The sequence below is a fragment of the Leptolyngbya sp. FACHB-671 genome (genome assembly GCF_014695745.1).
In the GTDB taxonomy this organism is placed as follows: Bacteria; Cyanobacteriota; Cyanobacteriia; order Elainellales; family Elainellaceae; genus JAAUTN01.
The window spans coordinates 1-57,671 of sequence record NZ_JACJOV010000056.1 but is presented as its reverse complement, the minus strand read 5'-3'; the positions used below and the strand labels follow the sequence as shown (position 1 = coordinate 57,671).

At 47.8% G+C, this 57,671-nt stretch carries 51 protein-coding genes, 1 tRNA gene and 1 pseudogene (1 of these 53 running past the window's edge); 26 read left to right on the top strand and 27 right to left on the bottom strand.

Translation table 11 applies throughout. The features are described from left to right. The 8 genes from H6F93_RS05570 to H6F93_RS05535 form a co-directional block, all read right to left on the bottom strand. Positions 1–301, bottom strand: the 5' portion of a protein-coding gene (locus tag H6F93_RS05570; protein ID WP_190679637.1) for an HAS-barrel domain-containing protein. 377 nt of this gene lie to the left of the window's left edge; only the first 301 of its 678 coding nucleotides appear in the window; the start codon lies at positions 299–301; its stop codon lies off the left edge, out of view. 204 nt (positions 302–505) lie between these two features. Continuing rightward, positions 506–700, bottom strand: coding sequence for an NAD(P)H dehydrogenase subunit NdhS (locus tag H6F93_RS05565; protein WP_190646708.1), 195 nt, complete (start codon positions 698–700; stop codon positions 506–508). Between the two features lie 175 nt (positions 701–875). Beyond that, the gene (gene rodA, locus H6F93_RS05560) at positions 876–2,132 is read right to left on the bottom strand and encodes a rod shape-determining protein RodA (protein ID WP_190646709.1); all 1,257 of its coding nucleotides are present in this window, start codon (positions 2,130–2,132) and stop codon (positions 876–878) included. 38 nt (positions 2,133–2,170) lie between these two features. After that, positions 2,171–3,241: an Mrp/NBP35 family ATP-binding protein gene (locus tag H6F93_RS05555; RefSeq protein WP_190679636.1), complete on the bottom strand. Its 1,071-nt coding sequence runs from the start codon at positions 3,239–3,241 to the stop codon at positions 2,171–2,173. A gap of 216 nt (positions 3,242–3,457) precedes the next feature. Then, entirely contained in the window at positions 3,458–4,096 is a 639-nt protein-coding gene (locus tag H6F93_RS05550) for an SRPBCC family protein (RefSeq protein WP_242043318.1), read from the bottom strand. A gap of 421 nt (positions 4,097–4,517) precedes the next feature. Continuing rightward, positions 4,518–5,933 (bottom strand): NAD(P)(+) transhydrogenase (Re/Si-specific) subunit beta, encoded by a 1,416-nt coding sequence (locus H6F93_RS05545; RefSeq protein WP_190679635.1) that lies wholly within the window; start codon positions 5,931–5,933, stop codon positions 4,518–4,520. Further along, positions 5,930–6,223, bottom strand: coding sequence for an NAD(P) transhydrogenase subunit alpha part 2 (locus H6F93_RS05540; protein ID WP_190646712.1), 294 nt, complete (start codon positions 6,221–6,223; stop codon positions 5,930–5,932). Before H6F93_RS05540 ends, H6F93_RS05545 begins: the two co-directional genes overlap by 4 nt. Positions 6,224–6,267: 44 nt before the next feature. Beyond that, a complete protein-coding gene (locus H6F93_RS05535) occupies positions 6,268–7,437 on the bottom strand; it encodes a Re/Si-specific NAD(P)(+) transhydrogenase subunit alpha (protein WP_190679634.1) in 1,170 nt (389 codons plus the stop codon). 1,182 nt (positions 7,438–8,619) lie between these two features. Between H6F93_RS05535 and H6F93_RS05530 the strand changes: the two genes are divergently transcribed. The 11 genes from H6F93_RS05530 (at position 8,620) to H6F93_RS05480 (ending at position 16,984) form a co-directional block, all read left to right on the top strand. Further along, positions 8,620–9,159 (top strand): DUF2808 domain-containing protein, encoded by a 540-nt coding sequence (locus tag H6F93_RS05530; RefSeq protein WP_199313501.1) that lies wholly within the window; start codon positions 8,620–8,622, stop codon positions 9,157–9,159. A 264-nt stretch (positions 9,160–9,423) separates the two neighbouring features. Continuing rightward, positions 9,424–9,564 carry a 50S ribosomal protein L34 gene (gene rpmH / locus H6F93_RS05525; RefSeq protein WP_190646714.1) on the top strand — a complete coding sequence of 47 codons (141 nt, stop codon included), beginning with the start codon at positions 9,424–9,426 and terminating at the stop codon, positions 9,562–9,564. Positions 9,565–9,616: 52 nt separating this feature from the next. Beyond that, positions 9,617–10,018, top strand: coding sequence for a ribonuclease P protein component (gene rnpA / locus H6F93_RS05520; RefSeq protein WP_190679633.1), 402 nt, complete (start codon positions 9,617–9,619; stop codon positions 10,016–10,018). Continuing rightward, the gene (locus H6F93_RS05515) at positions 10,008–10,400 is read left to right on the top strand and encodes a PH domain-containing protein (protein WP_190646716.1); all 393 of its coding nucleotides are present in this window, start codon (positions 10,008–10,010) and stop codon (positions 10,398–10,400) included. The genes rnpA and H6F93_RS05515 overlap by 11 nt, the downstream gene beginning before the upstream one ends. A 242-nt stretch (positions 10,401–10,642) precedes the next feature. Then, a complete protein-coding gene (yidC, locus tag H6F93_RS05510; protein WP_190679632.1) occupies positions 10,643–11,794 on the top strand; it encodes a membrane protein insertase YidC in 1,152 nt (383 codons plus the stop codon). 9 nt (positions 11,795–11,803) lie between these two features. Beyond that, a complete protein-coding gene (locus H6F93_RS05505; protein ID WP_190679631.1) occupies positions 11,804–12,295 on the top strand; it encodes a Jag family protein in 492 nt (163 codons plus the stop codon). Positions 12,296–12,475: 180 nt separating this feature from the next. Beyond that, positions 12,476–12,979 carry a YceD family protein gene (locus tag H6F93_RS05500; protein WP_190679630.1) on the top strand — a complete coding sequence of 168 codons (504 nt, stop codon included), beginning with the start codon at positions 12,476–12,478 and terminating at the stop codon, positions 12,977–12,979. Between the two features lie 80 nt (positions 12,980–13,059). Continuing rightward, positions 13,060–14,574 (top strand): Ycf46 family AAA ATPase, encoded by a 1,515-nt coding sequence (locus H6F93_RS05495; RefSeq protein WP_190679629.1) that lies wholly within the window; start codon positions 13,060–13,062, stop codon positions 14,572–14,574. Then, the gene (locus H6F93_RS05490; protein ID WP_190679628.1) at positions 14,574–15,053 is read left to right on the top strand and encodes an SH3 domain-containing protein; all 480 of its coding nucleotides are present in this window, start codon (positions 14,574–14,576) and stop codon (positions 15,051–15,053) included. Before H6F93_RS05495 ends, H6F93_RS05490 begins: the two co-directional genes overlap by 1 nt. Positions 15,054–15,189: 136 nt before the next feature. Beyond that, positions 15,190–15,357: a hypothetical protein gene (locus H6F93_RS05485; protein WP_190679627.1), complete on the top strand. Its 168-nt coding sequence runs from the start codon at positions 15,190–15,192 to the stop codon at positions 15,355–15,357. A 472-nt stretch (positions 15,358–15,829) separates the two neighbouring features. After that, the gene (locus tag H6F93_RS05480; protein WP_206755707.1) at positions 15,830–16,984 is read left to right on the top strand and encodes a peptidoglycan-binding domain-containing protein; all 1,155 of its coding nucleotides are present in this window, start codon (positions 15,830–15,832) and stop codon (positions 16,982–16,984) included. 8 nt (positions 16,985–16,992) lie between these two features. Here the strand turns inward: H6F93_RS05480 and H6F93_RS05475 are convergent, their stop codons facing one another. The 3 genes from H6F93_RS05475 to H6F93_RS05465 form a co-directional block, all read right to left on the bottom strand. Next, on the bottom strand, positions 16,993–17,448 hold the full coding sequence (locus H6F93_RS05475) for a Fur family transcriptional regulator (protein ID WP_190646724.1): 456 nt from the start codon (positions 17,446–17,448) through the stop codon (positions 16,993–16,995). 352 nt (positions 17,449–17,800) lie between these two features. Further along, positions 17,801–19,057 (bottom strand): RNA polymerase sigma factor SigC, encoded by a 1,257-nt coding sequence (sigC, locus tag H6F93_RS05470; RefSeq protein ID WP_190679625.1) that lies wholly within the window; start codon positions 19,055–19,057, stop codon positions 17,801–17,803. A 936-nt stretch (positions 19,058–19,993) separates the two neighbouring features. Then, positions 19,994–21,499, bottom strand: coding sequence for a YcjF family protein (locus H6F93_RS05465; RefSeq protein ID WP_190679624.1), 1,506 nt, complete (start codon positions 21,497–21,499; stop codon positions 19,994–19,996). Positions 21,500–21,811: 312 nt separating this feature from the next. Here H6F93_RS05465 and H6F93_RS05460 point away from each other — a divergent pair, with 312 nt between their 5' ends. Next, entirely contained in the window at positions 21,812–23,680 is a 1,869-nt protein-coding gene (locus H6F93_RS05460; RefSeq protein WP_347277246.1) for a SpoIID/LytB domain-containing protein, read from the top strand. A 275-nt stretch (positions 23,681–23,955) separates the two neighbouring features. Here H6F93_RS05460 and H6F93_RS05455 read toward each other — a convergent pair whose 3' ends face one another. Next, on the bottom strand, positions 23,956–24,255 hold the full coding sequence (locus tag H6F93_RS05455) for a ferredoxin (RefSeq protein ID WP_190646728.1): 300 nt from the start codon (positions 24,253–24,255) through the stop codon (positions 23,956–23,958). A 525-nt stretch (positions 24,256–24,780) separates the two neighbouring features. On the opposite strand from H6F93_RS05455, the gene H6F93_RS05450 reads away from it, so the two are divergent. The 4 genes from H6F93_RS05450 to H6F93_RS05435 all read left to right on the top strand — a co-directional run bounded on the left by H6F93_RS05450 (position 24,781) and on the right by H6F93_RS05435 (position 30,757). Then, on the top strand, positions 24,781–25,788 hold the full coding sequence (locus H6F93_RS05450) for a Gfo/Idh/MocA family protein (protein ID WP_190679623.1): 1,008 nt from the start codon (positions 24,781–24,783) through the stop codon (positions 25,786–25,788). Between the two features lie 315 nt (positions 25,789–26,103). Next, positions 26,104–27,768: an LA_3751/LA_3752 family putative glycosyltransferase gene (locus H6F93_RS05445; protein WP_199313500.1), complete on the top strand. Its 1,665-nt coding sequence runs from the start codon at positions 26,104–26,106 to the stop codon at positions 27,766–27,768. After that, a complete protein-coding gene (locus H6F93_RS05440) occupies positions 27,769–29,466 on the top strand; it encodes a glycosyltransferase family 39 protein (protein ID WP_190679622.1) in 1,698 nt (565 codons plus the stop codon). Between the two features lie 19 nt (positions 29,467–29,485). Then, positions 29,486–30,757 (top strand): glycosyltransferase, encoded by a 1,272-nt coding sequence (locus tag H6F93_RS05435; protein WP_190679621.1) that lies wholly within the window; start codon positions 29,486–29,488, stop codon positions 30,755–30,757. On the opposite strand, the gene H6F93_RS05430 is transcribed toward H6F93_RS05435, so the two are convergent. The 3 genes from H6F93_RS05430 to H6F93_RS05420 all read right to left on the bottom strand — a co-directional run bounded on the left by H6F93_RS05430 (position 30,741) and on the right by H6F93_RS05420 (position 33,643). Beyond that, positions 30,741–31,724: a glycosyltransferase family 2 protein gene (locus H6F93_RS05430; RefSeq protein ID WP_190679620.1), complete on the bottom strand. Its 984-nt coding sequence runs from the start codon at positions 31,722–31,724 to the stop codon at positions 30,741–30,743. The genes H6F93_RS05435 and H6F93_RS05430 overlap by 17 nt on opposite strands. Positions 31,725–31,736: 12 nt before the next feature. After that, a complete protein-coding gene (locus H6F93_RS05425) occupies positions 31,737–33,092 on the bottom strand; it encodes a pentapeptide repeat-containing protein (RefSeq protein ID WP_190679619.1) in 1,356 nt (451 codons plus the stop codon). A 344-nt stretch (positions 33,093–33,436) separates the two neighbouring features. Then, a complete protein-coding gene (locus H6F93_RS05420) occupies positions 33,437–33,643 on the bottom strand; it encodes a hypothetical protein (RefSeq protein ID WP_190679618.1) in 207 nt (68 codons plus the stop codon). 508 nt (positions 33,644–34,151) lie between these two features. On the opposite strand from H6F93_RS05420, the gene H6F93_RS05415 reads away from it, so the two are divergent. Both H6F93_RS05415 and H6F93_RS05410 read left to right on the top strand, forming a co-directional pair. Continuing rightward, a complete protein-coding gene (locus H6F93_RS05415; protein WP_190679617.1) occupies positions 34,152–36,359 on the top strand; it encodes a CapA family protein in 2,208 nt (735 codons plus the stop codon). Between the two features lie 91 nt (positions 36,360–36,450). After that, positions 36,451–37,317 carry an aldose epimerase family protein gene (locus tag H6F93_RS05410; protein WP_190679616.1) on the top strand — a complete coding sequence of 289 codons (867 nt, stop codon included), beginning with the start codon at positions 36,451–36,453 and terminating at the stop codon, positions 37,315–37,317. Positions 37,318–37,424: 107 nt separating this feature from the next. Here the strand turns inward: H6F93_RS05410 and H6F93_RS05405 are convergent, their stop codons facing one another. Further along, positions 37,425–38,078 carry a hypothetical protein gene (locus H6F93_RS05405; RefSeq protein ID WP_190679615.1) on the bottom strand — a complete coding sequence of 218 codons (654 nt, stop codon included), beginning with the start codon at positions 38,076–38,078 and terminating at the stop codon, positions 37,425–37,427. Positions 38,079–38,241: 163 nt separating this feature from the next. Between H6F93_RS05405 and H6F93_RS05400 the strand changes: the two genes are divergently transcribed. Together H6F93_RS05400 and H6F93_RS05395 are read left to right on the top strand one after the other, a co-directional pair. Beyond that, positions 38,242–38,313, top strand: a tRNA-Gln gene (locus tag H6F93_RS05400). 16 nt (positions 38,314–38,329) lie between these two features. Then, complete coding sequence (locus H6F93_RS05395) at positions 38,330–39,250, top strand: DMT family transporter (RefSeq protein ID WP_206755706.1); 921 nt, start codon at positions 38,330–38,332, stop codon at positions 39,248–39,250. Here H6F93_RS05395 and H6F93_RS05390 read toward each other — a convergent pair whose 3' ends face one another. Beyond that, positions 39,251–41,809, bottom strand: a complete 2,559-nt coding sequence (locus tag H6F93_RS05390) for a zinc metalloprotease HtpX (RefSeq protein ID WP_190679613.1) — start codon at positions 41,807–41,809, stop codon at positions 39,251–39,253. A gap of 171 nt (positions 41,810–41,980) precedes the next feature. After that, positions 41,981–42,598, bottom strand: coding sequence for a hypothetical protein (locus H6F93_RS05385; RefSeq protein ID WP_190679612.1), 618 nt, complete (start codon positions 42,596–42,598; stop codon positions 41,981–41,983). Between the two features lie 231 nt (positions 42,599–42,829). On the opposite strand from H6F93_RS05385, the gene H6F93_RS05380 reads away from it, so the two are divergent. The 3 genes from H6F93_RS05380 (at position 42,830) to H6F93_RS05370 (ending at position 45,914) form a co-directional block, all read left to right on the top strand. Further along, on the top strand, positions 42,830–44,212 hold the full coding sequence (locus tag H6F93_RS05380) for a hypothetical protein (RefSeq protein WP_190646741.1): 1,383 nt from the start codon (positions 42,830–42,832) through the stop codon (positions 44,210–44,212). A 134-nt stretch (positions 44,213–44,346) separates the two neighbouring features. Continuing rightward, positions 44,347–45,267, top strand: coding sequence for a hypothetical protein (locus H6F93_RS05375; RefSeq protein ID WP_190679611.1), 921 nt, complete (start codon positions 44,347–44,349; stop codon positions 45,265–45,267). A gap of 89 nt (positions 45,268–45,356) precedes the next feature. Further along, positions 45,357–45,914, top strand: a complete 558-nt coding sequence (locus tag H6F93_RS05370; protein ID WP_190646743.1) for a hypothetical protein — start codon at positions 45,357–45,359, stop codon at positions 45,912–45,914. A gap of 61 nt (positions 45,915–45,975) precedes the next feature. Here the strand turns inward: H6F93_RS05370 and dnaA are convergent, their stop codons facing one another. Together dnaA and rnhA are read right to left on the bottom strand one after the other, a co-directional pair. Beyond that, positions 45,976–47,373 carry a chromosomal replication initiator protein DnaA gene (gene dnaA / locus H6F93_RS05365; RefSeq protein WP_190679610.1) on the bottom strand — a complete coding sequence of 466 codons (1,398 nt, stop codon included), beginning with the start codon at positions 47,371–47,373 and terminating at the stop codon, positions 45,976–45,978. A gap of 372 nt (positions 47,374–47,745) precedes the next feature. After that, positions 47,746–48,753, bottom strand: a complete 1,008-nt coding sequence (gene rnhA / locus H6F93_RS05360; RefSeq protein WP_190679609.1) for a ribonuclease HI — start codon at positions 48,751–48,753, stop codon at positions 47,746–47,748. 327 nt (positions 48,754–49,080) lie between these two features. Between rnhA and H6F93_RS05355 the strand changes: the two genes are divergently transcribed. From H6F93_RS05355 to mnmE, 3 genes are read left to right on the top strand one after another with little or no spacing between them, the layout of a single operon-like run. Next, complete coding sequence (locus H6F93_RS05355; protein ID WP_242043317.1) at positions 49,081–49,815, top strand: hypothetical protein; 735 nt, start codon at positions 49,081–49,083, stop codon at positions 49,813–49,815. A 46-nt stretch (positions 49,816–49,861) separates the two neighbouring features. Further along, positions 49,862–50,524, top strand: a complete 663-nt coding sequence (purN, locus tag H6F93_RS05350) for a phosphoribosylglycinamide formyltransferase (RefSeq protein ID WP_190646746.1) — start codon at positions 49,862–49,864, stop codon at positions 50,522–50,524. Positions 50,525–50,560: 36 nt separating this feature from the next. Beyond that, positions 50,561–51,943 (top strand): tRNA uridine-5-carboxymethylaminomethyl(34) synthesis GTPase MnmE, encoded by a 1,383-nt coding sequence (gene mnmE, locus H6F93_RS05345; RefSeq protein ID WP_190679608.1) that lies wholly within the window; start codon positions 50,561–50,563, stop codon positions 51,941–51,943. Positions 51,944–51,955: 12 nt separating this feature from the next. On the opposite strand, the gene H6F93_RS05340 is transcribed toward mnmE, so the two are convergent. The 7 genes and pseudogenes from H6F93_RS05340 to H6F93_RS05310 form a co-directional block, all read right to left on the bottom strand. Further along, a complete protein-coding gene (locus H6F93_RS05340; RefSeq protein ID WP_190679607.1) occupies positions 51,956–52,687 on the bottom strand; it encodes a J domain-containing protein in 732 nt (243 codons plus the stop codon). A 127-nt stretch (positions 52,688–52,814) separates the two neighbouring features. After that, positions 52,815–53,777, bottom strand: coding sequence for a cysteine synthase A (cysK, locus tag H6F93_RS05335; protein ID WP_190646748.1), 963 nt, complete (start codon positions 53,775–53,777; stop codon positions 52,815–52,817). A gap of 68 nt (positions 53,778–53,845) precedes the next feature. Beyond that, the gene (locus H6F93_RS05330) at positions 53,846–54,283 is read right to left on the bottom strand and encodes an Rrf2 family transcriptional regulator (RefSeq protein WP_190646749.1); all 438 of its coding nucleotides are present in this window, start codon (positions 54,281–54,283) and stop codon (positions 53,846–53,848) included. A gap of 183 nt (positions 54,284–54,466) precedes the next feature. Further along, entirely contained in the window at positions 54,467–56,146 is a 1,680-nt protein-coding gene (locus H6F93_RS05325; RefSeq protein WP_199313498.1) for an iron uptake porin, read from the bottom strand. A 64-nt stretch (positions 56,147–56,210) separates the two neighbouring features. After that, entirely contained in the window at positions 56,211–56,471 is a 261-nt protein-coding gene (locus tag H6F93_RS05320) for a hypothetical protein (RefSeq protein ID WP_190646750.1), read from the bottom strand. A 66-nt stretch (positions 56,472–56,537) separates the two neighbouring features. Further along, entirely contained in the window at positions 56,538–56,819 is a 282-nt protein-coding gene (locus H6F93_RS05315) for a 4a-hydroxytetrahydrobiopterin dehydratase (protein ID WP_190646751.1), read from the bottom strand. A 537-nt stretch (positions 56,820–57,356) separates the two neighbouring features. Beyond that, a pseudogene (locus tag H6F93_RS05310) lies at positions 57,357–57,671 on the bottom strand (photosystem II D2 protein (photosystem q(a) protein)); the annotation flags it as partial.

The window sequence follows — 57,671 nt, the reverse complement described above, 5'->3', positions numbered from 1 at the left end:
GCATGGCAAAAATTTGCGGTTGCTGCTCTCGCAAATCTTGCAGAGACAAGCCCAAAGCTCTAGCCCGATGCACCGAATCAATCGGGCTGGTCGTCACATGATAAACCACCCCATAAATTTGATTTCCTGACTCTTCGTCGACCGCCTTCACCCAACTGCCAAAGGGTGGCATCGCCGCAAAGCTTAAATCCTCAGGCTCCAAACATTGCGCCAAAAACTCTGTAGTTGCAGTTTCAATTACCTCTGCAATGTAGCTAGGATGGCGGTTTTGGCTAGAGAACTGAGGCAGAGGAAGGCGCATAGGGGCAGCTTTAAATCTGTTTGAAGTTGAATGGGAATCTCTACTTGAAGATAGAGGCACCAGCTCTGGCTGAACTAATCAATCAAGTCAATTGAAGGACTGAATTTACTCAAACACCACACCCTATAGACAGAGTGTGGTGTTAATGGATCTGTGCTGATCTATACATAACCCAAAAATGCCTTGCTTAAGACACAATTTGGGCTATTTTTTGCTACGCCCAGCAGTTGCATCAACAAGCTCTAACTCTGATAAGCGAAAGGTAATTAGCTTATCCCAGTTACCACCCTCAAATAAAACGGCTGCTTTGCCGTCGCTGACTCGCTGCACTAAACCCTGAAAGGCATAGTAGATATCATCCACATTTTTGACTCGAACGGCTGAACCTGGCAAAATCATGGCTTGTCTTTGGCTAACGAACAGTAACTTTATTTAGAAGTTTATCTCAATCCTTTTTAGGAGACAAAAGGGAAAGGGAGAAAAAAGAAATACCTCAGTGTTTCCCTTTTCTCCCTTTCCCCTTAAACGGATATTGAAGCTTATCCTGTTTCTCTGTTGTCTAACTCTCTGCTGTCTAAAACCTCAATCGATGGCGATGGTTGGCGACTGACTCAACCAGTCCGATCGCAACGAAATTAGTCAACAGCGCTGCTTTCCCATGACTAAGCCAGGGTAAAGGGATTCCTGTAATTGGTGCCAGACCAATAGTCATGCCGATGTTGACTAAAACTTGAAACACAATCATCGATAGAACGCCGATCGCCAGCAAAGACCCAAAATTATCTTTAGCGTTCTGAGCAATAATCACTAGCCGCAGACAAATCAGCCAAAATGCAAGAATAATTGCGATACAGCCAACGAACCCGAGCTCTTCTCCAATGGCTGAAAAAATAAAGTCAGTATGCTGTTCTGGAATGAAGTTAAGTTGAGTTTGGGTGCCGTGATTGAGCCCGCGTCCCCAAAGTTGACCTGCTCCGATCGCAATTCTTGACTGAATCAGGTGATATCCGCCTCCTGTAGGGTCTTTGTCCGGATCTAGGAAAAGAATTAGTCTGTCCTTCTGATAGTCCTGCAGCAACCCCCACAGAACGTGACCTAATCCCCCAGAAAGCAGGTTGACTGCTGCTGCACCCAACGCTCCATACCAACTCCAGGGAAGGGTGCGCCATGCAATCACAATCATCAGTGCAACCCAACCTAACCAGGCAGGCAGGTACACACCAAACAGAATGGCAGAAACTAGCGGGGAAACTAGCAAAATCAGCCAGCCCGGATTGGCATTGCCCCAGTAGAGCATCCCTAATGTAATTGCCCCAAATACGAGAGAAGTTCCTAAGTCTGGCTGAAGCAAAATCAGAATCCAAGGAACAGCTGTAATCAGCAACACTTTTAGCATTGCGGAAATCGTGGAGGCAGTTCGCTCCTGCATTATGGCTGCCAGGGTAACAATCAGTCCAACTTTGGCAAACTCAGAGGGCTGCACGTTGAAACTGCCAATCTCTAGCCAGCTTTGAGCACCGTTGGCATCTGTACCAGCCAGGATCACTATTAGCAAAGAGAGGTTGGTGATACCGTAGATAATCCAGCGCCACTGCACTAAAATTTCGTAGCGAGAGCGGGCAATCACCAGCGCCATTACTAGCCCAATGCCACCCACTAACCAGTGCTGCCACCAAAAATCGCTGGCTCCCCGATTGAGTTCCGTACTACGAATAAAAATGCCGCCAATGACGGTGAGTGCGACGGGCACGAAAAACATCAGCCAGTCTACTTCTTGCCAGGGTTGGAGGAGAGTTCTCCAGCTTAAACGGACTACGGAGCGTTGCAGCATACGGGACGGTATAGGGTATGGGGTGTGGGATATAGGGGTTAGGCGAGAGCAGCGACGGAGACTCGTGCTGCAATTTGTTGGGCGATCGCCTTCAACGCCTGTGCCGAAGCAGAATCCGGGGATTCAACCACGATTGGAACGCCGCGATCGCCCCCTTGCCGCAAAGACATTTCCAAGGGGATGCAACCCAGCAGGGGCAGATTTAGCTCTTTAGAGGTTTTTTCACCACCACCTGATCCAAAAATGTCATATTGCTTGTCTGGTGCATCGGGTGGAATGAAGTAGCTCATATTTTCAACAATTCCTAAAACGGGCACCTGCATTTGCTGGAACATCCGCAAGCCTCGACGGGAATCGAGCAGCGCCACCGTCTGCGGAGTCGTAACAATGACTGCGCCTGCCATTGGCACCGCTTGAGCCATCGTCAACTGAGCATCCCCCGTTCCAGGTGGCATATCTACAATCAAATAGTCCAATTCGCCCCAGCGGACTTGATAGAGAAACTGCCGAATAATTCCATTCAGCATTGGCCCACGCCAGATTACAGGCTGGTCGGGATCAATCAAAAAGCCCATCGAAACCAGCTTTACTCCGTAGTTGAAAGCGGGTTCCAGCACTTCTCCCTGTGCTCCCTGCTGTACCACAATTTTGGCATCTGCTAGCCCTAGCATGGTGGGTGCGTTTGGTCCATAAATATCTGCGTCAATTAATCCAACCTTTGCGCCCGCTTGCGCCAGTGCAACCGCGACGTTAACTGCAACGGTACTTTTGCCCACGCCACCCTTGCCGCTGGAGATTGCCAGAATGTTTTTCACTCCCTCAATTCCAGTGCGATCGGGCAAAGATTTTTGCTGCGGTGTCTCCGCAGTGACTTCAACGGAAATATTTTCTACTCCAGGAAGAGTCTTGATCGCTTGCTCACATTCTTCGACGATGAATTGACGCAACGGGCAAGCAGGCGTAGTCAGCACCAGCGTAAAGCTGACATTGCCATTGTCGATCTTGACGTTGCGAATCATATTTAGCTCTACTAAACTCTTGCGGAGTTCAGGGTCTTGCACAGGTTTGAGGACTTCTAACACTGCACTGGAATCAAGAACTTTAGCCATCGTATTCTCCACCCGTCTCAAGTGCAGGGTCGTTTAGTAATTTCTTCCTACGAGTTGATCTTACCGTTAGCAGGTGTAGGTTAACTGGGCTGTCTGACAACTTACGGTTGGGCTAGGTAAGCGATCGCCATCAAACACTAAAACACCATTCAGCGCTGACGCAGTCAAATCAGCAAAAACAGACTCACATCTGGCTGCTTTTTCCCTTTCCCCTGCTTAGTGCATTAAATAGCCAGTTCCGCAAATTAACGCCACAACGCTCAAAAGATCTTGAAAGCCTTTGTTGATTGGCTTAGGAGCGGTAGAGGGGGCAATTATCCCAGATGGGGAACTGCTTCGCATCGCTTGAATTTCTTGCTCTACTGCATGGGCCAGTTCCGCCGCGACTCTAGAAGCGTAAGGGCGAATAAATGACCATACAACTGGAGAGAGCCAGCCTTTGAGCGTAACAGAGTAGGATACACGAGTTCCACAAACTGTAGATTCGACCTTATAAGTCACCCGTTCCTCAACTCCAGGAATTGCTAAAATCCTGACGCTCAAAAGCTCTCTGGGCGATACTCGCTCCACAAAAATCTGAATCGGAATCGGAAATCGCCGAGTCACCGCCTGATAAATTAGCCCTGGTTTGGGGATCAATCCTTTAGGCGCATTGGTGCTAGCGAGGAGCGGGTGCCAGGACACATCCGCTAGATTGACAACTTTCTGCCACAACGCATCGACTGATGCTGAGCTAATAGCCTGATAAGTTCCAACGAGGGAACGGACCCGAGGTGAATCTCGGTGGACAAATCGAACCCAAAAGCTCAACATTGACAACTCCTCGCGCAACCAACCACTAACAGATCGCATCATAGATTTATTCGCTTCGGGATCATCTCACCCGCGAACTCCTCTAGATTTTCCCTAGACTACTCCTCCAGGTTGTTTTTGATTGTAGTCATCTCAGCAGTCTAACCGGCAAAAATGAAGTACCGAGTACAGGACTCGTAACGTTATTTAGCAAACGAGATTAGTAAATGATCATAAATATCGCGATCGCCCAAAATATCCCATCGCTGAGAGTTCCAGCTTCATAACTAAACCCTCGACATTTAGCTATTTACTATAAGTTCTTCCTTATTTCTGCTCTATTGGTTAAGTCTGATTTGAACGAAACCGTAAAGGCGTGGCATCCGGCAAACTCTATGCGCTATCTGCCGTTAGTTTTAATCCGAACGCCACGCTTTTAAGAGCGATTCACTTCAGGAGGCTCCGCTTCTGTAAGCGCTTTTGCTTACAGTTGCTTTACCTCAGACACAAGCTGAGCCACCACGTCTTTGGCACCGCCAAACAGCATCATGGTTTTGTCTTTATAAAACAGCTCGTTTTCAACACCCGCAAAACCAGCGCTCATGCCCCGCTTAATTACGATGGTGTGCTGAGCTTTGTCTACCTCTAGAATTGGCATTCCATAGATTGGGCTGTTGGCATCACTTCGTGCAGCAGGATTCACCACATCGTTTGCCCCAATTACAAGGGCGACATCAGTACGCTCAAATTCTGGGTTGATGTCATCCATATCATGGAGCTGAGGGTAGGGAACGTTTGCCTCGGCTAACAGTACGTTCATGTGACCGGGCATTCGTCCGGCAACGGGGTGAATTGCATACTTGACCTCGACCCCCATCTTTTCTAGCTGGTCCGCCAGTTCTCTAACGGTGTGCTGGGCCTGAGCAACTGCCATGCCATATCCAGGCACAATTACTACCGATCGGGCATAGCCCAACATCATTGCGCCTTCCTCAGCTCCAATTGAACGAACAATTTTGTCTTGCTGAGTGCCGCTGGCTCCTCCGGTCGCCTTGGTAGCGCCACCAAATGCGCCAAACAAAACGCTAGCAATGGAGCGGTTCATCGCTTTACACATAATTTGCGTCAGGATGATACCTGAAGCGCCAACCAGTGCCCCTGCAATGATCAGCATGTTGTTCATCAGGACAAAGCCTGCGGCACTGGCTGCCAAGCCGGAGAAGGAGTTCAACAGCGAGATAACGACTGGCATATCTGCGCCACCGATAGGCAGCACAAACAGTACTCCCAAAAGCAGAGAGATTCCATTAATGACCAGGAAGACAGTTGGGTCGGGGGCTGTCGCAACTAAGTAGGCACTACCTGCCAGGAAGCCAATCAGCAAGAGAACGTTGATCGGTTGCTGAAGCGGGTAGGTAACTGGGGAACCGCTGACCAGACCTTGCAATTTGGCGAACGCCAGGAAGCTGCCCGTGAGGGTAATGTTGCCGATCAAAACGCTAAGAATAACGGTGATGGTGGCATCTAGTGGAATGGTTTCGCCGAGACCCATGAGCCGCCAATATTCACCGACTGCGATCAGGGTAGAAGCTGCACCGCCTAAGCCGTTGAGCAAACCCACCATTTGAGGCATGGCGGTCATTTCGACTCTTTGAGCAGCGATCGCCCCGACCAATGATCCAATCACCACACCCAGCAAAATCATCTGGTAATTCAACACCGACTGATTCAGCAGGGTGGCAACAACTGCCAGAAACATCCCGATCGCTGCAATCAGGTTTCCCCGACGCGCAGTGGCAGGTGAACCCAATTGTTTTAACCCAACAATAAATAGGGAAGCTGCAACCAAGTAAGTAATTTCAATTCCAGTTGGCAAAAACTCTGTAAACCCGCTGTTCATGCCTTCACCTCTTTCTTCTTAAACATTTGCAACATCCGATCGGTCACCAGAAAACCGCCCACAACGTTGACGGTTGCCAAAACCACTGCGATCAAGCCCAAAATGACGGTGACGTTCCACTCTTGCGCTCCGGCAATTAGCACTGCGCCAATTACAGCAATTCCAGAGATCGCGTTCGCACCCGACATCAGAGGCGTGTGCAGGGTTGGCGGCACCTTATTGATCACTTCAAACCCAACGAACGAGGCTAAGACAAATACAACCAGACCAGTCAGTAATCCTGCTGCCATAGAGTCAAAAATTCCTACTTATAAACACATTTCTCGCAAACTTCTTACAGCGCCGAAGGTTGAGGACTAGGGGTTCCCAGAGCTTCACGTACTCGCTGATTACGAATTTCTCCAGCGTGGACAACGCAAGCGCTGTTCACAATGTCATCCTCAAAGTTGAGTTGCAGTGCGCCATCTTTGACGAGGTACTGCACCAACGTCAGCAAGTTTTTGGCGTACATCTGGCTAGCATGAATCGGCATGGATGCAGGCAAGTTGATCGTCCCGATGATGGTGACTCCGTGATGCACTACGTCCTTGCCCGGTTCTGTGCAGGCGCAATTGCCACCTTGATCTGCTGCCAGGTCCACGATTACAGAGCCAGGTTTCATCTGGTTGACCATTTCTTCGGTGACGAGCAGAGGTGCTTTTTTCCCAGGTACCTGAGCTGTTGTGATTACGACATCAGATTGGCGAACGTGTTCGGTAACAACTTCGCGCGATCGCTGCTTAGCTGCTTCCGAAACTTCTTTGGCATAGCCACCTGCTGCAACGGTGTCTTCCTCTAGCTTTACCTCGACAAATTTGGCACCTAGACTTTGCACCTCTTCTTTTACCGCCGGACGAATATCAAAGGCTTCAACCACTGCGCCCAAACGACGGGCAGTGGCGATCGCCTGCAATCCAGCGACTCCAGCCCCCATGACAAACACCTTTGCTGGAGCGATCGTTCCGGCTGCGGTTGTCAGCATTGGGAAGAACTTGGGTAGGGCCGCTGCTGCGATCAAAGTTGCTTTGTAACCTGCCACCCCAGCCTGAGAAGAGAGGGCATCCATACTTTGGGCCCGACTGGTACGGGGGATCATCTCCATGCTGAAAGCTGTTACTTTGCGCTCAGCTAAATGTTGAATCACTTCAGGCGTTCCCAAGGGATTTAGGAAACTGATCAGAACAGCCCCTTCTCGCAACAAATTAACCTCAAGCTGTCCATTCTCCCGCTCTTGCGGTGGTCCAACTTTTAGCAAAATGTCGGCTTCACCCCAAAGTTGAGTTGCATCTTGGACAATTCTTGCGCCTGCCGCCTCATAGTCAGCATCGGGAAAATAGGCTCGCTCTCCTGCCCCAGCCTCTACCAAAACCTCTAAGCCCTGCTTCACCAAACGAGCAACCGTATCGGGGATCACAGCGACCCGACGCTCTCCAACCTCAATTTCTTTGGCGATCGCTATCTTCATGAATTCTCCTTAATCATGTTGTGAATTCAAACAATCAACAAAAGCAGTTATTTTTGTTGTTCAACGCACTGCACTATGCGGCTGAAACTGACCGCCTTTGCTGCCAGAAGCACGAGCTATCGAAATAGCTCTAAATTTATGCTTCTTAAAAAGTTCCTGCCTTAGAGCTAGTAAGGAGCAGAGCCAAATTACCCCTGAAGCCTCTCCGCTGCCTCTGTTTGCTCACTTGCAAAGTCTTAAGCAACCCTGTTGGCTAGAAGTTTTCACTTAAAAGAGATGTAGCTGTGAATTACACTGACTGACTCGCACTAATTGACTCGCTCACATCTTTAACGTTTTGTTCCCAGTCCTGCGAACTTGCCTGCTCTACTTGATCTAAATGTAATTGATCTAGCTAGATGTAGTCGGTTTCGTAAGCGCAACTTATTAATACCTGGCGAATATTTAAGCTGAGAACTTTGTTCATGGAGATCCAAGTAGATTTTTAGATCTGAACAATGTCCGTTGCGGATAATGTGTACAGATCGTTATGCATCTTAGATGGATTCTTTGAAGTCAATCTATATCTTCAACTTGTCTTATAGATCACGTAAATTCTTGTGTCTATAGCCCTTAGTTCCTACTCATAGAAGGACTAGACTCTTCGAACCGGAGAATTGTGGAGCCAGCGTTTCAGGGTCTTCCAGGCTTTTGTACTGCTGCCCTCATTCTCTAAAAGCTGCCTTTAAATCTAACTTAGTCTGAGAGTCTTCACTAAATACCCTGTAAGCCCGTGTTTAACGGAACCTTGGTAATTCTGAAGGAAGCTGATACTTCAATTTTTTATAAAAGTGCTCAAACAAGAAACAATTCGACCGAAACAAGAGTGGATTAAAATATCAAATTCTTTTGACCATTTCAGCATTACTTCTTGATGAGAATATTTACGTTCGACTACATTTCGTCATACGCTGGCGATCGCTCCTATTACCCGAACTACTCATGCTTGAGCACAGAAGCTAAGCATAAAAATTGAGACATACTAGATGTAGCTAGACAAAGTTTAGATCGCGGCACTTTTTCTGCCCGATTGCGTCGATCAGCTAGTGAATTATCCAAATGCTATGCCAAGCCTGCTAAAGTCAGAGTTGGTGAAGTTCTGTGATCCAGATCGTTAAATATTATTATTCAGGTGTAAGGTTCATGTCTTCCAAAGGCTCATCCATCCGTCGTCTACTCTCGGTTTTTGCAGCCACAAGCTGTCTAGTGGCGGGGGTTTCTGCTGTTGGTCTAGCTCAAGGTACGCAAGGGCTGACCATTTTTAGCGGAGTTGACCGAGAGTACCAGCTAGGCTATCGCCTTGATTATGATGGCGAACCTAACCGCTTTGATCGTTACCGTCTTCGGGTTCCTGCTGACAAAATGGAGCTAGCGGTGGCCCAATTTGCCATCACCTACCCCGACACTTACAGGGGCACATTTGATCCAGACGAAATTGAGATTCGCATTGACGGCGATAGCATTCCCCTCAGCGAAGTCACCTGGGATGAGGAAAATCGCGTCATCGAGATTTATCCAGAAGAGCCTGTTCCTTCTCGAACACGGGTTGAGTTAGTCTTCTCTAACGTCCGAAACCCTAATTTTTCTGGCACTCACTATTTCAACTGTCTAGTTCGTTCTCCCGGAGATCTACCACTACTGCGTTATGTTGGCACCTGGATCGTGACTATTGGCAGATCGTAATTAACCTGCTGTGGGTACTGCTCGTATAAAGGCAATTCGTTACGTCTCTTCAAGCATACGAATTGCATCTAATAGTTCAGTTCTGCCTCACGTTAACGACACCCCTTAAACCGCTAGATTGCTCTAGCGGTTCTTGCTGTTTGGGTTAGTTAGCTTTCCAATATCTAGCTTAGATTCAGTTTAAAGGGGTTTTCACTGTTGCCTGAAGTGATATGATGGTGGACTGTGAGTTTTTGATTGTGAAGAAGTTTGGAGTAGTTTCGTATGACTAAGCGAACCTTGGGCGGCACTAGCCGTAAGCGGAAAAGAACTTCTGGATTTAGAGCCAGAATGCGCACTCAAACTGGGCGGCGTGTTATCAAAGCAAGACGGCGGAAAGGGCGCTTGAGACTTTCAGTCAGCTAGGATTTTTGCGTTCAGTGCAAACCTGCGTTAAAGCAACGTAAGTGGTGTAAAAGTGGCTTTGCCCAAGGTTCATCGACTTCGACATCGCCAAGATTTTGGCGCAGTTTATCGATCGGGTCTGCGGCGTTCTACTCCTCACCTCACCCTGATAGCGTTAAAGCGGCGATCGCCCAAAGCAAACTGCGAAGGCGAAGCAGCCCTTATGCAATCTGGGAGAGTACCATTCACCCAAATTGGCATTTCGATTAGCCAAAAAGTAAGTAAGCGGGCCGTTGTCCGTAATCGAATTAAGCGACGAATTCGGTCAGCGATGCAGCAGCTTTTACCTGAAATGCTTCAAGGTTGGCAGATTGTAATCGTGGTGAAACCGCCTGCGACTCAGTGCGATTATGGGCAACTTCTGCAAGAATTAGAACAGTTATTAAAAAAAACTGAGGTCGTGGATGGGCATTAAGGAAGAGGTGTTCTTTGAGGGTGGTCCCCATATCGGTGATCTAATAATTAATCTGCTGCTTGGCTTGACAGTTATATGCTTGCCACTGACAGTTGGCGCAATTGTTCGTGCCCTTTGGCTGCGCTATCGGATCACAGACCGCCGAATCTCAGTAATAGGAGGATGGCTAGGGCGCGATCGCTCTGATGTGATCTACTCCGAAATTACTAAGGTCGTCACTGTTCCTCGCGGACTCGGCGCTTGGGGCGATATGGTTGTAACCCTCAAAGACGGTAGCCGCCTAGAACTCAGAGCTATACCTCGGTTTCGGGAACTCTACGATTACATTAATGAGCATCTGTCAACCAAGGCTCAGCAGGTTAGCGGTTCACTAGGAAAGTAAGTCGAGAGCAGTAGATCTAGATAGGTTTACAACACATCCTTACTTCCTGCTAGCTGGGTTGGTTTAGACGTTCGCTTAGGGATGGTATGTACGGCAATTACCCTTTCCAAAAATTGCCTCTGAACGCTCCCATTGAAGTGAATCAGCGTGTTTGTTCAGTATGCCCATTGACTTACAGGTTGATTAATAATCAGATAGATTAGACTCAAGTAACTCAGAGTACGTAGGTTGACATAGAGCACATGGATTTTGGTGTCGGGTTTCTTTCCAACAATGTGATGCTGCCGATCCTGGATTTTTTCTACGGGATTGTGCCGAGCTATGGTCTAGCCATCGTGGCTCTGACATTAGTCATTCGTTTTGCCCTTTATCCTCTTAGCGCAGGCTCAATTCGTAGCATGAGGCGGATGCGTGTCGCTCAGCCCGCGATGCAGAAGCGAGTCAAAGAAATCCAGGAGCGCTACAAAGAGGAACCTGCTAAGCAGCAGGAGGAGATGAGCAAGGTCTACAAGGAATTTGGCAATCCCTTAGCAGGGTGTTTTCCAGTTCTTTTACAAATGCCCATCCTGTTTGCTCTGTTTGCAACCCTGCGTGGATCACCCTTCTCTGACATTAACTATTCCGTTAATCTGCAAATTTTCCCATCTGAGCAGATTGAGCAGATCCAGCCGCAAGCGTTTGTCACTAAACCACAAAACATATACGTTGCTGACGGCATTCATGCTCCTGTGTCTGCGGTAATTCCGGGAGGAAACCGGTTAGCGATAGGCGAGAAAACCAGCATTGAATTTCAAACTGCTGAAGGGACACCACTCAAACAGCTTTTGGATGAGTACCCAGAAACGCAAATTTTGCCAGCTTGGAAAGTTACCAAAGGCGAAGAACTAGTTCGGTTTGACGAAAACGGGAGCTTAGAAGCTCTCAGTCCAGGTGAAGTAACCCTTCAAGGTACAGTTCCCGGTCTGGCTGCAAATAAAGGATTTCTGTTTATCGATGCACTGGGTCGAGTTGGTGCCTTCGACGAAGATGGAGCAATCCATTGGGACATCGTCGGTATGGTGATCTTCTTTGGGTTAAGTCTCTACGTCAACCAACTGCTTTCTGGACAAGGAGCTAGCTCCAATCCTCAGCAAACGGCTGTGAACAAAGTTACGCCTGTACTGTTTTCGGGAATGTTCCTATTCTTCCCGCTGCCTGCTGGTGTACTGATGTACATGGTGATTGCCAACATTTTTCAAACGCTGCAAACGTTTATCTTGTCGCGAGAACCTCTGCCTGAAAACCTTCAGAAGATTGTAGATGCTGAGGAAAAAGCAGCAGGCAAATCTTCCGATAGCGACGATGGTAGAGAATCCCTTCCGTTTGAGCCAAAGCGTTCTAAGAAAAAGGCGTGATGATTGCTTATGGATGAGAGTCAGTTGCGGCGCGGACAAGAGTGGTTGGAGAAATTGCTGGGGCTAGCTGGCTTGCCTGCTACGGTTGGTACGGATGCAGAGCAAATTCAGCAGGAGGGCAGCTATTGGTTAGTCATTGATTCTGCGCCTCTGACCTCTGAGCAAATTGAAACTCTGGTTGGTGCAGATGGATCTGTTTTAGATGCAGTTCAATACCTAACCAACACAACCCTTAATCTAGGTCAACCAGAAGATCAGCAGTGTGCCTACACGGTTGAGCTAAATGGTTATCGTGCTAAGAGGCAAGCCGAGCTACAGGCAATGGCTGAGCAGGCGGCGGCTAAAGTACGTGAAACAGGTGAAGAGTTTGAGATGATTGCGCTATCTTCTGCTGAGCGCCGTCAGGTTCACACGTTTCTCAAGCCCTTGGAGGATTTAGAAACCTACAGCAGAGGACGAGAACCCGATCGCCGCCTAGTCGTTCGACGTTCACAAAGCTAGGGCAGCACTTACATATAGGGAATCCAAGGTCACTAACGTAAAGCTCCGTTAGGCTCCGTTTTTAGATATTTCTAGAAATTTTGCTAGAAGTATGAGCGGAGTTGGATTTCATCAATGGACCGAACCTGTTAGGATTGATAGTTGATTGAGCGAAAGGCGGTCTTATAGGATCGCTCACTCATGGAAACAATTTACATTCCACAATTAGCTAAATCGCTTGAGCAAACAGACCACGTTCAGGTTAAGGAATATTTTCCAGCTTTAGAAACCCTGACTCCTGTTCAGGGAAGTTTGCAAGTAACTCATCGAGGAAATTACCTGGAGGTTTCTGCTCATGTAGAGACGATCGTCACACTGACTTGCGATCGCTGCCTTCAGCAATATAACCATCGGCTTTCCATTGATCCGGTTGAGCTAATTTGGTTAGAAGAGCCAGATGAAGACGAAGATGAGCTTTTGGTTGAGCGCGAAGTTCCACTAGAAGATTTGGTGGAGACGATATCACCGCAGGGCTACTTTAAGCCAGACGAGTGGCTCTATGAGCAGCTTTGTCTGGAAATTCCGCAGCGCCAAATTTGTGATGCTGCATGTGCTGGGATTCAAATCGATCCCCAAAATGTTGAGCCGCCAACCGATCGCCGTTGGGCTTCCCTAGAAGCATTGAGAAAGCAAATATCAAACTAAGCACTGAATTGAGAATTCGGTTTTTAGGATTGAGCAGACGTTCAATCGATCTTCAACTGACCCTTAACTTCCACCTCTGAATGAGCTTTAGCGACGAGTTTGAACTTCTGTTGCGTGCCCGCTACCCACTGATTTATATTCCTACACGAGAGGAAGAGCGAGTAGAAGGGGCGATCACTGCATCTGCTAAGCAGCAGGGCAATCGTGCTGTTTACATCTGGGATTTTGTGGATGGTTATCAGGGCAATTTGAATGACGCTGGCTTTGGGCGACGCAATCCGCTACAGGCATTAGAACTGATCGAAAAATTACCTGCCTCCGCATCAGCAGTCTTCATCTTGCGAGATTTCCATCGTTTTTTGGAAGATGTAGCCATTTCGCGTAAGCTACGAAACCTGGCACGCTTGCTCAAGTCTCAGCCCAAAAATGTTGTGCTCATTTCGCCTCTAGTATCCATCCCAGATGACTTGAGTGAAGTGTTGACGGTGCTGGAGTTCCCTCTACCTGGCACAGATGAAATTAAGGTGGAGATTGAGCGGCTGTCAGCCGCAACAGGACAATCTTTAGACGGGCGGACCTTAGATGACTTGGTGCGCTCTTGCCAGGGATTATCAATCGAACGGATTCGTCGAGTTTTGGCGCGGGCGATCGCCACTCACGGCAAGCTTCAACCTGAAGACGTGGATCTGATTTTAGAAGAAAAGCGCCAAACTATTCGCCAAACCCAGATTCTTGACTTTTACCCAGCAACGGAGCAAATTTCTGATATTGGCGGCTTAGACAACCTGAAAGACTGGTTATTGCGCCGAGGCAGTGCTTTTTCTGAACGAGCAAGACAGTACGGATTACCTCATCCCAGAGGGCTGTTGTTGGTAGGCATTCAGGGAACTGGTAAATCGTTGACGGCAAAGGCGATCGCTCACCACTGGCATCTCCCACTGCTGCGTCTAGATGTCGGTCGGCTATTTGCTGGACTCGTTGGAGAATCTGAATCGCGTACCCGACAAATGATTCAGCTTGCAGAGGCTTTGGCTCCCTGCATTCTTTGGATTGATGAAATCGACAAAGCTTTCTCAGGCTTAGATGGTAGAGGTGACTCTGGCACCACGAGCCGTGTGTTTGGTACTTTTATCACCTGGTTAGCTGAAAAATCATCTCCCGTGTTTGTCGTTGCCACTGCTAACAACATTCAGATGTTGCCACCAGAAATGTTGCGACGTGGGCGATTCGACGAAATCTTCTTTGTTGGCTTACCAAACCAGGAAGAGCGCAGAGCAATCTTTTCGGTTCACCTGGCTCGCCTGCGTCCTCATAATTTAAGGAGTTATGATCTAGACCGTCTGGCGTATGAAACGCCAGATTTTTCTGGAGCTGAAATTGAACAAATTTTGGTTGAGGCGATGCATATTGGGTTTAGCCAGAATCGGGACTTTACTACCGATGATGTGCTAGAGGCAGCCAGTCAAATTATTCCTCTAGCCCGAACTGCTCAAGACCAAATCCAGCTTTTGCAGGAATGGGCAGCAGCAGGCAAAGCACGGCTGGCCTCCAGGCAAAGCAGTTTAGGTAGTCGTATTCAACACCAGTCGTTGTGATGAGTTGGTCCGGAGTTGCAAAGTTTTTCACTGGGTTTGTGCTGGCGATCGCTGTCCTGTTTTTTGCAGGAGTTAGCACGACGCGTTACTTAATCACCCGATTTACAACACCACCCCCCAGACCAACCTTTCCTAACGATCCTTCTCCAGCTTCGCCAGAAGCTGCTCAGCCTCAGAGTACAACTCCTGCTGAGCCTCCTCCTGCCACTCGCCCCACTGAGGCAGTTCAACTCACTCCTACACCATCAGCAACCCCTGCTGTCCCCCCTGGTGCTTACGAGGCTCAGGTGACACAGCCTATAGGGCTGATCGTGCGGCAGGAACCCAATCAGGATGCAGAGCAAATTGGGGGTGTAGGATATGACGAGCAAGTAGTCGTGCTGGAAGAAAGCTCTGATGGAGCATGGATAAAAGTTCGACTATCCGGAAGCAACCTAGAAGGTTGGGTTAAATCAGGCAACACGGAACGGTTGAACTAGAGATCAATCACAGCCATCTTGTTAAGAACATTAACTGAATCTGAACCTTAATTACAAAATTCCTACACCACTCTAAAGGGGAAAACAGGAATGGTAGGTTGATTAATGTCTCATGAACCATTAATCAACTTTGAACATGTACGATAGATCAAAGAAGGATTGGGTTAGTGCTGCTGTTACTGCTGGCTTGGGTGCAGGGATCGTTACTTCTTTTGCCGTTAACCAAGGTCAGCACCCGGCGATCGCACTAGGAATCACTGGTTTTGCAATCGTTGTAGCTTTGATTATTGACCACTACGCATAGCTTCATACCCCAATTTTATTGAGGGCTATCCGTCCCGTACAATTAATTCTTTTTAACTAAAAGGTTAGAGATACTCTTCTTACAGAGATAATCTCTAACCTTTATTATTTTGCTTGACCGAGTATCTAGTAGCTTGGAGCCATCGTACAAAAAATTATTAATTCGACACTAAGGACATCCTCGGTTGCTCCGCCGTTCAAAAGAGTTTAGATACCCAACCTTCAGTCTAAATTGCTGTTTGACTTAATCAGCACTTGACGTATTCATCATCTATGAAAAATAGTGGGAAAAGCCAAGTCAGTTTAATAGAATCCGGCTAATCCTAAGCGAGAAATTTCGCCTTAAAGAGCCATCGTTCTCCAAAAATCAAACAAATGAGCTATGTCTAGATTTGCTGAAATAGCATAAAATACATGCCAAAAGAGTGTGAGAATTTGAAGTGCAAAAGGTTCTGAACTGGACTGTTCCACAAATGCATAGCCACAAAAGTTTGGGATTCCTCAATTGTCAGCGCGCTGACGGTTTTCTGCTTCGTCTGCTATGTCTTACCAGTATCCTGGCTATTAGCAGCATCAGCCCAGTTCGAGCTGTTCAACCTGAGCCTGAAGGCGATCGCACTTTTACTTCGACACCTCCAGCAGAAATTCTTCCAGAGAGCCCCATTCTACTAAGTCAAAGTTTTGGCACAACTTTGCAACTGGGCGACAGCGGTGATGCAGTTACCCAGCTTCAAGTCCGGTTAGCAGAGTTGGGTTACTTTCAGGGTACTCCTAGCGGTATTTTTGGTCCAAGCACCGAAAGTGCCGTAACTCAGTTTCAGCAGGATAATGGGCTCGTTGCTGATGGTGTTGTTGGACCCGCAACGCAATCGGCTCTTGGCGTTGCAGCAAGCACATTGTCTACACCATCTACTGTAAATGGTGTACTACAGACGGGTAGCAGTGGGGAGTCCGTGACCCAGCTTCAAACTCGGCTAGCAGAACTGGGATATTTTCAGGGCTCACCAACTGGAAACTTTGGACCAGCCACCGAAGCAGCTGTAATTCAGTTCCAGCAAGCAAACGGACTAAATGCAGATGGTGTCGTTGGGACTGAAACAGCAAATGCGCTTTACGGAGCCTTTACCCCTACAATACCTGCCCAAACCGCGACTCCAGTACAAACCTTTAGCCCTACTGCTAGCGCTAACGACGGAATCTTACAATTGGGTGATGTGGGACCTGATGTAACTGATTTGCAGCAGCGACTGAGTAACCTCGGCTACTATCGAGGGACAATTGACGGCAGTTTTGGTGAAGGAACACAGTCCGCAGTTACCCAGTTTCAGGAGCGAAATGGGCTAGTCGCTGATGGCATTGCTGGACCTCTTACCCTTTCAACAGTTAGAAATGCAAGTCCAAGTGAGTCAACGGCTCGGCGATCTACAGCTACTCAAGTGTCCAATACAGCGGGACAACCATCGGGACGATTTAGCGTGTTGGAATTACAGAGACGGTTGCAACGCCGAGGATTTTACTCTGGACCATTAGATGGAGAATTGGGCGCTGGAACCAGACAAGCCGTCTCTGCCGCTCAGCGTGAATACGGACTCAGCGCTGATGATATTCTCAATGGGCGGTTTCGCTGATTCTAGGCTCAAATCGGCAGCAAGGCACGCTGGCACGCTGGGCAAACTGCATGGATTGTCAATTGACAATCGAGTAGGTGATACCCCTCCTTCTGAGCAGTTTTAGTTCCCGTCTTTAGAATTGAATCGTTCTTAAACTCAATTGTCTTGTTACATCTGACACAAATCAGATGATGGTGGTGATGTGGGTAGGGCTGATTGAGTTCATAGTGTTTATGTCCTTCAGCCAGTTCAAGCTCCCTTAAAATGCCCATGCGAGCCATTAACTTGAGTGTCCGATAAATCGTTGACAAGCTAATATTCTCACCCTCACCTTGCAGCAGATGATAAAGCTCCTCTGCACTCAGGTGTTTTGCTTTTGGAAGATTTTGAAATACTTGCAGGATGGTTTCACGTTGAGGCGTTAAACGCCAGCCTCGGTCGTTTAGTTCTGACTTGAGTGAGGTTGCTGTATACAATGCCATATTGACCTTCTCAATAAAGCCTCTCTAATGAGAATGATACACAATCAATTCGTTATTTTCAAGAAAAAGAGCTTATTGAGAATAATAGCTAATTAAATCACTTTTGGAAGGGGTAACTTTGAACAAGTATTGGCTTTGAGTGACCCGAAAACGTCTCTACTTCTTAAAGTTGTTATCTCAGTACTGCTACTTAAAGATTTATTGAGAGGTTAGGAATGAGGACTATTCAATACCGGGTCTTTTTAATGCTTTACATAGAAATGACCTTAAGTCTAAAAGTTTGAATGAAGTGTAGTAAAGCTACACTTCATTCAAACTTTTAGACTTAATTTAGATGTACTTAAATGTACTTCTATGTTAAAGATTCGAGGTAATCTCTAACTCGGTTACGGCGTTTTGGTTGGCGTAGCTTTTGCAGTGCTTTAGCCTCAATTTGGCGAACTCTTTCTCTGGATAGATCTAGTGCCCGACCAATTTCTGCAAGAGAGTAAGGATGCCCATCTCCCAAGCCAAATCGCATCCGAATTACGTCCCGTTCGCGACTGGTTAGGTCAGTTAGCAGCTGCTGCAAATCGCGATGGAGGGCTTCCCGCATCAGCATTTCTTCTGGAGAGATGCCATCGGTCTCTAGCAAGTCGCCAAGTTCCGTGTCTCGCTCTTTACCCACCTTAGTTTCTAAGGAGACGGCACGAGGCACTCGTAGCAACACCTCGCGAACTTGAGGTGGAGTCATATCTAGCTCAACTGCAATGTCCTCAATTGTGGGAGTACGCCCTTTCTCCTGAGAAATTTTGCGTTGAGCTTTTTTGATCTTGTTGAGTTTTTCAGTAATGTGAACAGGTAGGCGAATGGTGCGACTTTGGGTGGCGATCGCCCGTGTAATTCCTTGACGAATCCACCAGTAGGCATAGGTGCTAAAGCGATAGCCTTTAGTGGGGTCAAACTTTTCTACTGCTCGCTCTAAGCCCAGGGTTCCTTCCTGAATCAAATCCAGCAGTTCTAATCCACGATTTTGGTATTTTTTGGCGACCGAAACCACAAGACGAAGGTTAGCCTTGATCATGTGATCTTTAGCTCCGGTTCCTTCTGTCTCGATTTGGTCTAATTCTTCAACCGTTAAGTTGGCTAGCTCTGCCCAGCGCCGCTTACCTGCAGCCAGTGTTGGTTTAAGGTCTGCCACCGAAACGCCACCCTCGGCTGCCCAACGCTCTAATGAGGGACGATGCCCCAAGTTAGAAGCTAGACGGTCGTGAGCTTCAATCAACCGAACATACTGTTGGATAGGACTATCACCTTCAGCAGCGGCAGCAGTGCAGAATTCTAGCAGCTTCATGTAGCGTTGAACTCTTTGGGCTTCTGAGACTTCTTCGTCTCGTCCTAAGAGGCGAACTCTACCAATTTCTTGAAGATAAAGGCGCACTAAATCAGTGGTGCGTCGTCCAGCCCCTTTGCTAAGGTTGTTATTTTCTGTATATTCCATCTCCAGGCTGACCAGGTCATTCGCTATCTGCTCAGCGTCAATATCACTATCATTGCCATCTGGCTGAAAGCTAAGGGAATTGGCTGGCTCATTATAGTCTGCATCAGCGTAAAAAGGTTTTGCTGGCATGGTGATAGTCTCAGTTGCTCAAGTTGAAAAGGACTCTTTTACTGCTGCTTAGTGCATTATTCCCGCGATCCAGGACTAAGTAACAATGCTGAGAGTTCCTTGGCGGGTTAGTTAAGTTGAACTTGCATAGTCAAACCAAATCAATGACCATCGTTTGTGTGCTTCTAAAGCAGAAGACAGATCCCGAAGGGCATAGTCAAACCATTGGATTGAACCTTACAAGTCATTGGCTCGGCTGCCAGTATAAGGATTGACCCATTGCCGACGAGTGATTTGGGTCGAGGGATAAAGTAATCTACATCACCCATAACGCTAATTCCTGACTGCGCTCCGGATCTTTTGGATCAGCAGAAATTAGGCTTTGGTCAATCTTGGGATCAAGAATGCTGGTGCTTTCTCTTAAATAGCTTTCAATCTTTCCGTTATTGGTCATTCAAAGAAGTCACAAACATTCAAAGAATTCACAAACATTCAAAGAATTCACAATAACCTGTCAATGATTGAAATGATGCTTGCCCTGCTTGTATTACAGTTTAGTTCGACTGAAGAGTTATCTCCCCGACTCACAATAACTTTACTGTTTGGACCAAAGGCTTTAAAGGTTTCGTGAAAAATTAGTCAATTCCTCAGTATTTCTCCCTATATACTCTAAGGAGTAACTATTCTTCTTTGAATTTCTAGGAAAAAACTTAGGCTACTTACATTCAGGTTACTAATTCCCTATAGTTTTGTGAAAAAATAGCACTGGGAAGAGGTGTGTTAAACCTTTAATCAGGTACTACTCAAGTCTGATTTGAAGAGTCGTGAAGTTATAGCTGCTTAGATAAGGTTTGCATCAGCCAGTATGCCTGAGAATAGAAAGAAAACTGACTTTAAATGGAAAGTTAGGGTACGAAGTTTTCAAGAAGACGAAGTTTCTACTAAATTTAATAGGGGCTAGGGTTCAGCTAGAGGTTTGACCACGCGAGCGATCGCCTCTTGAACAAAACCTTTAATAAATTCATCGCGGCGGTTCAGTTGAAATTGCTGCTGCACGACCTCAGTCATGCCTTCATCTCCCCAGTCTTGGTTGTTGCGAAAATATTCGATAAAACTTTTTCCAGCAATTCGCGTCAAGTAGGCGGCTGTGACTCCTTGAATGGCTCTACCCACTAAGAATGTAGCAACGTTAGTTTGCAGCGTGATCGAGAACAGTTCAATTGCGCCTCTGACAATTCCCAAACCAGCTAGGGTTTTAGCCAGGGAGATAGCTAACTCACGCCCCCGGTCAAGATTGATCTCACAGCCGTAGACTTTCCCAATTTCCACTACCATTTGAGCGTTGATAGCAGCAGTCGCCAATAGATCGACTACAGGCAGGGGAGTCACGGAGATTACGCCTGCTCCAATCCATTGAAAGCGATCAACAATTTTTTCTGCTTGCTGAAGTCGCTGAGCATCAATCAGTTGACGGGCTTTTTCACCTAAACGCTGAGATTGCAATAAGATGTTGTCTGCAATTAGGTCTTCTCCTTCTTCTCGCAAAATGGCTGCCATGCGTCGAAGGAGCGGCAAAATTTCTGGGGTTGGCTGGAAGAGTTCCCCGCTTTCTAAAGGAACGGCTTGGGGACGAGCGGCAACTGCTACAACATCACTGGGGTCAATAAATCTGTGAACTCGCTGGCGGAGACGAGCCAGGATTTCTTCTCGGTCAGCTTCGGTGTAGAGGTCAATTTTGTTGAAGACGATGAGAGATCGCTTGCCAATCTCAGCCAGTGTCCCCAGCGGTTCATACTCGGACTTGCGGAGGTCGTTATCCAGTACAAACAGCAGTAAATCGGCTTCAGTGGCAAGTTGACGGGCTAGTCTTTCGCGTTCAGTGCCCACCACGCCCGCTTCCAAAATGCCAGGAGTGTCAGTGATAAAAATTTCTCGCTCTAGCCCCTTAAGCTGAAAGCGATAGGTTTCCCCGGCCGCTGTGGTGCCCATTGGTGCACCTACTTGACCGACAATCCGACCGAGCACTGCATTCACGATAGAGGTTTTTCCAGCAGAGCCAGTGCCAAACACGACGACCTGCAATTCCCGTCGAGAGAGACTTTCTTCGATTTCAAGGGCGCGATCGACTAGGGCTTGTCGAGCTACTTCGTCTTGAATTTGGGCAACCTGTTGCCGAATTGCCCTCAAGCTTGCCTCAGCGGCTTCTGTCTTTTGCTCTGGCGCTTGGGGAAGCGGACGTTCGGTGCGCTGTCCGGGGCGCTGAAACAGAATGCTGTAATAGATAAGTGTTGCAATCAGGGCAACAAGAAGCACAATCAGCAGCAGCAGAAACAGATTGCCGAGCAAAGGCGAACTGAACGCGATGCGGAAATATAGCCGGGAGAGTGAATCCAGAAACCAAAGCAGTAGCCCTAGAATTAGGACGATGCCAACTAGCAATACCAGGATGCGCGACCAGGACATGAAGGGCTTTGGATGAGATAACAGTCAGATGTGACGCTTGGTTGACTAGGCTCAAGATCCCTCTCATTCTAATTCCCTGTCAGGTCATTCCCTGTTAGAGAATACGAATTAAACAAAACCTGAAGTTTTTTGAGGAAGGGGTTCACTACGAACCGCAAAGTCGTCAATAATAAGTAGCACCTCTAAAATAGTCATCAGTCGAAGGTTACAAAGCCACATAATAGCTTGTGAAACATTGCTTAGCTGCTGGTAGTCTTGGCTCACTGGTCGAGCTAATCCACTTCATGCCGTGTAATTTCGAGGGACAACCCTGTGAGTAGACGACTTCAATCTGGCAGTTCCAGATGCTTTTCAATTCGTATCCCAGCTATTGCTCCTGTTCGATGGTTTACTGTCTGGGTGGGTGTAACAACTACAGCTTGTCTGGTGGGGCTAACATCCTTGCCTGTGTCAGCTCAAACGAGTTCTAATCAAACTTCTCAAATTCCAGATTCTTCCCAAGCTCAAAACGCTCCTCAAGCTCAAAACTCTTCTCAAGGCAGCGCTGATCACACCTTGGATATTGGGATCGTGCAGCGATTTGGCTCTGAATCTGGGGACGAAATTACTTTACAGCCTTTGACGGGCGATCGCCTCACTATGCAATTTGAGACGGGAGGTCAAACCCAAACCGTCACTGCCAGCACCGTCAAGCTAGAAATCACGATGGAGCCGTTAGCTGAGCCGCAAGTAAATGAGCGAGTGGTGCTGAGTACCCATCGCAGCTTTGAAAGTGCAGAAGATAGCGCTAATCAATGGCGATCGCGCGGCGTGGAAGTTGAAATTGCTCAGCCTCGACAGTGGCAGGTTTGGGCCAAGCGCGATGTTTATCGTAGTCCGCTGCTGCGCCGTCTGCTGTTTCAAAATCTTCAAGCCAATGGGTCTAGAAGTGCTTTCTTAGATACCCAGGTACAGCAACAGATACCTAAAGCGTCATTTGTTGCCAACGGCTATCGCTATCAGCGGGACGAAGTGCAGATTACAACAGGGAATCGTCGGGTACAGGTAACCCCCAATCGCAGTGATAGCGAACGCCGACTTTATGGAGGCAATCTACAGCTCCAGCCTAATGCCTATGGCACCTATACATTAGTGAATGAGGTGCCCGTTGAAACCTACTTGCGGGGAGTGGTACCCCACGAGATTGGGGTTGGTGCGCCGCCAACCACAATTGAGGCTCAGGCAATTTTGGCTCGCACCTACGCACTGCGAAACGTGCGCCGATTTGCGATCGATAACTATGAGCTATGCGCTGATACACAGTGTCAGGTTTACCGTGGGCTGTCAGGTGCCCACCCTGAGACCGACCGGGCGATCGCCGCTACTCGTTCTCAAGTATTGACCTACCAGAATGAATTGGTCGATGCTTTGTATTCCTCAACGACAGGTGGCATTACAGCCCCTTTCAGCGATGTCTGGAATGGACCCGATCGCCCCTACTTACGCGCAGTCGTAGATTCTGTACAAAACATCTGGGATTTATCGCGCTACAGTCTGGCAGATGAAGCCAATCTTCGGACCTTTATCGGTCGCACTGAGGGCTTTAATGAGAATGGCTGGGATGTATTCCGCTGGCGTGTAGAAAGTCCATTAACGCAAATCACGGCTGACCTGAAGGAATATCTAACTGGAATTCAGCATCCTCTGGCGAACTTTACAACGGTACAGCAAGTTCAGGTTGTTGAGCGATCGCCAGCAGGTCGGGTACAGCGAATGGCAGTTCAAACTGATCGAGGAACGGTTGAGTTAGAGAAAGACGAAATCTTGCGAGCCTTTTACGCACCCAACAGCACGCTGTTTTACATTGACCCCGTTTATGAAGCATCCGCAACGCCAGCCGGGACAGTGCAAAATTCTACAGCAGGACAAAGCGAAGGAGAGCACAATTCACAGCCTGCTGAATCCAGAATTCTGAAAGGGTACATCTTTACAGGCGGTGGACTGGGTCATGGAGTTGGGATGAGCCAGACAGGTGCCTATAACTTAGGGGATCTAGGCTGGTCTAGTGCCCAAATTCTTAGCTTTTATTACCCCGGTACTCAGCTCCAACCCCTAAGCGACGCCATTACGTTTTGGCGCGATCCAGCAGCGCTGGAGAATTCATCTGAGGCAAATGTAGAACTGGTAGAGCCAGTCCAATAGAGTAGTAGATCAGCTAGATCAGCTCGAACGACTGTGACCCGACCCTAAAAGAAAAAGATTTTGAGCGGAGGCGTAACATTAGTGCACCTCCGCTCAAAATCTTTTTCTGCTGTTCAAAGCTGCTCAACCAAAGTCAAGCAGGGGAAGATCGTTCGTACCCCTGCCATAAAGTGGTGACATCCTGTCTAGCGTTTGTGCTTGGAGTGAACCAGTCAGAAGCAGAGAGCGTTTAGTTGATCGCAAAGCTCCCTGTCTCTCTGAAGCAGCTTCACCAATTAGTACAGCTCTTCTTCTTGGTGAGTCAGGATGGTGCAGTCAGAGGTTGGGTAAGCGACACAAGTCAACACGTAGCCAGCCTCAATTTGGTCATCATCCAGGAAGGACTGATCTGACTGATCGATTGTGCCCTCTTTGATTTTGCCAGCACAGGTAGAGCAGGCTCCTGCGCGGCAAGAATAAGGTAAGTCAAGCCCCTGCTCTTCGGCAGCATCTAGAATGTACTCGTCATCGGGTACTTCGATGGTGGTGTTCAGCCCTTCGGCCTCGTTAACCAACGTGACCTTAAAAGTCGCCATGCAACAATCCTCTCAATGTTTAAAACGGCAGTACGAGTTGACTTCTTGTAAGATATGCGACCCTAACTTGGGTAAAGGCTTACATTACGGTAACTCTTCTCTGATACTACGAAAAAATCTAAGATCTGTAACGCCTAATTCATAGATGGGCTGAATGGGATTAGTAATGAAAGTTATGAAATTAAGCCTAAATTACTTATACTTGAACGTTGATTGTGTTGTTGCCGTCTACAACTAATGCTGCTTTTCAATAGCAACTCTCTCCTAGTGGGAACTCGCTCTGTCAAGAGATTGCTAGGACATAAACCATATGTTCTACTGACCTTTAGAGGATTAATGAATTAAAAGTGGTTATAGGTGTAACAAGTAACAGTTATTTGGCTGAAATTGATAGGGCGAGATGAAAACCCGTACCTTATTAGCCATCAATATAGGTCTCAATATAGTCCTAAAATTCTAAAAACCGTCAGGTCATTTGACCCACTTGCCTTAAATCTATTGCTGCCATGACTGGATATTTCTTATATGACAACTGCATTGTTTGAATCATTCGTGTCACTGCCGATCAAAGTTGGGCTAGTAGGAACAGGCTACGCCGCTAAAGTTAGAGCGGAAGCTTTGCAGGCTGATTCGCGATCGCAGCTAGTCACAGTTGCAGGACACACTCCAGAAAAAGCAGCAGCATTTAGTCAAACCTATGGCGTTGAAGCATCAAATTCATGGACGGAGCTAGTGCAGCGAGAAGATTTGGATTTGATCATCATTTCTACGGTCAATCGAGATCATGGAGCGATCGCTCGTGCAGCGCTCCATGCTGACAAACATGTCGTTGTAGAATATCCGCTCTCACTAGACTACGTTGAGGCAACAGAATTAATTGAGCTTGCACAGGCAAAAAGTAAACTACTGCACGTCGAGCATATTGAACTGCTGAGTGGAATCCACCAAGCAGCCTTGAATGCTCTTCCCCAAATTGGCTCAGTGTTCTACATCCGTTACGCTAATCTCAATCAGCAACGTCCGGCTCCTCAAAAATGGACTTACCAACCAGAGTTGTTTGGTTTTCCACTAATTGGAGCCCTTTCTCGCATTCATCGCCTGATTGACTTATTTGGTCAAGTTAACTCCGTTAGCTGTAGTGCCCGCTTCTGGGACGATACAGATTCCCCCGATCGCTACACTACCTGCCTCTGTACAGCACAACTGCAATTTACAAATGGAACTATGTCTGATTTAACCTACGGAAAAGGCGAAGCCCTGTGGAAATCAGAACGCAGTCTAGAAATTCATGGTGAGAAGGGTGCCCTTCTATTAGATGGCGACCAAGGAACGTTAGTTCGATTAGATACAACATCTCCCCTAGAGGTTGGAAGCCGGAGAGGCCTATTCGCAAAAGATACGGCTGCCGTCCTAGATCACCTCATATTAGGTTCATCCCTTTACGTTACTTCAGCTGCCAGCCTATATGCCCTTAAAGTAGCTGATGCTGCTCAACGTTCTGCTAAGACGGGACAAATTATTTACTTGTCCTAACCAGCGAGCTTATAACCTTTGCTCTGAATCAAAAGCTTAATTCACCTCTCAAAAACCCTCAAAAGATTCCACATCTCAGGCTCTGTAACATGGGATACTTACGGGTTTGTGGGGAGACAGGTGCTTCATAGAGGAAACACGCTTGACAGGAGGACAAAAAAGTCCATATCTTCATCAACGCATCATAATTTAGCAGCGGACTATAAAGATATCAACAACAAAAAGGTATCCCTTAAGTGGATATCTAAGCATCAAGTATAAAAGTGGAATCAGTAATCCTGCCAAGAAATAAGTAAATCCTGGCACTGATACACTATGAAAACGACGACGCTAGAGCGCAGACCTTTACAGAAGCTCCTCCAGCTTTCAGGACGTTCTCAGGCTTCTAAACTACCGCTCATATTTATCGTGACGGGAGTCCTGTCTACTTTGTTCCTTCAGTTCCACATTCAAGATGGAGTCTTTTTTAGTGGAGATGGTGGACTCAAGGCACTCTTAGCACAACAGTTTGCTTCCGGAGATTTGCAATTTGATTTAGACCTGTCTGCTGCTGATTGGGTAAGAGATTTATGGCACAACGGACTATATCCGTTTCTCCCCCCCTTTGTCTACAACCGTTTGGGGCTTTACTACATTACTTTCCCGTTTACCTTTCCTCTAGTCACTGCGCCCTTCTATGCACTGTTGGGCTATAGAGGCTTGTATGTCATTCCTATTGTATCAACTTGGGTTCTGTGGTTTAGGTTTTACGCGGTGTGCAAACGGCTAGAGCTCAACAGCGGTGCCATTGCGATCGCCCTAGCCATTCTCATCTTTGCTTCCCCACTATCTATTTATAGTGCGATGTACTGGGAGCACACCCTTGCTGTTGTTCTTGCTTTTTATGGTTTAACGGTTGTACTCTTCCCAAATTCAGTCCACTTAAGTAGAAGAAGTGCTGTTTTAGGTGGAGTCCTCATCGGTTTATCAGTGTGGTTTAGGCCAGAATTTCTATGTTTGGTTGGGGCACTAACTCTACTCTCCCTTGTTGCAAAGCTTAAGTGGCTTAAGAAATTCAGTCCTGCCGCTGGGAAAGAAATTCTCTTCATTGCTAGCTTGCTCTTAACTGTTCTTATCTTTTTCTGCATTAACAAAATCGTTTATGGTCATCCTCTTGGTATTCATTCAATTCAGATTGTAGAAGAATTTTCACTGACAGAACGGCTGTTAGCCGCACGTGATAACTTCAAACAACTTATTTCTTCTTTATTCGAATATTTTCCAGTTTCGCTCTTTCCTTGTTTGTTTATCTTTCCGTCTCTGCTACGCAGTAAGCTGCGATTAGCACCGAAGATTTGGGCGATCTATTTCATAGTGGCACTGTTCATTTTCGCTGTTCCACTGATTGTTCCATCTGGAGCTGGGGGTAAGCAATGGGGCCCTCGGTTTTTGCTAATCCTTATGCCTCTACTTTCACTTCTCTTAGCCGTCCAACTTAAATACATTATGAGAGTAATGGGACGGTTTCAGCGATACCTTTCTATCGGATTGGTTTGCGTATTAATTGCTATCAGTATTCACCTCAACACGTTCGTTGCGACAGCTAAGTTGGTGCAGGACTATCAGACTGTTGCCTTGGCTCTAACAGCAGTCAAAGAAAACTCTAATGAGATCATCGCGATCTCACACCAGTACGTAGCCCAGGCGATCGCACCTGCTCTAAGTGATAAGAGGCTTTTTCTAGTTGATGATGCTGAAGATGTAAGGCAGTTGAGTAAATCGCTGATTGAGCAAGGATATCAAAAATTTCTTTACATCTGCTATCACCATCGTCCTTGTCCTGTACCTGAAAACCCTACGCAAAAGCTGGAGTTTTCTTCATCAAATCAATTCTTTAAAGTTGAGTTTTCACCATTAACATCAGACGGTCTTGGTGGTTCGGGTAAATATCCTGCTTACGAAGGGTCAATTCTCACCTCTACAGAACCTACGGAGCTTTAAATGATCACTATATTGAAGGGGATCAAACTAAATAGGTTTGAATTACTTTTACCTCTAGAAGTTTTATTGTTTTTTGCGATCGCTCTGGCAGTTACGCTGCGAATACTGAACTTGAGCAGCCATGAGTTTTGGTATGACGAAGTTCTATCTCTGTTGTTGTTTAGTGGGCAAAAAACAGCCTATGAAACCCCTGGAGAGGTTCCTGTTCTTCTATCAAGCTACACCTCCTTACTCAAACTCCCAGTTGAGACTGGACTAGGAGACATCGTAGAAACCCTCAAGCAAATTTTAAGGGGTATTGCTGGCGGCGAACCTCATCCACCACTTTTCTTTCTGAGCCAGCATCTTTGGTTGCGGCTTTTTGGTAATGCTGTAGCTCAAGTTAGAAGCTTAGGAGTTTTGCTAAGCTGCCTCGCAATTTTCAGCGCTTATGGGTTAGGGCGAGACGTATTAAGTCATCGAGGTGGTCTAATTTTCGCTGCATTACTTGCAACTAACTCCTTTTACCTTTTTCACTCACTCAACGTCCGTATGTATGGACCACTGGTTCTCTGGATTGTTTTGAGTGGGTGGGCGCTTGTCCGGTTGATTCGCCAAAATACTGTTGAAGCTAACGTAACCCGCCGACAGCAGTTGCTTTGGAACTGTTTACTGATTGGGTCAGTTACAGCGGGGCTACTAACTTTTTACTTCTTTGCGTATTGGGTAATAGCGCTGGGTGTTTTGGTACTCTATCTTGATCGGCAGCGCTGGTTTCAATACGGAATAGCCTTAGGAATCGCTGTGTCGCTTACTATTCCTTGGGCATTTTGGGGAGTTCGGCAACAGGCACGAAATGCTGATCTCGATCGGTTTGCTGAGTCAATTGGGTTTATCGAAGCATTATTCAAACACTTCCGCGATGCCCTTGAGGCAGTTGGCATTCAATTACTATCAGGTGGTTTGTCCACAAGTATCTCCCATGAAGTTGCCGTTTTAATTGGGTTTATTGCTGTTGCCATATTATTAACCTGTTGCATTTGGCTTTGGCGACAAGGTGAGTATCAAAGACTTGGAACCGCACTGATATTAGGAGTTTTGCCATTAGCGCTAGCTCTAAGTGTAGATGTTTTCACTGGGAAATTTACATTAGGTTGGGGCTATGGCAGAAGTATTATCTTCGTTTTGCCGGGTTGTCTCCTCTTAATAGCAGCAGGGTTGGAACGAGCAATGTACCACTGGCAAAAACCTTTGATTGCAGCCCTACTCGCCACTTATGTTTGCGTTGGTGTAGGTGATTTCAACCTCCGCGATCGCCACATGTTCCACACGGTTAATCAACTCATTCAGCAGAACACAGAAACCCCAACTTTAATCATAATGAGCTCTAAAGCTTGGGGGCACGTCTTGCGCTTGGCTTACTATGTCACCCTTGATGCGCCTGTGAGTTTGTTGGCTGAGAAGCCCGAACAGCTTGCTGCGACTTTGGATAAAACCCTAACGGATACAACGTCAGCCTACGAGCGCATCCTATGGCTCAACCCTGAGCGAGCTGTTTGGAGTGAACCTAAAACTGACGCCGAAAAGCAACAGTTTGATCAGGCTGTTCAACAAGTTTTACAAGCTCAGTACAAACTGACAAGCACTGAAGCTCTGTCAGGAACGATGGATTTGGATCGATTCACGCTCAGTCTTTACACCCAATCGCCTGCTACGTAATTTATTGGAGAATTTTAAAATGACAGCTCAACATCCCCCAGCTTTGTTAAAGGTGCCTTCTGGTCCTTTACAAGTTTTTGATTACCCTACTGTTGCCCAAAACGCCCACGTTCATAATCAAGGTACTTTAAAGTCGCAGCACTCCATCAAATTTTCCTTGATCATTCCGACTTATAACGAAGGCACAAACATTCAAGATATTATTCGTTTGCTGAGTGGCTTACTTGATCAGGCAATTCCTGGTGAATATGAACTGCTCGTTGTCGATGACAATAGTCCAGATAGAACTTGGGAGATAGCTCAAGGACTAATGTCACAATATCCTCAGCTTCGAGTGATGCGTCGTCAACTCGAACGAGGGCTCTCTAGTGCTGTCATTCGAGGATGGCAAGCTGCACGAGGAGAAATATTAGGGGTGATTGATGCAGATTTACAGCATCCACCAGAGGTTCTGCTAAAGCTGCTCAACGCAGTTGAGCAAGGAGCCGATTTAGCTGTTGCCAGCCGTCACGTTGAAGGAGGGGGTGTTAGCGAATGGAGTCTTGCCAGACGATTTCTATCTCGTGGCGCTCAAACGCTGGGATTAGTTCTGTTGCCTGGAGTAGTAGGACGGGTCACTGATCCGATGAGTGGTTATTTTATGGTGCGTCGTAGTGCAATTAGCGATCGCACCCTCTACCCACTCGGCTACAAAATTTTGCTTGAGGTATTGGGACGGGGAGACATTGGGCAGATTGCTGAAGTCGGCTATGTCTTTCAAGAAAGGCAGCAAGGAGAAAGTAAGGTTACTTCCAAACAGTACATCGAATACCTTCACCACTTGACCCGATTGCGAATTGCTGGTGGGCGATTGGGACGTATCCAACAGCGATTTGAGATCCCTCTTGGTCGATTAATTCGCTTTGGTTTGGTAGGCTTCAGCGGTGTGTTTGTCGATATGACTTTGCTGTATCTGCTGAGTGATCCAACAACTCTTGGATTGCCGTTGAACCTGGGTAAAAGTATTGCCGCCGAGATTGCAATCTTCAATAATTTTCTGTGGAATGACGCTTGGACATTTGGTGATTTAACGAGTAGTCAAAAGGGAATACAAAAGCGATTCAAGCGGTTCTTGAAATTCAATTTTATTTGCTTGGCTGGATTGGTTCTCAACCTCTTAACCTTTGATGTTCTGGTTTATCTACTTGGAGTGAATCCCTACCTTGCAAACCTGATTGCGATCGCCATTGTCACCGTTTGGAATTTTTGGCTGAATTTAAAGCTAAGCTGGCGCGTTACTGAGGTGAAGTAGTAGCTTCAGGCTGGCGATCGCCCTCAAAGCCATAAGCGTCTCGCACCAGATACAGAGGTCGTCTTTTAACTTCCTCATAAACACGCCCTAGATACTCGCCAATAATACCCAGAGTGATCAATTGCACACCTCCCAAGAACAGGATAACGACCATGAGCGAGGCATAACCTGGTACATCAACTCCTAAAATCAGGGTGCGAATAATCAGAAACGAAGCGTAGAGAAATGCGAGCAGAGATAGGGCAAGTCCAAGATAGCTCCAAACCTTGAGTGGGACTGAGCTAAAGGATGTAATGCCGTCAACTGCAAAGTTCCACAGTCGCCAATAGTTCCACTTGGTACGTCCTCTATATCGTTCAGCCCGGTCGTACAGAACAGCGGTATTTTTGAACCCAACCCAGGCAAACAGCCCCTTCATAAAGCGAGTTCGTTCGGGCATTTGTTTCAGCACTTCTACGACACGACGGTCGAGTAATCGAAAATCGCCAGTATCGCGAGGAATTGGGACGGTACTCATGCGCCCAATTATTCGGTAGAAGGCACTAGCCGTGAACCGCTTGAACCAGGTTTCTCCCTGACGCGATCGCCGAGTTGCATGAACCACATCATATCCTTCGCGCCATTTTGCGATTAGCTCTCCAATCAGTTCAGGCGGATCTTGTAAATCTGCATCAATCGGAATGATGGCATTGCCTGTCGTGTAATCGATTCCTGCAGATAAAGCAATTTCTTTGCCGAAGTTGCGAGATAAACTCAAAATTTTGATTGCAGCATTGTGAGTCCGTTGATCCATTAAGCGTTTCAACGTTTTATCTGTGCTGCCATCATCCACACAAATAATTTCGTAACTAAGCTGTAACCCTTCTAATACCTTCGTTAGCTGTTCGAATAAGTAATCAATATTCAGTTCCTCATTATGTAGAGGAACTACTACAGAAATTTCTACATCAGCTGCACGGGTATACATGGTTGGTGAATTTTAACGTCCAAGTTTGTTGGCAATTCCATCACAACCACCGGGAATTGTCGATCGAGTTTTAGAACCACCCCAAGCACAGCAATATTGCCGCTGTTCATCTGACATGCGTTGTACCCCAGTAAGGTCTGCATTTTCAATGACTGCTCCGGTGCAAGTTCCAGTTACGTAATCGGGAATTTCTGTACGACTACGAGGTGTTGCAGTTGATACTGGACCGTAGAATAGGCGAGTTCCCATCAGGTCAGCTCCAGTCAAGTTTGCATCAACTAGGATAGTTCGAGACAAATTAGTTTTTACTAAATCGCAGCGTCCTAAGTTGGCTCGAATTAAGTTGGCATCACTCAGATCTGTCCACCGTAAGTCTGTCCCAGAAAGATCAGCAGCAGCCAACATCACACCCAGGTCGATAACACGAATGCCAAAATTACGGTCTTCTTGATAACCACCAACTCCATCTAACATGGCTCGACCAAGACGGCGATCGCGCATCAATGGAGTCAATAGCCTGGAGCGCGAGAGAAACCGCACAACCTTCGCTTTACCCCCTGCATCAACGCTACTAAGAATGGCGGCAGTTCTGCCTTCGGCGATCGCTCGCTCTTGGGGCCAGTCTTCCAGCAACCCCTCCTCATCTAACACCAAATCAGAAATGCCCTGAAAGTACGTGTCGATAGTTTGCTGTTGGGTAATCAGATTCTGCTGAATCGTCAGATCTTTAGAAATGACATATTGTCGCCAGGCTACATAGACTGCCAGGATTGCGATCAAAATCTGCCCTAGAGCGCCAAGCACCTCACCCAGCGCCCCAGTTGCTTCCCAGTTAACCAAACTCCACCAGATCTGCAACTGCTCCAGCGCACCGCTGAGTATCAGTCCCCCTAATAAAGCAGATACTAGCCCTAAGATCGCGATGGTCAATTGCCACTGCTGCGCAGAGATCAATTCTGCTAGAGCAGCTTTTATGGGAGCCCAAACAACCCTTAAGGATGTTAGAAAAGCAACTGCTGTTCCAGCTACTCCTAGCCAAAAGTTGCCAATGATTAAACCAGTAGTCATGATGGCGATCGCCAGCAAAACAATCAACCAGTAAGGCGGTTGGCTCCGCTGCTCACGCGCAGCCAAGCCTTGCTTTGTAGGGTGATCGGTTGCACGCCCGTTATCTTGACGGTCAGCAACCGTCCTGTCAGCTACATCCAATTGATAATTTGCGTCAGTTTGATAATTTGCATCAGTGATTGACTGCGGAACCATCTCCCTGCCTGCTCCGTTAGGGCTATCTGATGGCATCGTTTGTGAGTATTCAGTCTCATCAGCAGGAGATGAATCAGACTTGGATAGATTGGAGTCTCGCGTCATATTGTCTTAATGGTCAGCAAGCTTAGGCAAACCCATGCCTTATTAGGATATGCTGACGCATCAAGATTAGGTCATAAAGACTAAAAAACCCCAGACCTTGAGAGGCAGCATCGCCTGTTGTCTCCCAGAGTCTAGAGCTTTCTGATTTAAAGATTGTAGAACTAAACGTTACTGGGAGAAGCAACTCAGGATTGTGAGTCGCTTAGTTCTTAGCTCAAGCAAAGCAAATAATAAATTTTGCAACATTTGTAGCGTGGAACTCTAACTCCAGCAGGCATCTTGCTCGCCCTACAGTTTGCCCATCCTACAGTTACACAACTTCTCAGTTGCTCTACTAGCTTCTACTAACTGGGTAGAGCGCTTAGCAGATTTACCGTTCCGTGGGCCTCTCGCTGAATTCGACCTGTGTGGACAGCATCATAGAGCTGTTCTAAAGCAGCTAAGTCTGTTGACTGATAGCCCCTCATTGCTAAAACCTGACGGATTAAGCCTTCAGATTCAACGCTAAGGCAACCTGTTTGAAAAGCCGATTGAACAAGTCTACCGATCATAGAGCCGGGGCATCCTTATCAGTGAACTGTAACTACTAATATCAATGATTGACGCAGCTAAATGACTGATTGAGATCGCTTGGGACTTGTGATCTCAGAAAGTCTTAAGCTGTGATATCGGTCACTTACAAATGAGCCTGATTTGAAATCCCTGAATGGTAGTGATTGGGGGTAAACCCTTCACCTAATTCTGCATGGTGAAAGGTGGAAAATTATCAAGCTCCCATCAAGTTTCTGTAGTGTTCTTATTAGGAATTTACGACTCTCAAAGGTAATTCGTTGAAAGGATCTGGGAGAAATAGAAAAACTGATGTATGACAAAATCTCTGTGTGCTGCTCTAATTACGTATAGTCCTGCTATTTGGATTGTGGATTAGCCCAAAATAGAGCAGGATTTTAGTAGATATAGAAAAAATCTCTTGGGATGCCAATCTGCCAGTTAGTTTAGGGAATGAAATTTAATTCTCAAGTAGTTTAATATTCGGTGTGATGGTGAGGAATAAACCCAATGGCTAATCAGGTTAATGGTGGCAGTTTGTATCCGCTGTCTACAGCCAACTTGGCACGGGTTGGAGATTTACGGGCGATCACTCAATGGCTCAACGCCTGCCTTGTCCCTCAAGGACTTCAGGCGAGGGTCGGTGCTACTAAACCTGGTTATTTGAGAGTGATGGTGGAGTTTGAGCGATCGCCTGAGCGCGATCGCCTGATTCGGTTTATTTGTCACCGCCTTTGTAAATTGAACTCTAGCCAGATCAAAGGGGTGCAAGTTATAGCTCAGCGGGCAGGCACCTCAAAAATTGTTTGGAAGCAATCTGTTCGCATCAATACCCCTGCCAGTCGTACCTCAAACCCGTCTCCGCCACTGCTAACCGCTGTCCGCAGTTCTGCTTCCCTTAAGCCACGGCAAGCTGCTTCATTAGATCATTCGGTCAGCCAACAGCTTCGATCTCGCTCCCTGCTGATTGGTGGGTCTGCGGCGGCTGCATTTTTAGTGGGCTGTGGGTTTGAGGTGCTAATTCAGCACGCTGGAGCTTTGGCTTCTCAGTCTGGGGCACCCGAAGCAACTGAAGTCAGTACATCTCAGCCAATGAACCAGCGGAGTAACACCGTTCAAACGGACCAGGACGAGGTAACGGTATTTCAGCAGCCTGTCCTCAATCCCGACGACCCGACAGTCACATTAACTTTCGGAGATGATGCTGCCTTGGGAACCGTTGGAGCTACCTCTACACTGCGCGTTAGCTCAACCGGAGGAAATCAGTCTAGCCGAGCTGACGTTGCTACGGCTCACCTGGATGCACCCCTGTTACAGATTCAGCCAGATTCTTTAGATGATGAAACAGCTCCAGAACAGCTTCAAACCCTAATCGATAGCCAGATCGATTTGGTTAGTTTGGCTAGTGAGCAGGTAATGGAACAAGGAGCAGATGGGCTTGAGGAAACGCTGAAAACTTTAGAACAGTTTGGTATTCACTCAGTTGGAGCCGGACGCAATCGCCGTGAAGCGAGCCGTCCTGAGATTCTAGATGTGAAAGGGCAACGCATTGCTTACTTAGGGTATTCTGATTCAGATTTAAATGCAGCTAGAGATAGGGCGGCTGGAGTCAATGCTAATCCTGATCGCCGAGTGGCCGCAGATATTCAAGCAATCCGCGAACAGGTGGATTGGGTTGTAGTGAACTACCACTGGAGCAAAGATTTAGAAGCCTATCCAGCCGACTGGCAAGTTGACTTGGCGCATTTGGCAATTGATCAAGGTGCTGATCTAGTAGTGGGATATCATCCGAATGTGCTGCAAGGAGCCGAAATCTATAAGGGACGAGCGATCGCCTATTCTCTCGGCAACTTCATCTTTACTCAGAATGAGGATACGACTGAGGACATTTCAGCAGAAAACTACGATACAGCAGTTTTGAAAGTTTCTCTGCGAGAAAACCAGATGCGGCTGGAGTTTTTGCCTGTAGAAGTGCGGCAAGCTAAGCCAGAAATTGTTGAGGGCGAAAAAGCTGATCAGATTATGCAATACATGCAGCAGGCTTCTAGCCCGTTCGCTCAACCGATCCAGTCGCCAGTGGTGTTGGACAAGCGATCGCAAGATTCGCCTCCAGAAATTCCTCCTCCAGAGATTCCGGTAGAACTTTCTGTACCTGAACCCGAGCAGCCCTCAGTTCCTAATTCTGCGCCGTCTCAGCCTTCTGACTCTTTCATCACCTATCCAGACGCTTCTACCGATGAAACGCAGTCAGATAGAGTGCAGCCAGACGTGATACCTGTAGAACCATCAGAACCGTTCACGACTTATCCGTCGCCTGAATCAGACATCCCAGATGATAGCTCTGAACCCTTTCATGCTTGGCCCGATGCTCAACTCCCAGAGACTGACACGGACGATGTTGCTCAAATAAATGCAGTTCAACCAGAACTACAACAAACGGCTCCTTCTGAGACGGATATTACTTTACCTTCGCCCGTAGAACTGACTCAAGCTGAGCCAATTCAACCAGAGCAAGCCGATCAAAGCTCCTCGATGGTGGTTGAAGCTGAGCCAATTCAGATTGAGGAACAAATTGCTGAGGGCGAGACTGAGGATGTGGCTAATGAGGATGTGGTCAATGAGGGCGATCGCCCTCCAGCATCATCGGAGCAGCTCACAGTTTTGAAACCCCAGGTTTCTCTGCCTTTATCAGAGCCGAATACTAAGCCAGCACTTTAGCAAGGTTCTGTTGCTTCGGGCCTACCAGTAACACTTGATTGCTATAGTCACCTTGATTGCTATAGTCACAATGTGAAATTGGGAGAAGCCTGTGTTTGCGATCGACCTTGAGCAAAAGCAATATAAGACTTACATCCTCTCTGACCAGATTGGACAATCTCGTCTTGAGGTTGTCCCAGAGCGAGGCGGCATCATCACCAGTTGGCAAATTCGTGGTAAGGAGATGCTTTATCTTGATGCAGAGCGGTTTGCCAACCCTGAACTAACCGTACGAGGCGGCATTCCTATCCTCTTCCCCATTTGCGGTAACCTGCCGGGCAATACCTATACCTATCAGGGGCAGTCCTACACATTGAAGCAGCATGGCTTTGCTCGTGATCTACCCTGGGAAGTGACTGATCGGGTCACCCAAGATGGGGCTAGTCTCACGCTGGTGCTAAACAGCAGTGACCAGACTCGCGCCGTCTACCCATTTGACTTCCAGCTCATTTTTACCTATCGATTACAGGGCAATAGCTTGGAAATTCACCAACGCTACGCCAACCATTCCGCTGAAGCAATGCCCTTCTCAACTGGGCTACATCCCTACTTTCAAGTTTCTGATAAAACTCAGCTTCAGTTTGGGATTCCTTCTAACCAATTTCAAAACCAGCGAGACAAATCTGTCCAATCTTTCTCTGGGCAATTTGATTTCGACCTGGATGAAATCGATGCATCGTTTTGGCAGCTTTCTGGTCAATCTGCGACAGTTGCCGATTTGGGTCAACAAACCCGACTGAAGCTAGATTATGCCCCCATTTACTCGACGCTCGTGTTCTGGACGGTCAAAGGCAAAGATTTTTACTGTCTAGAGCCTTGGAGTGCTCCTCGCAACGCTTTAAATACGGGCGATCGCCTGACTCATCTAGCATCAGGTGAAACTTTAGAAACCTTTGTGCAATTGACCGCTGACTTCTAAACGTTGACTTTTAAACCTGTCTATCAAACGGGCATTGTGTCTATAAATTAGTCACAATGCCCATCTCCCAAAAATCAAAGTTTTTAGGATTTCGGTCACGCGTTGCATTACTGCTGGCGGACTCGATAGCTGCCAACAATCGTTTCAGCATCAGCATTGTAGTCGGCATAAGCCTTGTTAATGCCGTACAAGTTGAGAATGAAGATCGTGTCGCCACGCTGTTCAACAAAGCTAATTGCGTCCAGATCATTCCCATCGGTATCGCGACCCACCCAATCGACTCGAATGCTGCCATCGGGCTGAATTTGAGAACCCTGCCACGCCACATCCTCAAGTCGATTTTCGTATTCTTCTTTAAGAGCTTTCTCCAGGTCCTCTGTGCTCAATTCCCCTCCTTGAGCAGCCCCAAAGTCGACTGAACCACCAAAGCCTTTGTCAGCAGAGACAAAGGCAATGCCACTACCAGTTTCCTGGTGGGTGTAGCCTTCTGGAAAAGAAATTTGGAAAAGGTCGTTTGGCTCCTGGTAACTCGTTGCACCCGATGCGGCAGGAACCTCGGCAGAGGGAGAGGACTCTTCTGAGGTTTCAGACGAGGAGCTACCATCTGGAGAAACGACGACAACCTCAGGAGAATCAGCCAGTGGAGACGTAGGCGAAGTCGATTGAGTCTCATTTGATGAATTGGTGGATAGGGAACCACAAGCAGAAACAACTACTGCCGAGACAATCAACAAAGCAGAAAACAAGGGGGAATATTTCATCTGAGTCTGTATTTACTGAAACACCTCTATATATCTACATTGACAGGTTAAATGAGTACCGAAGCATTACTGAAACTTAGTCAGAATTTTATGGAAACAATCTTTTTGGATTTGCTTGACACATTCAGGGAATAAACTGGTAAGATTAACAAGGCTTCGTTGGTGGGGCGTAGCCAAGTGGTAAGGCAGCGGGTTTTGGTCCCGCCATTCCTAGGTTCGAATCCTAGCGCCCCAGTTTTATGAAAAGCTCTATGTCAGACCAACCTTCTCACTGGAAAGTTGGTCTGATTCTCATTGCGGGTGTGCTTTCCGCCTCGACCGCTGCAATATTTATTCGATTGGCACTGAAAGCAGTTGAGGGTAACAGCGTTGGCTTTAGCTTGGTGCTTGCGGCTTCGCGCTTGACCCTGGCGTCGCTGTTTTTAATTCCAGCCTGGAGAAGTTTTTGGACTACCCAGTTTCAAGGCAGTGCGCTGAGTTATTCGGTGGCAGCAGGTTGTTGCTTGGCAGTGCATTTTGCCAGCTGGGTTACTTCTTTGTCTTACACCTCCGTTGCGGCTTCTACGGCACTGGTGACGACCAATCCTGTCTGGGTCGCGATTCTATCCTGGCTGTGGTTTGGTGAAAAGCCATCGTTAAAAACTGGACTGGGAATCGCGATCGCCCTAATCGGCAGTCTATTAATCGGACTGGGCAGTTCTGGCGGTAGCCCCGTCAGCAATCCGTTGTTGGGCAATTTGCTGGCAGTAGCAGGATCTGTGGCAGTCAGCCTGTATTTCTTGTTGGGTCGAGAAGCTCAGCGGCGAGGCTTGGGAATTAGCAGCCATATCGTCTTGACTTACACAACGGCTGCGCTGGTCTTGTTGCCTCTGCCATTGTTCTTTGGGGTTGGCTATGTGGGATATCCCAGTCAGGTCTACCTCTGGATTGTGCTGATGGCGGTGTTTCCTCAGCTGATTGGTCATACCAGCTTTAACTGGGCGGTGCGCTGGATTTCCCCAACTTTAGTGACGCTGACAATTTTGGCAGAACCCGTCGGTTCTGGGGTTTTGGCACTCCTGTTCTTTCAGGAAAATCCAGGAATGCAGGTGGTTTTTGGGGCAGTCGTGATTTTAGTTGGAGTGGCGATCGCCGCGCTAGGAACCACCCCAACTGCAAAAAACACCAAATAATTAGAAGCCACCTCGAATAATGAGGTAGGCTCCGCACACTGCAGCCAAAAAGCCTAGAAGGGTGGACCAGATTGGATGGGCACTTTGAACTTTACGAATACTGCCAGCAGCAAGATCTCGTTGGGTCTGGAGCAGTTCCAAATCAATCCAGGGAGTTGCACCTCGACGAAACCAACCTGTAATTGTGACAGAGCGATTGACTAGCTCGTTGGGTCGAGGAGACTGCGGCAGCAGGTTACCCAGTTGCCCCAACTGAGAGCAGTGATGAATTTTGATCAGCCCTGTCTGGGTGTCCAAGATCAGGTCTTGCCCCAACCAGTTGCCAATTCCCTGACGACCTAACAACTTGCCCTGAAGCTGCACAGGTAGACTATCAATGGGCAGGGACGCAGGATTTTTAAGCAAATCTGGCAGTGATGGTTCAATTTTCAGGTTGGAGGGCTTGATATCGGGAAAGAAGGAGTTGATTCGCAGGAAGGTACCGACGCTAAAGCCAATCGGAATCAGCGCTAAAAGGATACTGCGATCGCCCCAAAGCCAATCTAAACTGACAATCTGCATCGTATCTGCGATACCACCAATCAGCCACAGCGCCAGCGCAACCAGGATTCCTAAGGGTACACCCAAAAAAGGAGCCACCTGAAGCCCAAATCGTTGCGACCAGCGAGACGAAACGTAGGTGGGCTTGCTATTCAGGTCAAGCTCTGTCTCCAGTCGCCAATGACGAGCATAAAAAGTTAGAAGCTGAAGGCGATCGCCTAGTGGCGGATGAACATTACTAATTACTAACCAATTACGGTAGGGATTGCTGCGATCCCATTCCAATACCGGCTCTAGCGGTACGTGAGCATAGATGCTGCCCAGACTTAAAGCAGTTTGATAGCCTACAGGCGCGAGCAATTCAAAACTTTCTATCAGGTTGCTAGTTTGCCTCTGGCGACGGATTTCGTGGGTTGTGCCAATGGCAATTTTGAGCAGCGCTCTGGTTAAACCATTGGGATTTCCGGTGATCTCGACCGCAGTGCGATCGCTGTAGTAAACCCGCAATCGCGATAGCCACAGCCCTGCCCAGCGAAAAGCTCGATACAGCCAGTAGCCAACAGCCGCAACGACCGCCAGACTACCGCGCAGGAAAGGGTTCTGCTGGCGATCGCCCCACTGAGCCGCCTGCCAATAGAGCAGATAAGGAAGCTGAGTCACCAGCGCCACTAGTGACAAAATGGCGAAGTCCCAGTGCGCTATGTGCGCTAGTTCACCCGCACAAATTGCTGCAATTTCGTCATCGGCAAGCTGTTCTAATAACCCTTGACTGACCACAATGCGGGCTTTGCGCGGCAGACAGCCATAGGTTAGAGCCAGAGGTGCGGTGGTTGGCAAGATGCCCAGCGCTGGCACTGTCCAGCGTCGCTGTCCACAAATTCGCTTTAACACTCTGACTGATTCCGGGCTGTAGTTCTCTAACCGAGAAAGATTCAGCGACTTTAGCCCATAAAATCGTCGCAGCAAAAAGTCTAGTATCCAGGGAGAGCCACAAAATAAAGCGATGAGTGGGTAAATAATCCACCAGGTGGGGTCAAAGCCATAGACAACGAATTGATATAGACGCAGCGTAGAAAAAACGGCATTGGACGCTAGATGCGCCACTTCTAGAACGGCTCGAATGATCCAAAATAGGGCGATCGCCGTACCAATTTGGGCTAACCACAGTTGCCATTGCTTAACTGTGCCCAGTGGTGTCCACCGTTGTGCTCTGCCTGCCTGTCGCCACCTTGGAAAGTAAGCAGGAGTTGAATCGCTTTGGGGATCAGTAGGTTGAAGCGGGCGATCGCCAAACTGAATTTGAGTATGCGACTGAATTTGGGTTGGTAGTCCAGGATCAGAGGTCATACCGGAGTCTTCTACATCCGCAGGAAAAACAAACGGATTCGCCAAACTAGCTTCGTTAGACTCAATTCCATCCATCTCCTCCTCATCGGCAGGCTGGATCACTGTACGGTTTTCAGCTTGAGGAATTGGTGAGCGCAGAACATTTGCTGAAGACGAACTAAGCGGAACGAAACCTGTCGCATCCGCTTCTGCCAAATTTGCATTAGAACTTTCAGACGAATTTTCCAGGGGAACGAACCCCGTCTGGTCTGGTTTAGAGTTTACCGACCGTGAAGCTGGCTCTTGTGGGGTGACGGATGCGCGGCGCGAGTGAGCGGCTTCACGTAGGGCTGAGCCTGCCTGGGGATAACGCTGGGCAAGATCTGATAGGGTTTGGGCTGCCCACGAACGGGTGCGCTGATTGGCACTGGTTGAAAGGGTTTGGCAAAGCGCGATCGCTTGTTCGACTTGCCCAATTTCCTGATAAGCCTTCACGAGTGCCATTTGCGCCTTTAGCACCGTTAATGGGCGAGTGGCTTGCAGCGCTGGCTTCAAGGAAGCGATCGCTGCTGCATAATTCTTTTGCTTCAAAGCCCTCAGCCCCTCATCCAAAGATGAATTCAAGGGCTGATCAGGGTCATCAAAATTAGAAGGAGTCGCGCCCAACTGAGCGGAGTCAGAAAAATCTTCCATGTTGCTCCACCAGGGTAGATGTGAAACGGCTAAGGGGTGTCACCCACCACCTTGTATATTGCCCATTTTCTTCTGCCCAGGGATCTTACAGAACAAGAATTAAATATTTCAAGTAGATGGCTGCTTTCACTAAACGGGAAAGTGTTCCTTCACAGGCATCCCCTCCACACTCTAGTTTCGTCCTAATTGCTGTTGGGCAACCTTGCAAGCTGCCAAGATTCTATGATCGTTGGGGCTGACTGTGTCGATTTGGTGGTAGCCCGTCAAGTGGAGAGAGGCGATCGCCGAGTTGCCAACCGTTGCAACACTGGTGTCTCGCTGCAACTCTACCGTATGGGCATATTCAGACTGATCTTCACTATTCACCACCGTCAGTTCTAAATGCTCAACCTCTGGCTCACCATAAAAACAGTCAAACGAAGAAGTTGGCATATAAAACGCTCCAACAATTTGCTCGTCGTTTGCTTCAAACACTAAGTAAGTTGAACCAACCTGATCAGTTTCTGGAGACTGCCCAAATACATAAGTTCCATCGGGCAAAGTTTGCTGATTTGTAGCTTCAAATTGGGCTAAATCAGTAGACCGACTGACTATATTTGTCACATCTAATGTAGACCGATCGGCTACTTCTGGCACTTCAGCCCCATGCGCCTTTACAATGGGGAATCCCTTTGCCATCAGGCTCAAGGCAAGTGTTAACAATAAGCCAGTCAGTGGCTTCTCTAAATAGCGCCAAAAGGAGCGGCAAAACTTTGTGGAAGCAGCATTCGAGAGAGATAGGTCTGACATGGTGGTAGGGGAAGCATCTGAATGTCAAGACTATCTCGCTTTTCAAGGGTCTACCTGGTGATTGAAACCAAGCTTGAATCGTGATCTTGAACTCAAAAACGGGTGATTGAGAACGGCTCTAGGGATGATTTAAATCACACAAACAACGTTACGTTACAGATGTCGTGCAGAGATTGCAGCAAAGAATTAGTATTTTCATTACAGGGCACTCAGGGAAATCGGAGCAACTGTATGCAGCTCGATCAAGATAAGAAACGATGCTTGGATAGTTTGGTCTGGGCAATTGAGCAGTTGCATGGCGATTTGCAGATGCATCGTCTGCATCGCACAGCCGATTTGATCATTCAAACAATGACGGGTCCCTGGCGCTTTTTTCACACCCCCGAACACATCTTTGAAGTGGGTGGAACGGTTGGCGCAACTGGGGAAGCAATCGAAGTTTTGGCAGCTTTATTTCACGACCTGGTTTATGTCCAAGTTGATCAGGGGGTCAGTGTCAACATCAGCAGCTACATCTCCCCTTTTGTTAAAGAGGATTGGGGTAAGCTGATCATCTGCGATCAAGATGAGTTGGTGAGCGATCGCCTTTTTGACCTGGTTGCCGCTGTCTTCGGCTTTGTGCCTGGTCAGATTTTGCCAATGGGCGGACAAAATGAATTTTTGAGTGCTGTTATCGCTGCTAAGTCTTTAGAAAACCTGTTGCCGCTTGACATCATTGCTCAAATCTTGACCTGCATCGAAGCAACCATTCCTTTTCGTCCCAGGTCTGCTTCAGGCTTGAGCGCTAGTGATGTTCTATATCAGCGCTTAATGGACATTAGCCAAGATTTTGGGTTTGGTTGGACGGATGAAAAAACACAGTCCATTGTTAAGCAAGCTGTCCGCGTTTCCAATCGAGATGTTGAAAACTTTGCTTTTACCAGTTCAGCTCATTTTTTAGACAATACCTGGAACCTGCTGCCCGAAACCAATCATCACCTCAAAAGTGCCAGTTCCTACACAGTGCAGGGCTATCGCACCTCCATCCAGAAGATGGAAGGCTTTATGAGCTTCCTCAAGCCTGAACTGGTATTTCAACAATTTAAGGGAGAGCCAGACGATCAGACCTATCAAGCATTGGTCGATCGCACTCGCAAAAATCTTGAAGTCGCTCGCCTTTATTTAGGAGCTAAGCTTGTTTCAATTGGCATTATTGAAGCGCTTTCTTTCAGAATTGGGCGAGACATTCCAATCTCTACAATGATGGGAGAATTGCCCTCTACCGCTCACTCCGCTGCTCAGCTAGAACACTTTATTCCCACCATTTCAGCTCATGTGCCACCTGCAACTGTTTTGGAAAATGAAGTATTGGAGCTATTAGAAGTTGGGCGCAGCCTCAACTCTTCCTATGATGTAAAAAACTCACCGATCGCCACTTTTGTAGTAAAGTCTGTTGGCTTTGCAGAACTGCGAAAGATGGTAGAGCAAGCTAAAGCTTTCTTTAGGGACGATATTTCATCTGAAGAATTCCTCTCAAGCTGCGATCCGGATGTGGTTAGAACAGTAACAAACGGCGTTTTAGAACTATTTGAAAGCCGTAAAATTGCGCTAGGTCAATTGACGCGATCGCCTTGAGAGAATACAGTTAAGCAGCGATCGCCCCCACTCTACGCTCCACCAAAGTTAAAAATTGATACCTCCAGTTCAGCCAAAGGACTCAGAGCAGTACGCTGCGAGAATCAGGAAAAAAGTTTAGCGAGGTCATGCTCATGAACCTGCGACGAACTCGTGTTTCTACTCGTTGGCTGTCCTTACTTTTGGGTATTGGCTTGTGGGGATCGGTGAGTGCTGCTGCTCAGGCACAACTTGCACCAACAGCCCGCTACGCTAGGGGTGAAAACGTTGATTTAGCGCTAATTATTCAAGAATGGAAACAGAAGCATCCCGACGTTCCAGTATTTGCTTGTGTCTGTGATCAAGTAACTTGCGATGCCACTTCACGTTGGCCATTCCGTGGCTTTAGCCAATATCAATTTACGGTTGCCCTGGGACCGTTCAACGCCGACTATAGCCAAAGCCTGGGATTTAACTGTTTTGACATTCAAACAGGCCTGCCTCCCAATGCTCCAGATCCGGGAGAGCCAAACCCTTCATCACAAATCGAAGTTTTAGATGAAGGCAGGCGATTGCGCGGTCAGTGGTTCGGAAGTACGCAAGAGATTGACATTACGGACTGGAATATCAACGTTTTAGATGCGCTGGATTGTTCTGGACCAGAAATTGTAGACCAGCGAGAGTTTAATGGTCAGCGTGTAGTGGGAGAGCCAGCCATCGACCCTGAAACGGGCAATATTGCCGTCGGTGTGTTGCTGACAGAATGCGTCGAAACCCAGCAAACTGCAATTTTTGTCATCGATCCACAGCCGGGTGGGTATGCGCTTTATCGAGTCCAGGTGCCTGGCGATCGCCCCTTGTCCAACGAGTTTTCTACCTATCCTCTCGGCAGCTTAGTAGGGTTGCAGTATTGGGATCGCTATCTGCTGGTGCGGCATGGAGATGCATCGGGCAGTGAAGCTCTACTAGTATTTGAGCCTGTTAGCACACCGGCTGGAGAGTATAGCGACTGTATCGAATTGCAGCAGATTGAAGGACGAGGGCTTTGCCCTGTTACAGAAAACCGGGGATCATAGTTCAACCTTTTAGCAGGAGCGATACGAGAAATACCAAATTTTTGTAAACGTTTGGGATAAAATCTTCGAGTTCCCTCAAGCAAACGTTGATGAACTTAAAACTTTGGGTGCCTTCGTTTACGGTGATGGTGCTTTTGTTGGGTCATGCCACAGTGCAGCCTGTCCACGCTGAGCCAACTGCTCATATTGCTCGAGCAAGTTGGCAGGTATTCTCGCCTTCTGCGGGAGGTTTCAGTGTTTCGATGCCCGGTCAACCAACAGAACGCTTGGTTCAAGAGTTTCTGCACATGTTCTCAGTTGAGCACGACGGCAGAATTTACGCCGTAGGTTATGCAGAGCTAGACCAGGAAAGGTTAAATGCAGCATTGCAAGAAAATCCAGACGGATTTTGGAATGGAATCAGGCGCGGACTGCTGCAAGATGGGGAAGCTGATTTGACGGGCGATCGCCCTATCTCTTTAAACGGTTACACCGGCAGAGAAATTGAATATGAGGATGCGGACGGGTTGACTGGCAAAGTCAGAGTTTTTGTCGTGAACCAGCGCCTCTATCAAGTGATGGCGGTTGAGGCAGCAGACGGCAGCGACATCGAAGACTCCGAGGAAGCCGAGGCTTTTTTGGAGTCTTTTCAGTTGTTGGCACAGTAGGTAGGGGATTAAAGGTTGATTCTTGCTTTAAAGAAACCAACCTTTAATCAAAGCCTATCCCCTACTTCCCCTTCTTCCGAGGCAAGTTTGGAGTTTGGCTAGATAAATTGATGCGATCGCTTAGCTGTCTCAGCGTCCTTGCCATTTCGGGGTCGCTGTCCTTGAGTTGGGCGATTTTTTCGCAGCTATACATTACGGTTGTGTGGTCTTTGCCGCCAAAGACTTCTCCAACTTTAGGCAAGCTCAAGTCGGTGTGCTGGCGCATCAGGTACATGCCGATTTGTCTGGCGACGCTGATTTCGCGGCGGCGAGAGGTGCTTTTGAGGTCTTCGATGGAAACTTTGAAGGTCTCGGAGATTGCCGTAATTACTGCTTCGGGAGAAGCTTCGATTTGATCAACAGGCGGATTTAGCACCGGAGCGATATTTTCTACCGTCATCGGCAAACCGGAAATGGAAATATACGCCACTGCCCGAATTAGCGCCCCTTCTAATTCTCGGATGTTAGAGGTGTAGCTAGAGGCAATGTATTCAATTACCTCGCGAGGCAGGCGCATGTTTTCGTATTCCGCTTTCTTTTGCAGAATCGCCATTCGCGTCTCCAGGTCGGGCGGTTGAATGTCAGCGATTAAACCCATTGAGAAGCGAGAACAAAGCCGTTCCTGGAGGCGAGGAATCTGACTAGGGGGGCGATCGGATGCCAGCACAACTTGCTTACCCGCCTCGTGCAGCGTGTTGAAGGTATGGAAAAACTCTTCCTGGGTGTATTCCTTGCCCTCGATAAACTGGATGTCATCTACTAGCAGCACATCCACTGCCCGATAGTGTTCTCGAAAGCTCTGCATACTGTCCTTACGGATGGCAGCAATCAGGTCATTGGTAAACTGCTCCGTTGAGACGTAGAAGATTCGAGATTCGTCGTCAATCTCCAGGCGATAGTGCCCGATCGCCTGCATCAGATGAGTTTTACCCAGCCCAACCCCGCCGCAAAGAAACAGCGGATTAAACTCGCGGCCAGGGGATTCAGCGACCGCTAGAGAGGCAGCATGAGCCATGCGGTTATTGGAACCAACCACAAAGCGGGAAAAAACATATTTAACATTCAAATCGGTTTGCTTGGCTCCCTGGGAAGAAGACTGTTCAACAGGAGGCACCTCTACAGGTAGGGGCCAGAGCATATCTACATCCTCCATCCCCTCCATCTCGCCTCCGGGTCTGACGTTGATGTGAATCTCGACCGGATGTCCCAACACCTCGTGAACAACCTCATTCATCGTCTTGATGTAGTACTTCTGAATCCAGTTGCGGGCAAAGGGATTAGGAGTGCAAATGACCAGGCAGTTTTCGTCGAGTTGTTCAACGGTGGCAGACTTGATCCAGGTTTCAAAGGTAGGGCGACTTAGCTGTAGTTCTAACCGCTCTAGCACTTGACTCCAAAAATTTTCCGGGACGATTTCCACGACAGACCTCTACCGCTAACTGCCAGACGACTAATTTAATCGACACGATGCCCTGCTGCGCCTGGTTGTTTTACCAGATGTTACAGAGGTTGCTCACTATGAAGAATATTGGGATGGCTCTGGATTAACTAGCCTACTAGATATGCTGTTTGAACGCCAGATAAAAATGAGTGAGATCTAAATATAGTGAGGGAGCAGGGAAAGCAGAATAATCGATGCTTATACAGATCGATGCTCATACAGTCAGAAGAGCGCGATGGTTACTGAGCAAGTTTTAGCATTGCTCATCCCACGGTAGATGCTATCTACTTAAAGAAATTTACATCTTCAGCCCATCAAGACAGGATGAATTAGCTTCATCCCTCATCCTTCTCAATCCACTCGCTCTAGCTGCCAAAGAATCTGGTTTCCTTCACGGCGCACCCTAGAAACGACCCAATTTCGCCAAACCCAATTGTCTCCCCGACTGGTGACGGCGCTGGCGTTAACGTCCATCAGGTCAGCCAGTTCTGAACTGGTGATCAAATAGCCTTGACTGGCAACTTCATCCGCCATTCGCAGAGTCTCTACCAAGTTTCGTAGTTGGGCAACCCTGACTTCACGGGGAAGGTCGGGAACATCAGACGTAGCTGGAGGAATAGAATCTACCATAGCTGGGTCAAAGGGAACAGCGTCAGCAGAGATGCAACTGGATTGTATCGTCTCTGAAATGTTCCCATTAGTGGCGGTTGCATCAAATATTGCATCAGTTGATGAATTTTTTACCGAGTGAGCATCAGACTGTGAGAATTCTTGCTCTAACGTTAGCGTTTGGGGCGATCGCCCTTCTCCCTTCATAATTCGCTTAATATCTCCGGTAGTTCGTGCTGTGCTGATCGGTTGTTCAGAAGATAACTGCCGCAGCATAGGCTTTTTACCCAGAGAAAAAGCACGAGCAATCTGATCGCAGCGTTCATTTCCTTCGTTGCCTGTGTGTCCTCGCACATATCGCCATTCCACCGGAGCATTCAGGTGCTTTCTCACCCGCAGATTTAGTTCATCGAGCAGTTCCCACAAATCTTGATTGAGAACAGGTTTGCCGGTTGAGGTTTTCCAGCCTTTCTTTTTCCAGCCCTGGATCCACTTGGTGATGCCGTTTTTGACATATTCGCTATCGGTGTAAAGGTGAATCGGTTCAGTCTGGTCGAGGGTGAGCAGAAACTCTAGAGCGGCGATCGCCCCCTGCATCTCCATGCGATTATTCGTTGTGGCTGCGTCTGCTCCACCCAATTCGTGAATGGAACCATCAGTAAAGTAAATTACCGTTGCCCAACCACCAGGGCCAGGATTGCCAGAACAGGCTCCGTCTGTATAAATACTCTGAATCGTACGAGAAGACATGGGCAGTGGAATGAGTCGAGCGTGATTCAGGTTATCACAGACGGAGGGAAAAGAATGAGGAATGAGAAATCAGGAATAAGGGATCAGGAATAAGGGATGAAGTAGAGGTTTAGCGTTTGGCAGCAGATTCCAAGACAGTTCCACAGAACTTTGCCCAAATGCTAAATCCTTGGACGGCTATGTAAAAAACCCCAGTCCTCCTGCAGTTAGAAGAAAGCTAGGGCTTCCTTGAAGCGGTTCTCTAAGGAAAAGCTGGATAGTATCCCCCAATCATTTAGGATCGCGATATGAATTACCTTTAAAGAGAGCGCGGCTAGAGGATGAGCGATGACTCGTGAAATGACGGAAAAGGTTGATTTAAGCCAGCTATCTACAGGGGCTTTGAAAGAGCGACTATTGAAAACGGTTGAGGGTCGAGATTCAGAACCGTTAAATCAAAAGGTGCTTTTTTATAAGCAAGAATTAGAGCCGCTGTTTGCAGAATTGAGCCAACGCAATCCCTTTCCCAACGCTGAAGATCAGTTGCCCTTGGTGCCTGGAGTTTGGCTAACGGTTTGGTCTACCATTCCTTACCAAGACATTTTTCCAGGGCGAATTTTTGCCCAGTCCTATCAGATCTTTCATGACGATGGCTATTACGCCAACATTGCCCGCTATGCACCGGGGCACAAGTTTCCCATTCTCAGCAAGTTGTCTAACATTTTGCTGGCTTATGACTTTATGATTATTCAAAAGTTTGAGGTGCAGGAAGGACAGTGGATCATTCAAAACGTTGGGATTGAGCAAGCTTTTCGATCCAGAGCAATTCCTCTCAATATTGGACGAGCAGACAGTTGGTTTATGTCAAAAGTTGAAACGAGGCGATCGCCCTCCTCAGCTCATGCACAATCTAACTCTCAGTTTGGCAAAGTAGACAAAAGTACAGCTAAAAAGTTTGAGCGAATTTCAACCGCTTCTCCTCAGCTTGAACATTTATATATAGATGCCGATTTTCGTCTGGTCAAATCTCAGCGCGAAGCAAAACAGCGCCCCTCATACACGATCGCCATTCGTCAGCAATGATTCCAAACACTTCTGAATATCATCTGAATATCAATAGTCCTGCGTTATGACACCGCATGAAGCCGAAGTTAGTCTTGTTTCTCCTGACGTTTTACAATTTCCAAGTTCGTACATTGCACCCTTGAAATTGGGTGTGTTGGCTTCTGGCAGCGGTAGCAACTTTGAGGCGATCGCCCAGGCTATTTCTAAGCAAAAGCTCAATGCTGAAATTCAAGTCTTGATCTACAACAATCCTGATGCTAGAGCAGCCGAAAGAGCCAAGTACTGGCAAACTCCGTCTGTTTTACTGAATCATCGCGATTTTCCAGATCGAGAAATATTAGACGCAAAAATTGTCGAGACTCTTCAGCAATATGAAGTTAATTGGGTAATTATGGCCGGATGGATGCGGCGAGTAACGGACGTGCTGATCAACGCCTTTCCCGGACGAATTCTCAATATTCACCCTAGCCTCTTGCCCAGCTTTCCAGGAATGCGAGCAGTCGAGCAGGCGATCGCGGCTGACGTTAAAATTGCAGGCTGCACAGTTCATCACGTGTGGTTAGAGGTTGATAGTGGCCCGATCGTGATGCAGGCAGCCGTACCCGTCTTTCCCCACGACACCGTTGAAACGCTGCATCAGCGTATTCAGGTACAGGAACACCGAATTTATCCAAGGGCAATCGCTCATGCTGCCGCTGAATATGAGATGGAGCATTTCCGTCGGTGAAGCACTTTTATTTCTAGTGGAGAGACTGCTTTGAATATGACTGCAACCGGGGTTCCAGGCAATACGATCGCGGCGATCGCCACCGCAATTGTGCCCCAGCAGGGTAGCGTCGGCATTGTGCGTCTCTCTGGGGCAGAGGCAGTGGCGATTGCCCGTTTGCTATTCCAGACTCCTGGTCGTCAACCCTGGGAAAGCCATCGCATTCTTTACGGCTATATCCGAGATCCTCAAACCGAGGAACTGATTGATGAGGCGCTGTTGCTGCTGATGCTGGCTCCTCGCTCTTACACTCGTGAAAACGTAGTAGAGTTTCACTGTCATGGCGGCATTATGGCAGTGCAGCGAGTGCTGCAACTGTGTTTGGAACAGGGCGCGCGACTGGCAGAACCGGGAGAATTTACCCTGCGGGCATTTTTGAATGGGCGGCTCGACCTGACTCAGGCTGAAAGCATTGCCGATTTAGTGGGAGCGCGATCGCCCCAAGCAGCCCAAACTGCCCTTGCTGGACTTCAGGGTAAGCTGGCGCAACCGATTCGCCAACTTCGAGCAACTTGTCTGGAGATTCTGGCTGAGGTTGAGGCGCGGATTGACTTTGAGGAAGACTTGCCGCCTCTAGACGAATCTCAAGTGAAGGCACAACTGACTCAAGTTTTAGCTGAGGTGGAGCAAATTCTCGCAACGTCCGATCAGGGAGAATTACTCCGAACAGGGTTAAAGGTGGCGATCGTGGGTCGTCCCAATGTTGGCAAATCCAGTTTGCTAAATGCCTGGAGCCGGAGCGATCGCGCGATCGTCACTGACCTTCCTGGCACCACTCGCGACGTAGTCGAATCTCAGCTTATAGTGGGCGGAATTCCGGTTCAGGTACTGGACACCGCAGGCATTCGAGAAGCGACTGATCAGGTAGAGAAGATTGGCGTGGAGCGATCGCGCCAAGCGGCTCAAGCAGCTGATTTAGTACTGTTGACCATTGACGCTCAAACTGGGTGGACAGCAGCCGACCAAGAGATCTTTGAGCAAGTGCAGCATCGCCCCTTAATTCTCGTAGTCAACAAGATTGATTTGGCAGCGTCTGTATCTTTGCCGCCACTACCCCAGGTAGCTTCCGTCGTCAAAACCGCAGCGGCTCACAGTGAGGGCATTGACGCTTTAGAACAGGCAATTCTAGAAACAGTAAAAACCAAAAACCTAACTGCAAGCAACTTAGATCTAGCGATCAACCAGCGTCAAGCTGCTGCCCTCACCCGAGCAAAAGCCGCACTTCAGCAAGTACAAACAACGATCGCCGAACAACTTCCCCTAGACTTTTGGACGATTGATCTTCGCAGCGCAATTCAAGCCCTGGGTGAAATCACAGGTGAAGAAGTCACCGAATCTGTTCTCGATCGCATCTTTAGCCGATTCTGCATCGGCAAATAGTTTCTACTAACCTTACGTCACCTCTCTCAATGCCGCTTGCGCCTCTCGTCGCAACCCTTTGGCAATCCGAAACAGCTCTTGCCCTGTATGCAGATAATGTTCGTCATAGCTAGAGGTAAAACGCTCTAGTTCATCAATGCCATCTCCGACCTGATTTAGACAATAGTAAAGATGAGCTGCCACGCCTGCTACATTCGACGGGTTTGGCATTGAGCGAAAAGAACGCTGAGCTTTTTGCAGATAATCTCGACAGTCATCTAGATAGGTCTGAAAGTTTTCAAGCAGTTCATCATCAAAGGGATCAGCCGAGAGCTCATCAATCTGCTCTTTCAAGGGGTTCAGAATGTGACTGATCATTCGATTAACGGGCTGATAAACCTGGTTGAGCCACTGCTGAAGCTGTTCGTCTGTGTCTCGTCCGGTTTGCCGCTGTCGATACTGATTTTGCGCGGCAGCCGTTCGCTGTTGACGATTGTGCCAGGATGGGGAGCTTGTCCCGCCATAGGCACCGGCACTTCTCATCTGCCTCGCAAAGCTTAGCTCTCGGTCATAGGACTGCCGCCGCTGCGGATCGCCCAAAATTTCGTATGCAGCATTAATCCGTGTAATTCGATCATTGTTTACAATCTCACGGTTACTGTCGGGGTGAAACTGCTTAGCCAGGCGACGATAGGCTTGCTTAATTTCTGCTTGACTCGCCGCTGGATCAATATCCAGGATTTCGTAGTGATTAGAATGCGCCATAAGCCCATTGTAAACATTTGACCGTCAGCAAAACTGACGGTCATTAGCTCAATTTTTAAGGGAGTGAAAGTAGAGTTTTGCTTTACTTTCACTCCCTCACAGCCAAGTTCTATTTAGCTTGTCTTCGTTAGTTCATGACCATAGCAGCAGTAAGTTCTGGGTCTTGAAAGAGCGGTGTGCTGAGATATCGTTCGCCAAAGCTGGGCTGCACCATCACGATCAGCCGTCCCTCATTCTCAGGACGACGAGCTATCTGAATCGCAGCAGCCAGAGCCGCACCGCTAGAAATTCCTGAAAGTAAGCCCTCTTCACGGGCAAGCCGACGACCATAGGCAATCGCCTCCTCATCCGGTATCGTAATTACTTCATCGATTAAATCGACTCTCAAAACTTCAGGCACAAACCCTGCACCAATGCCTTGGATCTTGTGAGGTCCAGGTTTGCCACCCGAGAGAACTGGGCTGCTAGCAGGCTCTACGGCGATCGCCTTAAAACCAGGTCTGCGGGGTTTCAGCGCTTCTGCCACACCCGTGAGGGTACCGCCTGTACCAATCCCTGCAATTAAAAAATCAACCAGTCCGTCTGTATCTTCCCAAATCTCCATAGCAGTCGTTTCACGGTGAATTTGGGGATTAGCAGGATTACGAAACTGTTGCAGCATATAGGCATCAGGTAGCCTATCCACAATTTGCTGAGCCCGCTGAATACACCCACCCATTCCCTCAATACCAGGAGTTAGCTCTAGCTCTGCCCCATAAGCTCGCAGCATCGCTCGCCGCTCCGAACTCATCGTTTCAGGCATCGTTAAAATTAACCGATAACCCTTTGCCGCTGCTGCCATTGCTAGAGCAATTCCGGTATTACCAGAAGTTGGCTCTACCAAAACTGTCTTCCCAGGGGTAATCAACCCTTCTCGCTCAGCTACCTCAATCATGTTGACCCCAATTCGGTCTTTGACTGAGGAAGAAGGGTTCATTCCCTCTAACTTGACAACAATCTGTGCTTTACAGCCCTCTGCTTGCGGAATTCGATTTAGCTGTACAAGCGGCGTTCGACCAACCAAACGAGTAACATCGTGAGCAATACGCATGGCTTTAGATATTGATAAATTTTGAATACTGGCTTCAAATGCTTAATGGCTTTTAGGATGTCCCCGACTTAGATGTAATACATCAAGTCGAGCTGTTGTCTGGAATCCCGCTTTTCAGCTAAGTCTTGAAGGGTGTGCTTTTGGAGCACTGTCTCAGCGGCCAGACAAGCCTCTTTCCAAACCTCCCAAATCACCATACCCTCTACTGATTTTGTGCCCTCTTTGGGTTCAGGAGGCTGAGAATCTAAACCTTCAATTGACTCAACTATGTCCAGCAAGCTAATTTTCCAAGGCTCTCTAGCAAGGATATAGCCACCTCTGGCACCACGCTGACTACGCACTAGACCAGAACGTCTCATTGTTGCAAGGAGTTGTTCTAAATAACGGTCAGGAATGTTTTGCTCAGCCGCGATCTGCCGAATTTGCAGCGGCTCTCCGCTATCATAGTGCGCTGCGAGTTCCAGTAGTGCAAGGATAGCGTATTCACTTTTACACGAAAGTTCCACAGGCAATCTTTAGGAAGGGGATCATTACTGTTAGCTCATGATGGTTATCTCATAGAGCTATCTCCAGTATACCCCGGTTCTCCAGTGGGGTTTTGCAGGTTTACAACAATTGCCCTTAGAAATTAAACAAGGGGGTGAGAAGCCATGCTTCCCACCCCCTTATAGAACTAGACCATCCCAAAATTAGAAGGTGAAGGTAGTTCTGAGAGCACCGATGATGGTGCTATCGCTATCATCACCGAAAGGATCTTCAATCCAGATCACACCAGGAGTGATAGAGATGTTGTCGGTCAAGCGATAACGATAGAAAGCTTCAGCCAAGAAACTGGTTTCGATATCGGTGCCAGGAACAGCAGTGTAAGTGGGTACGCCAGCTAAAATTCCAAGCAAGTTGCCTTCTCCACCCAGGTCAGGGAAAGCAAGAGTTCCTTGGTAGCTCCAAGACTCAGCATCGCCGGGAACACCAGCAATGTCGGTGTAAGCAATACCACCACCAATTTCGACACCAGGGATGAGCCTGAAGTTAACCTGACCACCGTAGGTGTTAGCAGCTGCGTTATCAGCACCGAAGTCAGGACTGTAAGAGTGAACGTAGGTGACAGCTGCATCAAAAGCATCAGATAACCATGTCAACTGACCGATTGCGCTGTAAGGACCGTTGAACAGTCCAGCACCAGCATCAGGGTTAGCGGCATCATCAGCTACGTAGCCTCCATCCAGGGACAAGTTGTCGGTCAACTGGATGATGGCACCTGCGCCTGCACCGCCACCTGCGTTGAAAGCATACTGACGAGGGAAGCCAAAGTCAGAGATAGAACCCTGACCACTGCTGTCCAGTGGGCTGATGGTGCTAGCAACGAAGTCATCTACATCGTAGCCATTAGCTGCGATCGCAATCTCAACGCGCTCACCCAAGGGGAAGGTGTAAGCCAGGTCATCCAGCTCGAAATCGCCTTCGGAGTCACCACTGAACGAGAAGCCAACCGGATCAGAATCAAAGTTCTGAATGTTGCGAACTTGGAAGCGAGTTCTCAAACGGTCTTCACCCGTGAAGCTGGTATCAAAGTTGAGGCGAGCCCGGTAGCCGAAGGTAATTTGATCGTCAAACGCTTCATCTTCGTCAATCACACCAGCAACAGCGAAGATGGTCTCACCACGAAGCTTAGTGGTTGTGGAGAATTGGTTTGCTTCCAACTCAGCGGTACGGGCTTCGAGTGCATCAACTCGTCCACGCAGGGTCGCTAGCTCAGCTGCAAACTCTTCCTGCAAGCGTTGCAGAGTAGCCAAGTCTTCCCGAGTTACGGCTTCAGCCAAACCAGCAGCAATTAATTCGTTGACGCGGTCAAGAGCAGCGTTTAGACCGGCAGCAAACTCGTAACGAGTCATGGCACGGTTACCGCGATAGGTGCCATCGGGATAACCCGCGATTACACCGTAGCGCTCAACTAGAGACTGGAGAGCTTGGAATGCCCAGTCGGTGGGTTGAACGTCTGAAAGTTGAGAAATAGACGTAACCTGGTTGATGCTGTTGACGTTGCCCTCGTTGCTGTATTCCATGATTTGCTCAAGGGAATCAACAGAGGTCGTTGTGTTAGCAGGCGCAGCAGCAGGCGCAGGTTGCTCAACTGGAACTTGAGATAGCTCAATCGGAGCTTCAACTTCAGCAATTGGTTCAACAACTGGCTCAAGCTCAGCTACTTCAACAACAGAAGCTTCTGACTCAATAGCAAGAACCTCTGCGCTTAGAGCTTCAGATTCGGGAGCTGCAGTCTCAGCTGAGATCGCTGGAGTCGAGACAGCTAAAGCAGTACCTAGCAGAGCTGGCGTAACCAGCAATGATTTCCACAAAATTTTGCTAATCATGATCCTCACACCTATGTTCAAGAGGGACTTTGTAATCTATTACAGCCCACTCAAAAAGATAGCATTATGTTTTGCAAAATTCTACATTTTCCAGCACATATTGCAAAGACTTTAGAAGTTCTTGCTCTAGAGCAAGATTTGACAATGCAGCGGGCACAATTTGGTTTGGTGTGAGGGATAAGCTTTTGGTCAGTAACTGGTTGGATTCACACCGAGAACACTCGGATTGGTAAATTTGAGGGCTGCAAGGAGTGCCACAATCTTCTAAGTAGAAGTATCCCAGTGTAAGCAGCTTTTCGCCAAATTTACCAGGAGCAGTTGTCATGCTCGCTCCCATTGAAGCTTCAGCAACAGGGTTTCTACAAAGAGCTAAATCTATTCAACAGCGGCTCTACTCAATACCATCAATCGTCTTCGCCATTGCAAAATCCTTCTCTGTTAACCCTCCTGCATCATGGTTGGTTAGGGAAACGGTCACTTTGTTGTAGGAAATGGCTAGATCGGGGTGGTGGCCTGCAGTCTCGGCGGGGTCAACAAGCCGATTGACAAAGGCAATCGCTTCTACAAAATCATTGAATTTACGAACTCGCTGAATTTCTTTGCCCTCTAGTGTCCAGCCCGACAATTGAGCTAAGCGCTCCTGAATTTCAGTTTCGTTAAGCAATTGAGCCATAGTTCCTAGCTCCATTTCTAATTTCTGCTGAGTTTTTGAATAAATCAGATTCAATAAAATTTTGCCCTTTAAAAAACTATCCGCTCTCACCGGGAGGCAAATAACTAAAAGTTACTAAGCCATTATGGTGAGAGCGGTGTAGCGGGTCTTCAGATTGAAACTAGACTGCCGGGAGGAACTCTATGCCAACCCAGCATCTCCTAGAGGACTTAGCTCCAAGGGAAACTAAGATTAACTACTAGAGAGCAGCCCCGGCGCACAGCCAGCTATGTCCAACCTGATGACCCATGGTTTTACTACTATCTTGCATGGGCATCACCTCCTTGTCCCTAAACGGTTTATTTTCAAGAGGCAGAGCATTTCGCTCTGGGTGTTATCCACCTGAACGCTAATGTAACACATCCACCCGAATGTGTGGTGATTGAAAACTGAAATTCCTAAAAAAAAGCTCCTGCCCGGAGACAGGAGCTTTTTAGTTGATGAAAGACCGAACTCTTAAAAGAAGAGACTGTCTAAGTTTTGGTCAAGTAAACAAACCTACAGCGCGTTACCGCGAGGCAGAACTTCTTCAGGGAAAGTGAAGTGTTCATGAGGCTGGTCTTGAGGAGCCATCCAAGCGCGGATGCCCTCGTTGAGCAGAATGTTCTTGGTGTAGAACGTCTCAAACTCAGGGTCTTCTGCCGCCCGAATCTCCTGCGACACGAAGTCATACGCCCGCAGGTTCAAGCCTAAGCCAACTACGCCAACGGCACTCATCCACAAGCCTGTGACCGGCACAAACAGCATGAAGAAGTGCAACCAGCGCTTGTTCGAGAAGGCAATCCCGAAAATCTGCGACCAGAAGCGGTTCGC

Excerpts from the sequence above, each read along its gene's own strand:
- H6F93_RS05315 (WP_190646751.1), bottom strand. The coding sequence starts at position 56,819 with ATGGCTCAATTGCTTAACGAAACTGAAATTCAGGAGCGCTTAGCTCAA.
- H6F93_RS05425 (WP_190679619.1), bottom strand. The coding sequence starts at position 33,092 with ATGACGCGAGACTCCAATCTATCCAAGTCTGATTCATCTCCTGCTGAT.
- H6F93_RS05370 (WP_190646743.1), top strand. The coding sequence starts at position 45,357 with ATGAACTTAAAACTTTGGGTGCCTTCGTTTACGGTGATGGTGCTTTTG.
- H6F93_RS05545 (WP_190679635.1), bottom strand. The coding sequence starts at position 5,933 with ATGAACAGCGGGTTTACAGAGTTTTTGCCAACTGGAATTGAAATTACT.
- rpmH (WP_190646714.1), top strand. The coding sequence starts at position 9,424 with ATGACTAAGCGAACCTTGGGCGGCACTAGCCGTAAGCGGAAAAGAACT.
- H6F93_RS05405 (WP_190679615.1), bottom strand. The coding sequence starts at position 38,078 with ATGAAATATTCCCCCTTGTTTTCTGCTTTGTTGATTGTCTCGGCAGTA.
- H6F93_RS05535 (WP_190679634.1), bottom strand. The coding sequence starts at position 7,437 with ATGAAGATAGCGATCGCCAAAGAAATTGAGGTTGGAGAGCGTCGGGTC.
- H6F93_RS05565 (WP_190646708.1), bottom strand. The coding sequence starts at position 700 with ATGATTTTGCCAGGTTCAGCCGTTCGAGTCAAAAATGTGGATGATATC.
- H6F93_RS05385 (WP_190679612.1), bottom strand. The coding sequence starts at position 42,598 with ATGTCAGACCTATCTCTCTCGAATGCTGCTTCCACAAAGTTTTGCCGC.
- H6F93_RS05435 (WP_190679621.1), top strand. The coding sequence starts at position 29,486 with ATGACAGCTCAACATCCCCCAGCTTTGTTAAAGGTGCCTTCTGGTCCT.
- H6F93_RS05325 (WP_199313498.1), bottom strand. The coding sequence starts at position 56,146 with ATGATTAGCAAAATTTTGTGGAAATCATTGCTGGTTACGCCAGCTCTG.
- mnmE (WP_190679608.1), top strand. The coding sequence starts at position 50,561 with ATGACTGCAACCGGGGTTCCAGGCAATACGATCGCGGCGATCGCCACC.
- H6F93_RS05355 (WP_242043317.1), top strand. The coding sequence starts at position 49,081 with ATGACTCGTGAAATGACGGAAAAGGTTGATTTAAGCCAGCTATCTACA.
- H6F93_RS05540 (WP_190646712.1), bottom strand. The coding sequence starts at position 6,223 with ATGGCAGCAGGATTACTGACTGGTCTGGTTGTATTTGTCTTAGCCTCG.
- H6F93_RS05530 (WP_199313501.1), top strand. The coding sequence starts at position 8,620 with ATGTCTTCCAAAGGCTCATCCATCCGTCGTCTACTCTCGGTTTTTGCA.
- rnhA (WP_190679609.1), bottom strand. The coding sequence starts at position 48,753 with ATGTCTTCTCGTACGATTCAGAGTATTTATACAGACGGAGCCTGTTCT.
- H6F93_RS05455 (WP_190646728.1), bottom strand. The coding sequence starts at position 24,255 with ATGGCGACTTTTAAGGTCACGTTGGTTAACGAGGCCGAAGGGCTGAAC.
- H6F93_RS05340 (WP_190679607.1), bottom strand. The coding sequence starts at position 52,687 with ATGGCGCATTCTAATCACTACGAAATCCTGGATATTGATCCAGCGGCG.
- H6F93_RS05480 (WP_206755707.1), top strand. The coding sequence starts at position 15,830 with ATGCATAGCCACAAAAGTTTGGGATTCCTCAATTGTCAGCGCGCTGAC.
- H6F93_RS05500 (WP_190679630.1), top strand. The coding sequence starts at position 12,476 with ATGGAAACAATTTACATTCCACAATTAGCTAAATCGCTTGAGCAAACA.
- H6F93_RS05440 (WP_190679622.1), top strand. The coding sequence starts at position 27,769 with ATGATCACTATATTGAAGGGGATCAAACTAAATAGGTTTGAATTACTT.
- sigC (WP_190679625.1), bottom strand. The coding sequence starts at position 19,057 with ATGCCAGCAAAACCTTTTTACGCTGATGCAGACTATAATGAGCCAGCC.
- H6F93_RS05505 (WP_190679631.1), top strand. The coding sequence starts at position 11,804 with ATGGATGAGAGTCAGTTGCGGCGCGGACAAGAGTGGTTGGAGAAATTG.
- H6F93_RS05450 (WP_190679623.1), top strand. The coding sequence starts at position 24,781 with ATGACAACTGCATTGTTTGAATCATTCGTGTCACTGCCGATCAAAGTT.
- H6F93_RS05430 (WP_190679620.1), bottom strand. The coding sequence starts at position 31,724 with ATGTATACCCGTGCAGCTGATGTAGAAATTTCTGTAGTAGTTCCTCTA.
- H6F93_RS05375 (WP_190679611.1), top strand. The coding sequence starts at position 44,347 with ATGAACCTGCGACGAACTCGTGTTTCTACTCGTTGGCTGTCCTTACTT.
- H6F93_RS05550 (WP_242043318.1), bottom strand. The coding sequence starts at position 4,096 with ATGATGCGATCTGTTAGTGGTTGGTTGCGCGAGGAGTTGTCAATGTTG.
- H6F93_RS05495 (WP_190679629.1), top strand. The coding sequence starts at position 13,060 with ATGAGCTTTAGCGACGAGTTTGAACTTCTGTTGCGTGCCCGCTACCCA.
- H6F93_RS05515 (WP_190646716.1), top strand. The coding sequence starts at position 10,008 with ATGGGCATTAAGGAAGAGGTGTTCTTTGAGGGTGGTCCCCATATCGGT.
- H6F93_RS05420 (WP_190679618.1), bottom strand. The coding sequence starts at position 33,643 with ATGATCGGTAGACTTGTTCAATCGGCTTTTCAAACAGGTTGCCTTAGC.
- purN (WP_190646746.1), top strand. The coding sequence starts at position 49,862 with ATGACACCGCATGAAGCCGAAGTTAGTCTTGTTTCTCCTGACGTTTTA.
- H6F93_RS05555 (WP_190679636.1), bottom strand. The coding sequence starts at position 3,241 with ATGGCTAAAGTTCTTGATTCCAGTGCAGTGTTAGAAGTCCTCAAACCT.
- H6F93_RS05445 (WP_199313500.1), top strand. The coding sequence starts at position 26,104 with ATGAAAACGACGACGCTAGAGCGCAGACCTTTACAGAAGCTCCTCCAG.
- yidC (WP_190679632.1), top strand. The coding sequence starts at position 10,643 with ATGGATTTTGGTGTCGGGTTTCTTTCCAACAATGTGATGCTGCCGATC.
- cysK (WP_190646748.1), bottom strand. The coding sequence starts at position 53,777 with ATGCGTATTGCTCACGATGTTACTCGTTTGGTTGGTCGAACGCCGCTT.
- rodA (WP_190646709.1), bottom strand. The coding sequence starts at position 2,132 with ATGCTGCAACGCTCCGTAGTCCGTTTAAGCTGGAGAACTCTCCTCCAA.
- H6F93_RS05390 (WP_190679613.1), bottom strand. The coding sequence starts at position 41,809 with ATGGAAGATTTTTCTGACTCCGCTCAGTTGGGCGCGACTCCTTCTAAT.
- H6F93_RS05415 (WP_190679617.1), top strand. The coding sequence starts at position 34,152 with ATGGCTAATCAGGTTAATGGTGGCAGTTTGTATCCGCTGTCTACAGCC.
- H6F93_RS05490 (WP_190679628.1), top strand. The coding sequence starts at position 14,574 with ATGAGTTGGTCCGGAGTTGCAAAGTTTTTCACTGGGTTTGTGCTGGCG.
- H6F93_RS05465 (WP_190679624.1), bottom strand. The coding sequence starts at position 21,499 with ATGTCCTGGTCGCGCATCCTGGTATTGCTAGTTGGCATCGTCCTAATT.
- H6F93_RS05485 (WP_190679627.1), top strand. The coding sequence starts at position 15,190 with ATGTACGATAGATCAAAGAAGGATTGGGTTAGTGCTGCTGTTACTGCT.
- H6F93_RS05320 (WP_190646750.1), bottom strand. The coding sequence starts at position 56,471 with ATGACAACTGCTCCTGGTAAATTTGGCGAAAAGCTGCTTACACTGGGA.
- H6F93_RS05395 (WP_206755706.1), top strand. The coding sequence starts at position 38,330 with ATGTCAGACCAACCTTCTCACTGGAAAGTTGGTCTGATTCTCATTGCG.
- H6F93_RS05475 (WP_190646724.1), bottom strand. The coding sequence starts at position 17,448 with ATGGCATTGTATACAGCAACCTCACTCAAGTCAGAACTAAACGACCGA.
- H6F93_RS05380 (WP_190646741.1), top strand. The coding sequence starts at position 42,830 with ATGCAGCTCGATCAAGATAAGAAACGATGCTTGGATAGTTTGGTCTGG.